Origin of the sequence: Novosphingobium profundi (assembly GCF_020524485.1) — a bacterium.
Lineage (GTDB): Bacteria > Pseudomonadota > Alphaproteobacteria > Sphingomonadales > Sphingomonadaceae > Novosphingobium > Novosphingobium profundi_A.
The window spans coordinates 740,446-798,116 of sequence record NZ_JAIVLF010000003.1 but is presented as its reverse complement, the minus strand read 5'-3'; the positions used below and the strand labels follow the sequence as shown (position 1 = coordinate 798,116).

42 protein-coding genes, 6 pseudogenes, 1 riboswitch and 1 other annotated feature (2 of these 50 only partly in view) are annotated in these 57,671 nt (G+C 61.2%); of the genes and pseudogenes, 25 read left to right on the top strand and 23 right to left on the bottom strand.

The features are described 5' to 3' along the window. A pseudogene (locus LC060_RS09890) lies at positions 1 to 266 on the bottom strand (transposase); its annotated part reaches 58 nt to the left of the window's first position; the annotation flags it as partial. A 62-nt stretch (positions 267 to 328) separates the two neighbouring features. Here LC060_RS09890 and LC060_RS09885 point away from each other — a divergent pair. Beyond that, positions 329 to 790, top strand: a pseudogene (locus LC060_RS09885) (transposase); the annotation flags it as partial. 195 nt (positions 791 to 985) lie between these two features. Here LC060_RS09885 and LC060_RS09880 read toward each other — a convergent pair. From LC060_RS09880 to LC060_RS09840, 9 genes and pseudogenes are all read right to left on the bottom strand, one after another. Continuing rightward, positions 986 to 2,065: a fumarylacetoacetate hydrolase family protein gene (locus LC060_RS09880; RefSeq protein ID WP_226635058.1), complete on the bottom strand. Its 1,080-nt coding sequence runs from the start codon at positions 2,063 to 2,065 to the stop codon at positions 986 to 988. An 80-nt stretch (positions 2,066 to 2,145) separates the two neighbouring features. Next, positions 2,146 to 3,081, bottom strand: coding sequence for a LysR family transcriptional regulator (locus LC060_RS09875; RefSeq protein WP_226635049.1), 936 nt, complete (start codon positions 3,079 to 3,081; stop codon positions 2,146 to 2,148). Between the two features lie 173 nt (positions 3,082 to 3,254). After that, positions 3,255 to 4,474 (bottom strand): annotated as a pseudogene (locus tag LC060_RS09870) (IS3 family transposase). Next, positions 4,079 to 4,193: a sequence feature (AL1L pseudoknot), on the bottom strand. Its footprint overlaps the pseudogene before it by 115 nt. Before the next feature lie 225 nt (positions 4,475 to 4,699). Then, positions 4,700 to 5,209: a cytochrome b gene (locus LC060_RS09865; protein WP_319005416.1), complete on the bottom strand. Its 510-nt coding sequence runs from the start codon at positions 5,207 to 5,209 to the stop codon at positions 4,700 to 4,702. Between the two features lie 80 nt (positions 5,210 to 5,289). Beyond that, entirely contained in the window at positions 5,290 to 6,300 is a 1,011-nt protein-coding gene (locus tag LC060_RS09860; protein ID WP_226635046.1) for an aromatic ring-hydroxylating dioxygenase subunit alpha, read from the bottom strand. Continuing rightward, on the bottom strand, positions 6,300 to 7,373 hold the full coding sequence (locus LC060_RS09855) for an aromatic ring-hydroxylating dioxygenase subunit alpha (RefSeq protein ID WP_226635044.1): 1,074 nt from the start codon (positions 7,371 to 7,373) through the stop codon (positions 6,300 to 6,302). The genes LC060_RS09860 and LC060_RS09855 overlap by 1 nt, the downstream gene beginning before the upstream one ends. Positions 7,374 to 7,393: 20 nt before the next feature. Next, positions 7,394 to 8,434 carry an amidohydrolase family protein gene (locus LC060_RS09850; protein ID WP_226635043.1) on the bottom strand — a complete coding sequence of 347 codons (1,041 nt, stop codon included), beginning with the start codon at positions 8,432 to 8,434 and terminating at the stop codon, positions 7,394 to 7,396. A 1-nt stretch (position 8,435) separates the two neighbouring features. Beyond that, positions 8,436 to 9,473: a fumarylacetoacetate hydrolase family protein gene (locus LC060_RS09845; RefSeq protein ID WP_226635041.1), complete on the bottom strand. Its 1,038-nt coding sequence runs from the start codon at positions 9,471 to 9,473 to the stop codon at positions 8,436 to 8,438. 13 nt (positions 9,474 to 9,486) lie between these two features. Next, positions 9,487 to 10,518 carry a VOC family protein gene (locus LC060_RS09840; protein ID WP_226635039.1) on the bottom strand — a complete coding sequence of 344 codons (1,032 nt, stop codon included), beginning with the start codon at positions 10,516 to 10,518 and terminating at the stop codon, positions 9,487 to 9,489. Between the two features lie 154 nt (positions 10,519 to 10,672). Between LC060_RS09840 and LC060_RS09835 the strand changes: the two genes are divergently transcribed. Genes LC060_RS09835 through LC060_RS09780 form a run of 12 tightly spaced genes read left to right on the top strand, consistent with a single transcriptional unit; the run spans position 10,673 to position 23,006 of the window. After that, a complete protein-coding gene (locus LC060_RS09835) occupies positions 10,673 to 13,189 on the top strand; it encodes a TonB-dependent receptor (RefSeq protein ID WP_226635031.1) in 2,517 nt (838 codons plus the stop codon). Positions 13,190 to 13,199: 10 nt separating this feature from the next. Next, a complete protein-coding gene (locus LC060_RS09830; RefSeq protein WP_226635029.1) occupies positions 13,200 to 14,201 on the top strand; it encodes an MBL fold metallo-hydrolase in 1,002 nt (333 codons plus the stop codon). Between the two features lie 3 nt (positions 14,202 to 14,204). After that, positions 14,205 to 15,323, top strand: a complete 1,119-nt coding sequence (locus LC060_RS09825; protein WP_226635027.1) for an FAD-dependent oxidoreductase — start codon at positions 14,205 to 14,207, stop codon at positions 15,321 to 15,323. A gap of 13 nt (positions 15,324 to 15,336) precedes the next feature. Further along, positions 15,337 to 16,248 carry a VOC family protein gene (locus tag LC060_RS09820; RefSeq protein ID WP_226635025.1) on the top strand — a complete coding sequence of 304 codons (912 nt, stop codon included), beginning with the start codon at positions 15,337 to 15,339 and terminating at the stop codon, positions 16,246 to 16,248. A 3-nt stretch (positions 16,249 to 16,251) separates the two neighbouring features. Then, complete coding sequence (locus LC060_RS09815; RefSeq protein WP_226635023.1) at positions 16,252 to 17,409, top strand: alpha/beta hydrolase family protein; 1,158 nt, start codon at positions 16,252 to 16,254, stop codon at positions 17,407 to 17,409. After that, positions 17,406 to 17,867 (top strand): hypothetical protein, encoded by a 462-nt coding sequence (locus tag LC060_RS09810; protein ID WP_226635022.1) that lies wholly within the window; start codon positions 17,406 to 17,408, stop codon positions 17,865 to 17,867. Before LC060_RS09815 ends, LC060_RS09810 begins: the two co-directional genes overlap by 4 nt. A gap of 10 nt (positions 17,868 to 17,877) precedes the next feature. Further along, complete coding sequence (locus tag LC060_RS09805; RefSeq protein ID WP_226635020.1) at positions 17,878 to 19,077, top strand: cytochrome P450; 1,200 nt, start codon at positions 17,878 to 17,880, stop codon at positions 19,075 to 19,077. A 1-nt stretch (position 19,078) separates the two neighbouring features. Further along, positions 19,079 to 19,765 carry a glutathione S-transferase family protein gene (locus LC060_RS09800; RefSeq protein WP_226635018.1) on the top strand — a complete coding sequence of 229 codons (687 nt, stop codon included), beginning with the start codon at positions 19,079 to 19,081 and terminating at the stop codon, positions 19,763 to 19,765. Then, positions 19,758 to 20,366, top strand: coding sequence for a cupin domain-containing protein (locus tag LC060_RS09795; RefSeq protein ID WP_226635016.1), 609 nt, complete (start codon positions 19,758 to 19,760; stop codon positions 20,364 to 20,366). Before LC060_RS09800 ends, LC060_RS09795 begins: the two co-directional genes overlap by 8 nt. Before the next feature lie 3 nt (positions 20,367 to 20,369). Then, the gene (locus LC060_RS09790; RefSeq protein WP_226635014.1) at positions 20,370 to 21,260 is read left to right on the top strand and encodes an NAD-dependent epimerase/dehydratase family protein; all 891 of its coding nucleotides are present in this window, start codon (positions 20,370 to 20,372) and stop codon (positions 21,258 to 21,260) included. Then, positions 21,238 to 22,008 carry an SDR family NAD(P)-dependent oxidoreductase gene (locus LC060_RS09785; RefSeq protein WP_226635301.1) on the top strand — a complete coding sequence of 257 codons (771 nt, stop codon included), beginning with the start codon at positions 21,238 to 21,240 and terminating at the stop codon, positions 22,006 to 22,008. The genes LC060_RS09790 and LC060_RS09785 overlap by 23 nt, the downstream gene beginning before the upstream one ends. 32 nt (positions 22,009 to 22,040) lie before the next feature. Continuing rightward, positions 22,041 to 23,006: a fumarylacetoacetate hydrolase family protein gene (locus LC060_RS09780; protein WP_226635012.1), complete on the top strand. Its 966-nt coding sequence runs from the start codon at positions 22,041 to 22,043 to the stop codon at positions 23,004 to 23,006. Between the two features lie 356 nt (positions 23,007 to 23,362). On the opposite strand, the gene LC060_RS09775 is transcribed toward LC060_RS09780, so the two are convergent. The 5 genes from LC060_RS09775 to LC060_RS09755 all read right to left on the bottom strand — a co-directional run bounded on the left by LC060_RS09775 (position 23,363) and on the right by LC060_RS09755 (position 30,522). Further along, complete coding sequence (locus LC060_RS09775; RefSeq protein WP_226635004.1) at positions 23,363 to 24,019, bottom strand: hypothetical protein; 657 nt, start codon at positions 24,017 to 24,019, stop codon at positions 23,363 to 23,365. A gap of 72 nt (positions 24,020 to 24,091) precedes the next feature. Further along, positions 24,092 to 25,468 carry an MFS transporter gene (locus LC060_RS09770; protein WP_226635002.1) on the bottom strand — a complete coding sequence of 459 codons (1,377 nt, stop codon included), beginning with the start codon at positions 25,466 to 25,468 and terminating at the stop codon, positions 24,092 to 24,094. 162 nt (positions 25,469 to 25,630) lie between these two features. Further along, positions 25,631 to 28,045: a TonB-dependent receptor gene (locus LC060_RS09765; RefSeq protein ID WP_226635000.1), complete on the bottom strand. Its 2,415-nt coding sequence runs from the start codon at positions 28,043 to 28,045 to the stop codon at positions 25,631 to 25,633. A 42-nt stretch (positions 28,046 to 28,087) separates the two neighbouring features. Next, entirely contained in the window at positions 28,088 to 29,161 is a 1,074-nt protein-coding gene (locus LC060_RS09760; protein WP_226634998.1) for an LLM class flavin-dependent oxidoreductase, read from the bottom strand. Continuing rightward, on the bottom strand, positions 29,158 to 30,522 hold the full coding sequence (locus LC060_RS09755) for an MFS transporter (protein WP_226634997.1): 1,365 nt from the start codon (positions 30,520 to 30,522) through the stop codon (positions 29,158 to 29,160). The genes LC060_RS09760 and LC060_RS09755 overlap by 4 nt, the downstream gene beginning before the upstream one ends. 201 nt (positions 30,523 to 30,723) lie before the next feature. Here LC060_RS09755 and LC060_RS09750 point away from each other — a divergent pair, with 201 nt between their 5' ends. The 5 genes from LC060_RS09750 to LC060_RS09730 all read left to right on the top strand — a co-directional run bounded on the left by LC060_RS09750 (position 30,724) and on the right by LC060_RS09730 (position 36,133). Beyond that, positions 30,724 to 31,662 carry a LysR family transcriptional regulator gene (locus LC060_RS09750; RefSeq protein ID WP_226634995.1) on the top strand — a complete coding sequence of 313 codons (939 nt, stop codon included), beginning with the start codon at positions 30,724 to 30,726 and terminating at the stop codon, positions 31,660 to 31,662. Positions 31,663 to 31,824: 162 nt separating this feature from the next. After that, a complete protein-coding gene (locus LC060_RS09745; RefSeq protein WP_226634993.1) occupies positions 31,825 to 32,859 on the top strand; it encodes an alpha/beta fold hydrolase in 1,035 nt (344 codons plus the stop codon). Then, complete coding sequence (locus tag LC060_RS09740; protein ID WP_226634991.1) at positions 32,856 to 33,887, top strand: alpha/beta fold hydrolase; 1,032 nt, start codon at positions 32,856 to 32,858, stop codon at positions 33,885 to 33,887. The genes LC060_RS09745 and LC060_RS09740 overlap by 4 nt, the downstream gene beginning before the upstream one ends. Positions 33,888 to 33,924: 37 nt before the next feature. Continuing rightward, positions 33,925 to 34,998 carry an LLM class flavin-dependent oxidoreductase gene (locus tag LC060_RS09735; RefSeq protein WP_226634982.1) on the top strand — a complete coding sequence of 358 codons (1,074 nt, stop codon included), beginning with the start codon at positions 33,925 to 33,927 and terminating at the stop codon, positions 34,996 to 34,998. Between the two features lie 49 nt (positions 34,999 to 35,047). Beyond that, positions 35,048 to 36,133, top strand: coding sequence for an LLM class flavin-dependent oxidoreductase (locus LC060_RS09730; RefSeq protein WP_226634980.1), 1,086 nt, complete (start codon positions 35,048 to 35,050; stop codon positions 36,131 to 36,133). A 309-nt stretch (positions 36,134 to 36,442) separates the two neighbouring features. Here LC060_RS09730 and LC060_RS09725 read toward each other — a convergent pair whose 3' ends face one another. The 4 genes from LC060_RS09725 to LC060_RS09710 all read right to left on the bottom strand — a co-directional run bounded on the left by LC060_RS09725 (position 36,443) and on the right by LC060_RS09710 (position 42,969). Next, positions 36,443 to 36,712 (bottom strand): hypothetical protein, encoded by a 270-nt coding sequence (locus tag LC060_RS09725; protein ID WP_213500434.1) that lies wholly within the window; start codon positions 36,710 to 36,712, stop codon positions 36,443 to 36,445. Further along, positions 36,705 to 37,154, bottom strand: a complete 450-nt coding sequence (locus LC060_RS09720) for a MotA/TolQ/ExbB proton channel family protein (RefSeq protein WP_226634978.1) — start codon at positions 37,152 to 37,154, stop codon at positions 36,705 to 36,707. Before LC060_RS09720 ends, LC060_RS09725 begins: the two co-directional genes overlap by 8 nt. Next, complete coding sequence (locus LC060_RS09715) at positions 37,151 to 41,290, bottom strand: cobaltochelatase subunit CobN (protein ID WP_226634976.1); 4,140 nt, start codon at positions 41,288 to 41,290, stop codon at positions 37,151 to 37,153. Before LC060_RS09715 ends, LC060_RS09720 begins: the two co-directional genes overlap by 4 nt. 103 nt (positions 41,291 to 41,393) lie before the next feature. Further along, positions 41,394 to 41,586: riboswitch (cobalamin riboswitch) on the bottom strand. 153 nt (positions 41,587 to 41,739) lie between these two features. Next, positions 41,740 to 42,969, bottom strand: coding sequence for a glycosyl transferase (locus LC060_RS09710; protein WP_226634974.1), 1,230 nt, complete (start codon positions 42,967 to 42,969; stop codon positions 41,740 to 41,742). A gap of 172 nt (positions 42,970 to 43,141) precedes the next feature. On the opposite strand from LC060_RS09710, the gene LC060_RS09705 reads away from it, so the two are divergent. The 6 genes and pseudogenes from LC060_RS09705 to LC060_RS09680 all read left to right on the top strand — a co-directional run bounded on the left by LC060_RS09705 (position 43,142) and on the right by LC060_RS09680 (position 48,953). Next, the gene (locus tag LC060_RS09705; protein WP_226634972.1) at positions 43,142 to 43,861 is read left to right on the top strand and encodes a response regulator transcription factor; all 720 of its coding nucleotides are present in this window, start codon (positions 43,142 to 43,144) and stop codon (positions 43,859 to 43,861) included. Then, positions 43,861 to 45,351, top strand: coding sequence for a sensor histidine kinase (locus LC060_RS09700; RefSeq protein WP_226634970.1), 1,491 nt, complete (start codon positions 43,861 to 43,863; stop codon positions 45,349 to 45,351). Before LC060_RS09705 ends, LC060_RS09700 begins: the two co-directional genes overlap by 1 nt. Positions 45,352 to 45,657: 306 nt before the next feature. After that, positions 45,658 to 46,047: a CDP-alcohol phosphatidyltransferase family protein gene (locus LC060_RS09695; protein WP_319005415.1), complete on the top strand. Its 390-nt coding sequence runs from the start codon at positions 45,658 to 45,660 to the stop codon at positions 46,045 to 46,047. Then, positions 46,044 to 47,166 (top strand): annotated as a pseudogene (locus tag LC060_RS09690) (IS3 family transposase). The gene LC060_RS09695 and the pseudogene LC060_RS09690 overlap by 4 nt, the downstream one beginning before the upstream one ends. A 144-nt stretch (positions 47,167 to 47,310) precedes the next feature. Then, positions 47,311 to 47,540 (top strand): annotated as a pseudogene (locus LC060_RS09685) (CDP-alcohol phosphatidyltransferase family protein); the annotation flags it as partial. A gap of 270 nt (positions 47,541 to 47,810) precedes the next feature. Further along, positions 47,811 to 48,953, top strand: a complete 1,143-nt coding sequence (locus tag LC060_RS09680; protein WP_226634968.1) for an SGNH/GDSL hydrolase family protein — start codon at positions 47,811 to 47,813, stop codon at positions 48,951 to 48,953. 214 nt (positions 48,954 to 49,167) lie between these two features. Here the strand turns inward: LC060_RS09680 and istB are convergent, their stop codons facing one another. The 3 genes and pseudogenes from istB to LC060_RS09660 form a co-directional block, all read right to left on the bottom strand. Then, positions 49,168 to 49,947 carry an IS21-like element helper ATPase IstB gene (istB, locus tag LC060_RS09675; protein ID WP_226634966.1) on the bottom strand — a complete coding sequence of 260 codons (780 nt, stop codon included), beginning with the start codon at positions 49,945 to 49,947 and terminating at the stop codon, positions 49,168 to 49,170. Beyond that, positions 49,937 to 51,458, bottom strand: a pseudogene (gene istA / locus LC060_RS09670) (IS21 family transposase). Before istA ends, istB begins: the two are co-directional and overlap by 11 nt. A 515-nt stretch (positions 51,459 to 51,973) precedes the next feature. After that, a complete protein-coding gene (locus LC060_RS09660; RefSeq protein ID WP_226634964.1) occupies positions 51,974 to 54,217 on the bottom strand; it encodes a TonB-dependent receptor in 2,244 nt (747 codons plus the stop codon). A gap of 157 nt (positions 54,218 to 54,374) precedes the next feature. On the opposite strand from LC060_RS09660, the gene LC060_RS09655 reads away from it, so the two are divergent. Then, entirely contained in the window at positions 54,375 to 55,397 is a 1,023-nt protein-coding gene (locus LC060_RS09655) for a 3',5'-cyclic-nucleotide phosphodiesterase (protein WP_226634962.1), read from the top strand. A 54-nt stretch (positions 55,398 to 55,451) separates the two neighbouring features. On the opposite strand, the gene LC060_RS09650 is transcribed toward LC060_RS09655, so the two are convergent. After that, on the bottom strand, positions 55,452 to 57,671 hold the 3' portion of the coding sequence (locus LC060_RS09650; protein ID WP_226634960.1) for a TonB-dependent receptor. It continues 537 nt past the right edge of the window; 2,220 of the gene's 2,757 nt are visible here — the last part of the coding sequence; its start codon lies beyond the right edge, outside the window; it ends in the stop codon at positions 55,452 to 55,454.

The window sequence follows — 57,671 nt, the reverse complement described above, 5'->3', positions numbered from 1 at the left end:
GGCCAATCAAGCCCTGCCATCTCGAGAAGGCTGGCGACCATGCCGATGGTCTGGCGCAAGGGAAGCTTGAACACGCCCTTTAGTGTCAGGCAGGCCTGGATCGCCGCGTCCGAGAAAACGGGCTGCCGCCCGCGCTTGCCGGTGGGTGCAGACAGCCACTGCATCCCGGGATCAAACCAGACCTGAAGCGAACCTCTCTGCGCCAGCGCTGCGTTATAAGACTTCCAGTTTGTCGTGCGGTAGCGGGCCTTGGGCGGTTTGCTCATCGCCGCCCCTTAACCAACTGGATTCACGAACGGAATCCCTCGGGCATTTGCGCAACAAAGCTGCGATCATGGACTGGGCGGCTTGCAAGGTGCTCGCCTGGCGGCTGTCGAACACGATGGACGCCGGCTTCTGTGTCGCGGCGCTGGAAGAGGCGTTGGCCCGGTTCGGCAAGCCGGAAATCTTCAACACGGACCAGGGCAGCCAGTTTACCAGCTACGCCTTCACCAGCGTGCTGCACGACGCCGAGGTCCGCATCAGCATGGATGGCCGGGGCCGGCGGATGGACAACGTCTTCATCGAACGCCTCTGGCGATCCCTGAAGTACGAGTGCGTCTATCTCCACGCCTTCGAGACCGGCTCGGAGCTGCGGGCTGGCCTTGCCCGGTGGATCACTTATTACAACACCCAGCCTCTGCACTCGGGCCTCGCCGGGAGAACCTCGGTCGAGGCCTATCGGCGGATCGGGCAATCAGATCATGGGGGGGGGGGCATGCCCCCCCCCCATGATCTGATGATCAAATAGGCAACATGAACGACAACCGGGATGAGCTTAACTCAGCCGCCAAACTGTCCAAGGACGCCTGCTCCTCTGCTGTGACGTTCGGAAACATCACATTGGCACATTCGATGCCGTCGGGAGGGGGCATCCACTCCGTCACTTCTCAGTGGCAATCAACAGCATGACTACAGAGTGGGCAGCGCCCCTGCCAGAAACGTCCTAATTTGACCACTCTGTGATGAAACTTCCATATGTGGGCACTCCGTCCGTCTGTTCTGCCACGATGTTGTTTGTTTGACGACCTAGATAGGTGATCTCGCCTTCGAGAACATCGCCCGGTTTCATCCAACGGCCGCCATGCATGGCGCCGTTCCCCGGGGGTGATCCAGTGAGAAGAAAGTCACCTGGCATGAGCCGTATACGCTCAGATGCGTAAGAGAGGATCTGTTCAGGCTGAAAAATCATGTCGCTGATTGGCCAGTCCTGCATGACCTCGCCGTTCAGTTTCATTGTGATCTGGACCTTGGCCCGATCGACAAACTGCTTGGGCACGATGAACGGACCTGCGGGCTTGAAGTTGGGCTGATGCTTGCTGACCCAGTCATGCCCCCACCGCACATCGGCGCGGCGAAATTCATCGACCGTGCCGAGATCATTGACCATGACATATCCGGCAATCAGCTGATCGGCATCTTCCGGACGAATATATCGACCGGTTCGGGCCACGACAGCTGCGAACTCCAGCTCCCAATCATGATGGGCACCAACGAGCGGCAAGGGAACGTCATCGTTCGCGCCGCATAGAGCGCTGTGCAGGCCAGTCCAGAAGAAGGGCATTCCCTCGCGGGCACGGCGATCAACCTCGGCAAGGTTGCGCTGGAAGAAGGACTCGTCGCTCTCTCGAGGTAAACGCTTGTCCTGATTGAACTTGTTGTAAGTCATCATCTCGGCTACATGCTGCCGGTAATTCGATCCTGTGCACAACATGTTCGGTCTTGCCACCGGCGGAAGGCATTCCAGGTCCCTGAGCGCCAGGTCAGTCCCGCTATTTTTCGCAGCAATGTCTGCGAGTAGATCGAGAGCTCTGTCCCAATCCTCGAATACGGCAAGCGTGTCGGGATAATGGGCCGAAAGATCGTAAGTGGCGCCATCAGGTTGCACTAGACCCGGGAAGGTCCTGCCATTAGTTCGATATGTGCCGATTCCGAAGCTACCCGCAACCAACCCCGTGGCAGCATTGACGTCTTTCAGCTTAATGGCAGGCGCGATCTTGAGATCATGCACGGTAGATTTCGACATTCAGGACACTCCACCCGGACGCTGTGTTCAGGCGTAGACTTGCAGAGGTCTTCCTATCGATCCAATAGAAAGAATTCGTCCTACTCATTACTCCTGTCTATGCGTTGGTTGAATGTGGCCTCACTGCGAGCAATGATAAGGTTCTTAAGCCATTGCAGGCCGGCGTCTCGCGTCCTGAGGCGATGCCATTGCAAAACTTCTTCGATGGGGGCGATCGGCATGGGCACTGGGTGAAGCCGGATTGCATAGAGCGGGCGAAAGTGCTCTGCCAGCTTACGGTGCATCAAGGCAATTCTATCGGTCCCTACGACTGATTGGGCTAAAGCTGAAAAGCTGGGCACCAACAGTTCAACGCGCCTTTGCTCTCGTAGATCTTGCAAGGAGATTTCGGATAACGCCGGACGCCTGTCTCGACCAAAAGTAGCGGCCACATGCCCGGCCTCTAAAAATTGATCTCTTGTGATTATATTTCCGTATTTTGATTCATTCCATGTTACTAATACATGCTCATCTTTAAAGAGCGATGCGGCGGGGTGCTTTTCAAGCAGGAAGTGCTTTACGGTTATGGATATATCAATTTCTGATCTTTCAAAACGTTCTTCTGAATCGCTGCTGGGGCGGACAACTTCGACGATTACTTTTGGCGCCTCGCGGGCGACTTCAGAAATAACGTCAGCCAAAAGTACTGTTTGCATGTAATCAGATGAGATAATCACGAATTTACGGTTCGAGGTCGCGGGATTGAATTCCCGCGGTTGCGTTATCTCGCTTCGAATAAGGGCAAGAGTCTGCTTAACAGGTTCGGCCAGTTGTTCGGCCCTGTATGTTAGTCGCATTTGACGACCTTCAAGTACGAGAAGATCGTCTTCAAAATATTCTCGCAACCTGTTCAGTGACGAAGTCACCGCAGGCTGGCTTAGACACAATTGCTTCGAGGCACCTGTCACGCTCCTCTCACTGATAAGTGCGTCAAGAGCCACCAGCAAATTGAGGTCGAGCTTGTCGAAGCGCATCATCCATCATCCCATAATTTATGGCGATAGGAATGCTGCAGTCCACCTGCAAACTCAATAGTCCTGACTCTCCCACTTCTCATAGCCCGATCCAAAGGTTGTTGAGCAATACCAGCACGTCATGATTCACGGTAAGTTGAAGCGCCCTGGGTTTTCCGGAGGCAGTTTGGTTTGACTCAGGCGACCATATCGAGGGCCGCATAGTATTTCGCTTCTGCCTCAGCCGGTGGGATGTAGCCGATAGGGCCGAAGAGGCGGTGGTTGTTGAACCAATCGACCCAGCGCAACGTCGCCATTTCCACTGCGGATAGGCTGGGTCAGGAACGCTGGCGCCAGATGACCTCGGCCTTGTAGAGACCGTTGATCGTCTCGGCCAAGGCGTTGTCATAGGAGCCGCCCACGCTCCCGACCGAGGGAACGAGATTGGCTTCGGCGAGGCGCTGTGTGTAGTTCATGGCAAGATATTGAACGCCCCTGTCGCTGTGATGGATCAGACCATCGTCCGGGCCGGGCCTGCGGGCATGGATAGCTTGCTCCAGAGCATCGAGGACGAAGCCGGCGGTGGCCGACGTGCTGACCTTCCAGCCCACGATCCGTCGCGCATAAGCATCGATCACGAAGGCGACATAGACGAAGCCGACCCAGGTGTGGACGTACGTAAAATCGACCACCCATAAGGCATTGGGCCGCGAGACGCGGAACTCCCGATTGACCTTGTCCAGTGGGCATGGCGCCTTGGGATCGCTGATGGTGGTCACGGTCTTCTTGCCTCGCCGTATGCCAGCGAGCCCCATACTGCGCATGAGGCGCTCGACGGTGCACTTGGCAACTGCGATGCCTTCGCGGCGTAGCTGATGCCAGACCTTGCGCGCCCCGTAGAGGCTGTGGCTGTCCTCGTAGACGCGTTTGATCTGACGACAGATCTCTTCGTCCCGACGCGCACGCTCGGGTCGCCTGGACGGATCAAGCAGGCGTGCAGCATGTTCGTGATAGGAGGACGGGGCGACTGCCAGCTCTCGGCAGATCGGCTCGATACCCAGGTCCTGGCGATGGGCGTCTATGAACGCCATCATCATCTCTCGCGGCGGTCGAGCTCCGCCATCGCAAAATATGCAGACGCCTTGCGGAGGATCTCGTTGGCCCGGCGCAGTTCCTTCACTTCACGTTCGAGAGCCTTGATCCTGGCCTTCTCATCGGCGGCAAGCGCCGCTGGCCCCGCTCGTCGGCTCGCCTCCTCGCGGCACCAGCGGCGCAGCGTCTCGGCCGTGCAGCCAATCTTGGCGGCAATCGAAGACATCGCCTCCCACTCCGAACCGTAATCGGCGCGATGTTCGCCAACCATACGCACTGCACGATCGCGGATCTCAGGTGAAAACTTGTTCCGGGTTCTGCTCATCACGAAAGCTCCTTCTCATAAATCGGAGCCTCCGGAAAACCCGGGGCGCTTCAGTATCGGTCATCCAGGTGTGCGGGTCGAAGCCGGAGAGCTTGCCGTTGTCGCTGCCTTCGTCGGAACCGGCGAACAGGGCATTTGGGCGGTTCAGCGCGAGGAGAACTTTCGAAATGGGCTCGCAGCGAAAATCAAAATGATGTTATTAATTCTCAATTATTTATGCTTCTTCTATTTGCTCTTGCCAAGCATTCTTGGTAGCGTTCGGTCCCGATTTATGAAGTGATGCTTGAACGCCGCCAGTATATGGACGGTAACAAGGCTGGCAATGGCAAGTCCCGTGAAGCTGTGCACATCACCGATCAAGTTATGCCACGGTCGCGGGCCGTCAAATGGCGAAGCGAATGTGTAGATGCCAAAGGCGGAGACAGGCCAGCCACCGCTCCACACGTCCAACGGTCCCGTAATTAATTGGAGGGCAATCAGCAGCAAGAGCGCTGAATGGACAATGCGGATGACGACGGTCAGCTTTCTGTCTGGCTGCAACGGATTAGGCTTCGTCTCAAACCATGACCATAAGATTCGGATGGCAATAAGGACATATAGAAGCATCCCCGTGGATGCATGAAACTCGATCCTTGCGCCCGCAATCTCGTCGTTCGGAGCGAGGAACACTCCTGCTGCGGTTACTAACATCGCAATGATCGCAATCGCACCAAGCCAGTGAAGGATGATGCTCACCGTCCCGAATTGGTCCCTATTGTTCCGAATTTGCATATGAACTGGCCCCTATCGATAAGCCCGGTGCGTAAGCGGCGTCGCTATGATTGTTCAGCCGTCACGCGCTGTTCAAGAATGCGGCGGGCACGGACACCGGCCTCATCCATCGGTAGCAAGGCGGGCTTGTGCGCGAACAAATCATTGGAATGCATTCGCGATCGCACCGCCCGGATCATTGGCTCATCTTCGGTCTCGAACGCATTCTGCGTTGCGAACTGCAGCATGCTGGAAACCTGTTCATTCCCGTGGCCGCGATTGCGCCCGGCTGCCCAGAAATAATGCGTGGTCTCCGCAGTCTCAGGGGTCAGGAAATGGACGGTCGGAATTTTTGGCCCGCCGTCCTCCTCGTTACTGACCATGCCGGTATCGAGGTAGAGGATACTGGGTGCGTGCCAGTGCATGTAAGCATGCAGATCGGCGGATTTTCGGTTGTTCTCCCACAATATCTGGAACAGTCCCGTGATAGGCTCGTCGCTGACGTCATAGAATGCCCTGACGATGTCGCCCTCCTGCTCGCAGCGGAACTTCGTCCGGGCCGCGTTCCCCTCGGACGCGAGCATGGGGTGCATGAATTCCACATGCGTCAGGTCGAGCAGATTGTCGATTACCAACTGGTAGTCGGCCTCGACATGAAGCCTGCCGTGTACCCAAGAAAACGCGTCGTCTTCCAGTCGAGGGATTTGCGGCAGTTGCGCGGGATCGGCCTGATTTATGTCGCCCGGCCAGACCCAGACCATGTCATAGCGCTCAACGACCGGATAGGCCCGCACGGAGAGGCTGGCGGGTATGGCGCCTTTGCCGTGCGGATTGTGAATGCAACGGCCCGAACCGTCGAATTCAAGGCCGTGATAGGCGCAGGCGATGCGATCGCCCTTGTGTTTGCCCATGCTAAGCGGGGCGAAGCGGTGCGGGCAGGCATCGTGCAACGCATGAGCCACGCCATCGGATGTCCGAAACAGGACGACCGGCTCTGTCAATATGGTCCGGGCAAGCTGACCATCGCCCAGCTCGTGCGACCAGGCCGCGGCATACCATGCGTTGCGTACAAACATCACGCATTCTCCATGATCGGTGCAGCCTCGGCATCCAGCATCGCCTGAATCTTGCGCCTGACCTTCACCGCAGGCCCGTCGGATTTGACCAGCAGTTCGCGTTGCACGGCACTGGCGGCGTCCAGTCGCTCCTCTACCGCTTCGATGGCATCGACGTCCTGTTGGCGGATCTTGATATCCGACTGCCGCTGGAATTCGTCGAGTTCCGCACTGTCATGGCGGAAATTGCGGACCGCGAAGCCGAAATAATGGGTGGAATGTTCCGTTTCCGGCGTAATCGCGTGCATGATCCACAATGCGCCAAGTTCACTAGGATTTTCGCTATTTTCAGCCCCGGTCGTTATGACCGGCATGCTCGTGCGGATCAGTTCCGGGCCATAGAAGTCGGACACGATCCTGAAATCGGCCAGACCCTCGTATGCAGCCTCCTTGCCAAACAGAAGTTCTAGGAATGGATCCCATGGCATCTTGCTGCGACGAAGCACCTGATAGAGGCTGGCGCCCTCGCTCTCCTCCAGCTTCGGACTGGCCATGACACCACCGCCGCCAATGTGGTGATGCACATAGGGAAGGTGAGTCAGATCGAGAAGATTGTCGACCAGGAGTTGGGAACGGCCCTTGAGATGGAAGTAGTTTTCAGAGCTATAGCGCCATCCTTCCTGTTCTAGCCCGAAATCGCTGTACGGAGGGATCAGCGCCGGATCGCAACGGTCGCCATCGCCCATCCAGATCCAGCACAGCGGCCCGCGCTCTTCGATCGGATAGGTCGGCTGGCAAAAGCCCGATCCGGTATTCTGCGAGGGCACTTCGATGCACTTGCCGTCTGCATCGAATGCAAAACCGTGATAGCCGCAGACGAGAGCATCACCCCGCACCCTGCCCTTGGCGAGAGGGAAATAGCGATGCGGACACAGGCCGTACATGGCAACCGGCGTCCCGTCCTCCTTGCGATAGAGCGCGACGGGTTTGCCAAGGATCGTCCGCTCCATTGGCTGGCGCGTGATCTCGCTGGAGAAACCGGCCATATACCAGCGATTGCGGACAATCCCCGTATCGGTCGTAAATGGGTACATATCCTCTCTCTCCGATGATCTTATTTTTGTATCGGGCTCAGCCCCAGTAGTTCGGTGGCATTTTGGCCCAGTATTCTGATACGGTCTTCGTCGCCAAGGCGGGAATGGAATCCGACAGGGTCCGGTTCGCCCATGTCGAAGGGATAATCGGTCCCCATGCAAAGCCGGCCGCTGCCGTGGCTGTGAACCAGCGCGGCCAGTTGCGTCTGGTCGAACACCAGCGTGTCGAGCCATATATCCCGCAGATAGCTTGACGGTTCGCGCGAGATGTTCTGACGGCAATCGGGACGCTCACGATAGGCATGGTCCATCCGCCCCCAATAGGAGGGGAGATAGCCGCCGCCATGCGCAACGCACAGCTTCAGCCCCGGGTGATCGTCGAGGACGCCGCCAAATATCAGATGGCTAAGGGCGATCGAGGATTCGAGCGGGTTGCCGATGATATTGTTGAGGTAATGCTCGCTCAGCCGGTTGCCGTGGGTGAAGCCCAGCGGATGGATGAAAAGCAGGATGCCCAGCTCCTCGGCCGCGGCGAAGAACGGGCGCAGCGATGGATCGGCAAGCTCGCGGCCCGCCGCGCTGGTCCCGATTTCGATCCCTCGCATACCAAGGTCTTTGACACATCGGCGCATTTCCTCGATCGCCATGGTGCAGTCCTGCAAGGGGAGCGTGCCCATGCCCACCAGTCGGTCGGGCACGCTGCCCACGGCATCCGCGATCCCGTCATTGATTGCACGGGCCAGATCGCGGCCTAGCTCGGGCGGCGCGAAATAGTAATATTGCCCCGGGTTCGGACTGATCGCCTGCACATCGACCCCCTGCCGGTCCATGTCGGCAAGGCGCAGTTCTACCCCGTTCAGCTTTGGTCCGATCTCCTTAAACATGCGCGCATTGACATTGTCCGAAGCCGGACAGGAAAAGGGCAGGCCGCGCGGAAGATCCGGGATTGCGGCGCGAATGGCTGCCTCTGCCGCCGCGACGTTCAGATGGGCGTGAATGTCCACCACAAGGTGTTTGCCTTTCTGGCGGACAACTATCGGATCGTGCGCGGAACTGTTCATGTCATGCGGTTCCCGCGACCGGGAACGGGCCCCAGTTCCACTCTTTGCCGCCCGTATCTTCGGCGACGATGCGGTTCCGCTGGTGCCCAAGGCCGGTCAGCGATCCTTCCATGATGTCGCCCGGACGCAGCCAGCGATTGCCATGAAAGGCACCATTGCCTGGAGGAGAGCCGGTGCTCAGGAGGTCGCCGGGAACCAGTCGGATACGTTCCGAAGCGTAGGACAATATCTGTTCCGGCGTGAAGATCATGTCGGTAACCGGCCAGTCCTGCATGACTTCGCCCTCGACCTTCAACTCGATGCGGATCTGGTCGAACTGTACGAATTGCTTGGGAACGATGAAGGGGCCAAGAACCTTGAAATTGGGCTGGTTCTTGCTGAGCCAGTCGAACTGAAACCTCACGTCGGTGCGGCGGAATTCATCTACCGTCCCCAAATCGTTCACCGCGACATAACCCGCGATCAGATCGCCTGCGTCTTCGGGCTTTACGTAGCGACCAGTCTTGCCGACGATGACGCCCAGTTCCATCTCCCAATCGGGATGTTCGCCGATGAGGGGGAGAGGGATGTCGTCGTTCGCGCCGCACAGGGCCGAATGCAGACCCGTCCAGAAGAACGGCATGCCGTCGCGCGCGCGCCGGTCGACTTCGGTCAGGTTCCGCTGGAAGAATTCCTCGTCGGTTTCGCCCGGCTTGCGCGCATGCTGATTGAACTTGTTGTGCGTCATCATCTCGGCGACATGCTGACGATAGTTCGAACCGGCAAACAGCATATTGGGGTGCGAGACGCACGGCAGGGCAGTCAGTTCGGTGAACTGCAGCTCGCTGCCCTTGTCATGCTCGGCGATGTCGACGAGCGTGTCGAAGTTCCTCTCCCAATCGTCGAAAATCGCATGGGTGTTGTACCACCGGCCGGAGAGATCGATCACACTGCCTTCGGACAGGACCAGCGCCGGGAATGGCTTGCCGCCTTTGCTCGCATACGTCCCGATGGCAAAGGCACCCGTTGCCAAACCGGTAATGTCGTTGAATTCTGACATGGCATGCAGTTCCTTATGCGAAATAGCGTTCCGGACCATCATCGACCCATTCGTCGAGGGTGATGGTCGAGATGTCGTGGTAGTTCGTTCCGTCGGATGCACGGAACAGGTCAGTATCCGAGAATGTCTCGAACCGCGCACCGTCAGGACTGCGCCAGACGTCAAAGACATGGCTACCGTGCGGGTGCCTGCCTACGCCCCAGATCGATTCATATTCCTTGCGTGCCAGATAGCGGTGCGTTCGGTTCTGTGCCTCGAAATCCTGTGCTTCGAATGAGATATGGTGACACCCACCGCGATCATCCTGCATGAAAGCAAGAGCATGGTGGTCGACATATTCATCGCCCCGGTCGAGCCGGAAGAAACCGACGATCTGTACCTGTGGCTGGCCAGGGATATGATAGATGTCGCTGCCGATTAGGCCAAGGACATCGCCATACCATTTTGCCGTCGCAGCAAAGCTTTTGACGAATAGGCCGACATGGCCAAGCCGCCAAAGCTGGGCGGGCCCAGTCTCTCGCGGATACTGGCTGTGACCGAAGCGTTGCTTTTGAAACGGAGTATTGATCAGAAGTTCGGGATAGGAAGCCTCGCTTTTGCGACGTTTCACGCCGTACATCAGGACAATTTCATTTCCATCCGGATCGCTCAGGGCGACCCCGCGACCGCCGCCGAAAGGCATTGCTCCCAAATCGCGTGCACCGTGCCGCTGGATAGCTTCGTCGAGAGACGTTTCATCCTCGACCTCGAAGCCGACTGCCAGAAGGCGGTTACCATCTCCCTTGTTAGCGACATAGCAATAGCTATCGCCGCCCCTGGTTCGCATGATCAGGCGCTCGTCAGAGCGTTCAACGGCAACCAGTCCGAAGTCTTTGGCAAAATTCTCAAGCTTGTCTAAATTACGGACTGTGAACTCGACATGATGAATGGCCTTGAGCCGCATGTTCAGCTTCTCCCATGCAAATCTGCTTTCGGCGTATTCGCCTATTCGTTCCATTCGGGATGAAGGCAGAATGTCGAATTGGGAAATAGATTGAATCGTCATTACCCATAAGATTCATCTATGAGATGCTGTCCGCACTGCGACGCATAAACCGTACTTATGGATGTTGGGGTAAGAATGAATTGGACGGATTCAACTTAGATTGAAAATCTCTAATCCAAGACCGAAAACAACGGTCATGGGTGGGAGAGTAGCTATGAGAGCGCTTGTTTTCGCAAGTTCGGCATCGATTTTGGCAATGTGCAATCAGGGGGCTTACGCCCAAGAGGCTGATCTTCAAGATGAAGCTGAAAGTGGCAATGCCATTTCTAACGTTCGGCAGCATTCGCTCAATCAACTCGATGTTATCGTGGTAACGGCTCAGCGCCGTGCAGAAACGCTTCAGGACGCAGCGATTGCGATCAATGCAGTCAGCGGCGACGATCTGATTGCAGCGGGTGTGGCCGATGCATCGCAACTCAACAAGATTGCGCCTGCGCTCTATGTCTCGACAGGAGGCGGCGCGAATTCCGGGTACTTTGTGCGCGGTGTCGGCAATTTTACCAACAACGGCTACACCAGCCCCGCAATCGCTTTCAATATCGATGGCGTCTATGTTGGTCGCCCGTCCTCGACAATTGCGTCATTCCTCGATGTCAGTCGCGTCGAAGTTTTGAAGGGGCCGCAAGGCACGCTATACGGACGGAACGCAACGGGAGGCGCCATCAATGTCATTCCCAACACGCCGAAGTTGGGTGCGGCCGAGGGTACGCTGCGCGCTCAGTACGGAAATTATAACGCATGGGAACTGACCGGTGTTGTCAACGCGCCGGTTGGCGACCGGGTGGCAATCCGGCTCGCTGGAACTGTTAGTGATCGTGATGGCTACTATTCCGATGGCACCAGTTCCGCGAAGGATCTTGCCCTACGTGGGCAGATTTATGCCCAGCTGTCGGACGCCGTAAATGTGAGGCTGTCGGGAGATTACTCGACGCAGAAAGGCACTGGCCCCGGCGTCAATATTGACGGGCTTTACGCCTTTACACCGTTCAATCCGAATTCGACCATCCCCAATTGGACGTTCGTGCCCGCGCCCGACAATGTGTCGCGCCCCTTTACGGGGCTACATGCGCCGCAAACCCTCGAATTCATCGAGAATAATGCGATCGCGGCACCGCTCTATTCTCCATTATCCGACTATGCCTATCCATTCCGCGACGACGAATTCTATGGCGTAAATGCAGAAGTCAATGTCGATCTCGGCGGAGTTGATCTTGTGATCGTCCCGGCCTACCGCCGCTCTGAGCTTGATAACCAGTTCAACGGGCCGCCGTTTAGAGCGGCGATCAATCAGGACGTAGCCAAACAATATAGCCTAGAGGCACGCCTCTCTGGGCAAACAGGGCCGCTCGACTGGATTGTTGGCGCATATTACTTTGATGAAACCGTTAAAGGCGTTAATTCTTTTAACCAGTTCTCAAATGTAAATCATAATAGTTTCGATTCAAATACGAAATCGGCAGCCGGCTTCGCCCGCGCCACATTCAGCTTGACCGATGCCCTTCGTCTAGTCGGCGGCATCAGATACACTCATGACAAACGGTCCATGGTCGGTGAGCAGACCTCGACTGCCGGCGTCTGTCTGATCGAACCGGTATTCGGTCCGCCTAGCTGTCCGCAGGTTCCGACCTTACCGGTCGGTTTGACGCTGGAAGATACGCTGGCGGCATTGCCGCCCGGCATCTTCCCAGGGGGGAGCCCACTTGATGCACCAAACCCATATGGGGCCTGGCCATATGGTCCTTTTGGCGCAATGGGACCACAGGCCATTCTGGCGATTTCGCCGACCACGATCAATCGTTCGAAAAGCGACAGCAAGATCACCTATCGCGCAGCCGTCGAATATGATCTGACGGTGGACAACTTGGTCTATGCGAGCTTCGAGACCGGCTACAGGTCGGGGGGCTTCCAGATCACGTTGGGCCAGGAGGAATATGATCCGGAAACCATCGATGCATGGACGTTCGGATTGAAGAACAATTTCTTCGATAATAAGGTTCAACTCAACCTTGAGGCATTCTACTGGAATTATAAAGATCAGCAACTTGCCGCGCTGGGCGTCGACGCGATAGGTAGAAACTCGTTTTATACCCGCAATGTCGGTGCCTCGTCGATCAAGGGTGTCGAGATAGACTTTCAGGTTCTCGCCACTCCTACCACTTTGATAAGCGGCGGCGTTCAATATCTCGATGCAAAGTATGATTCATTCAAATTTAATCAGGTCGACCTTTCGGATGAAACCGATCCGCCAAATTTCCTGACCCCCGTCACTGGCTGCGCATATACACAGCAGTTCGACCCGATCCGTTCATTCGATATCGATTGTTCGGGCAAGCAGGCACTCTATGCGCCGAAGTGGACGCTCAATTTGGGTGTAGAGCAAACGATTTATCTCGACGGCGGCGAACTCGTCGCAGCCCTCAGCGGCCGCTATCGTACCGACCGTCCGATCGGCTTCAATTATCTGCCGACCGGGAACAGCGGCGACGACCTGACATTGGATGCTTCGATCGGGTTCGAGCCAGAAGTCGTCCCGCTTAATGTCACGTTCTTCATGCGGAATCTAACCAATGTGGCCGTTCCTTCGACCTATCAGCCAGGCGCAGGCAATGTGACTTCATCTGCATACGAACCGCCGCGCACCTACGGCATCCGTGTCGGTTACGAATTCTAAAGGGCGCGAGATGCACATCAAATTACCGATCTTTGCGGCTCTCGCAGCTTTTACTTCGTTATCGTCGCCGTGCGTAGCACAAATTGCGGACGAGCCGGGCACTACTGAGGTAATTCCAGAGCAAGGGCGTTGGATTACACTTGGAACCAGCGCCGGTCCGGTTCCCAGCCAGGTCCGGTCGCAACCGGCCAATCTCCTGCGCATCGAAGGCGACAATTATCTTGTCGACGCCGGTGACGGCGTCTCAGGTCAACTCGCCAAGGCCGGCCTGATGACGGCGGAAGTCGACGGGGTTTTCATCAGCCACCTGCACTTCGATCACATTGCAGGTCTGAGCGGGCTGCTGGGCCTGCGCTGGCAAACCAACGCCACGCAACCCCTGCGCATCTGGGGCCCGCCCGGAACAAAGGCGACGGTCGACGGCATTGTTGCGTCGATGATCCCTGGCACAACGGCAGGATATGGCATCCCTGGTGCGGTGCGGGTCGATCCGCGCGACACGGTGGAAGTCATTGAGATTCGCGATGGTGCGGATCTCCACGTCGGTGGGATACGCGTGAGGGTGCGCAGCAACACGCACTATAGCTTCGAACCCGGAAGCGACCTTGCCAAGCAATTCGAAGCCTTATCCTACCGCTTCGATCTTCCGGGCAGGTCGATACTCTATACCGGCGACACGGGCCCCAGCGAGAACGTCAACACGCTCGCGCAGGGGGTCGATCTTCTGGTCGCGGAGATGATGGATGTCGAAAACACCGTCGCGGCCATGCGGCGGACCCAGCACAACGTGCCGGAACAAGTCTTGAGCAATATGGAAAAGCATCTGCGAGACCATCATCTGCTGCCCGCTGATGTTGGCCGCATGGCCGCCGCTGCCGATGCAGGGGCCGTGGTCATCACGCATTTCATGGGCCGCGAACGGGACGATCCGGGCCGCCTGAACTATCTGGCGGAAATTGCGGAATATTATGCCGGGCCCGCCGTAATCGCCGAAGACATGGATGCTTACTGAGCGATGGAAAATCTGAAGATCCTTATTATTGGCGGCGGCATTGGCGGGTTGACCTCGGCCATTGCACTGCGCCGCGATGGACATCGCGTTACCGTTATCGATAAGGATCCCGACTGGTCGGTCTATGGCGTCGGGATCATCCAGCAGTCCAACGTGATCCGCGCCATGGCGCAACTTGGTTTGGGCGAGGACTACGTGGCTGCCGGCGTGCCGTTCGACAAGGTGGCTGTGCACCAACCGGATGGCGAACTGGTCGCGACGGTTCCGATTCCGCGGCTGATGGACGCATACCCGGCAAGCTTGGGCATTGGCAGGCCGGCGCTGCACAAGATCCTGGGCGACCGAACCATGGCCGATGGCGCGGAAGTGCGCCTTGGTATCACCGCCACCATAATCGAGGACCGGGGCGAGGACGTCCGCGTCGTATTCTCGGACGGGAGCGAGGATGTCTTCGATATCGTGATCGGTGCGGACGGCGTGTATTCACAGACCCGCGACATGATCATGCCCGATGCCGAAAAGCCGGAATTCACCGGACAGGCGGTATGGCGGTACAATTTTCCGCGGCCTGCGGATCTTGATGCGCTGCATGCCTATAACGGTCCAATCGGTGCTGGTCTGGTGCCGATCAATGCTGATCTGATGTACATGTATGTGACGACGCCCGAACCGGGCAAGCCGCGCTATCGGCACGATACGCTGGCGCAGAGCATGCAAGCGAAAGTCATCGGGCACACGGCACCGCAAATTCGCGAACTGGCAACCCAGATTACCGACAATGACGAAGTCGTTTATCGCCCGATGGACGCGATGATGCTGCGCGGAGACTGGCATGTGGGGCGCGTGGTACTGCTGGGCGATGCGGTCCATGCCACCACGCCGCATCTGGGGCAGGGCGCGGGCATGGCGATCGAGGACAGCATCGTGCTGGCCGAAGAAATTGCGCGTCATGACACGCCGAAGGCAGCGTTCAAGGCATACCGCGATCGGCGGTACGAACGCTGCGCCTATATCGTCGACCATTCGCTGGCCATTTGCCGCGGTCAGCTTGGCCAGGGCCCGCTGATCGACAATGCCGAGGCAACCGCCGCCATGTTCGAGATGGTTTCGCAGCCGATTTGACCGGAGAATTCTGATGAGCCGTGTGACTGAAATCCGCTATGTCGGCTATGGCGTTCAGGCATTCGATGCCGAACGCAAATTCTATACCGAGGACTGGGGCCTCACCGAAGTGGCCGCCGAAGACGGCCTGGCGTGGTTCAAGACACAGGGGCATGACGAGCATCATGTCGTGCGCCTGCACGAGTCCGATGTAAATTCGGTAGAGGTGATCGGCCTTGCCACTGACAGCAAGGCCGATGTCGACGATCTGCACGGCAAGGTCGGCAAGGTCGGCAAGGCCGGGTGCAGGATCATCCACGAACCCATGGACCTGGACGCACCGGGTGGCGGGTATGGTTTCCGCTTCTTCTCGCCTGACGGTCTGCCGTTCGAGATTTCCGCGGATGTCGAACGTCTTGAAAAGCGCGAACTGGAACGCTGGGAAGGCATACCCGTCAAGATCAGCCACATCGTGCTGCACTCGCCCAATCATCAGGCCGCAGTGAAGTTCTTTACCGAAGTTCTGGGCTTTCGCATCAGCGACTGGCTGGGCGACTTCATGTGCTTTCTCCGCTGCAATTCGGCGCATCACCGCATCGCTATCCTGCCCGGACCGCCGTGCCTGAACCATGTCGCTTATGACATGTTGTCGGTTGACGACATGATGCGCGGGGTTGGCCGCCTCAAGAAGCGCGGTACGGACATCCGCTGGGGGCCCGGGCGGCACACCGCGGGCAACAACACCTTCAGCTATTTCTGTACGCCCGGCGGCTTCGCGGTCGAATACACGGCGGATCTGGAAGAAGTGGATTTCGAAAACCATCGGGAAAAAATCCACGAACCCGCTCCGCAAGTGATGGATCAGTGGGGTGTGGGGATCGGCGGTCCGCAGACCATGCCCAAGCCTGAGCCCGATCCGCGCCTTTTCCAGCCGGCCAAGGTTTGACCGATGACATTGTTTCAGCCTTTCCCGAATTACGTCTGGAACCTGTCGGTCGCGATCGCCCTTGAGAACGGGGGGCGTATTGGCGAGATCATGGATATCGTCGATCCGCTGCTGGCAAAGGCCGAGGCTGGCGAGGATGCCGGCACGGCCGAATTCATGCGCGAATGGGTCGCCATGGGCAACAAGCTCATGTCGCTTGCCGAGGAGGATCTTGAGAGGGACCGCGCCTTTTCCGCTGGCGAGAAACTGAAACGGGCCTGCATCTATTTCCTGACCGGAGAGCGAATGCAGGCGCACGGATCGGCAGGGCGCGAGGAAACCTATGCCAAGGCGCTGGACTGCTTCCAGCGAGGCACAAGTCTCGCGAAGGATCCTGTCGAGCGGGTCGAGATCGACTATGAGGGCAAGCCGATCGCAGGCCTGTTCCATCGCGCACCGGTCGACGGCCCTGCGCCAACGGTGGTCTATTGCAACGGCCTAGATTCCATGAAGGAAATGCTCTGGCTGGGCGGCTTCGCGCAGGCATTGGCCAAGCGCGGCATTCACACCTTGTGCGTTGACCAGCCCGGTACGGGCGAAGCCTTGCGCCTGCGCGGCTTGCCGGCGACGCCCTATTCCGAACGCTGGGCCAGCAAATGGGTGGACTGGCTAGAGCAGCAACCGCAAGTGGACAAGAACCGCCTTGGCATGACTGGCATTTCGCTGGGCGGCCATTACGCGCCCCGTGCCGTTGCCTATGAACCGCGCTTTGCCAGCGGTGCTGCTTGGGGGGCCAATCACAACTGGCGTGAAGTGCAGGACAAGCGCATGGCGCGCGAGGGCGAAAATCCGGTCCCGCATTATTGGGGCCATGTCTATTGGGTGTTCGGGGCCGATGGCCACGAGGATTTCCTTGCGAAGTCGCAGAACATGAACCTCAACGGCCATCTCGAACGGATCAAGGTGCCCTTCCTTGTAACCCATGGGGCGCAAGACCGTCAGATCAGCGTTGAATATGCCCATCAGACTTATGACCAGCTCATCAATTCCCCTCAGCGCGAACTCAAGATCTTCACGCCCCGCGAAGGCGGCGTGGAACATGTCGGCGCGGACAATATGTCCTTCGGCAACGACTTTATCGCCGACTGGTTCGCCGAAACGCTGGGCGGCCATACGAAGTGAGGGAAAAGACAAATCTGTCGCGTCATATCAGGAGGGAATGCCTGACCAGCGGCGTGATCAGCTCCCTGATCAGCCTGGGGTTCTTTTGGGCAATATTCGGCTTCGAAACGCCCGTCGACATCTGGAGCGTCGGCAATTTCGTATTCGACTTTCTTCCGCAGGGCTTCGCGATCACTTTCTTCGCGAGCCTTGTGTCCTCCTTCCTGACTCACAAGGCAGTCCTGTCAGGGAGGCTCGACGCTACCCGGGAGATGCCATGTAATCTGTCGGTCCTGTTCGCAAGCATAGCGCGGGCGCTGGTCGGAGCGGCGTTATTGGCCGGCTTGGCTACAATCTTTTTCTGGGTGACGGGATTAGAAGCGCTCGCCGCGATTCCGGCGCTGGCAATCAAGATGATTGTCGGCGGCGTACTTGGCGCAATGGCGACCCGCGCATCCCTGCGCGCAATGTTGAGGTGAGGGAAAGAAGATGAACAAACACGCCTGCAGCCTCGACCTTGATCCGTTCGACGCCGCATTTCTGGCCGATCCCTATGCCCATCATGCCAGCATCAGGGATGCCGGTCCCGTCGTATGGCTGGAAGCTGTCGGTGCCTATGGAATGGCCCGTTACGAAGAGGTTCAACAGGCGCTGCGGGATCATGCGACATTCTGTTCGTCCCGCGGTGTAGGTCTGGCCGACTTTTCGAAGGAGACGCCCTTCCGCCCGCCGTCCCTGCTGTTGGAAGTCGACCCGCCATTGCACGATCGCACGCGTTCCCTGATGAACAGGATCGTCTCGATCAGGACACTCAAGGAATTCCGTTCATCTTGGCAGGCAAAGGCCGAGGAACTGGTCGATGCCCTGGTAGAGCGCCGCCGGTTCGATGCCGTCAAGGATCTGGCGGAGGTCTTCCCCATGGCGATTTTCCCCGACACGATCGGACTGATGGAAGAGGGGCGCGAACATCTGCTCGATTATGCGACCATCGTTTTCAATGCCTTCGGTCCCCGAAACGAGGTTTTCGAAGAGGGCAATCGCGGCAAGGAGGCAGCCATTTCCTGGGTCACGCAAGCGTGCAAACGGGAAAATCTGAAACCCGACGGTTGGGGCATGCAGGTTTACGAGGCCGCGGACCGCGGCGATTGCTCGCAGGACGAGGCGGAAAGGCTGGTCCGCTCGTTCCTCAGCGCAGGCGTTGACACCACGGTCAATGGCATCGCGCACCTTGTGCTTGCCCTGGCAGAATTTCCGTCGGAATTCGCGAAGCTGCGCGCAAACAGAAATCTGGCGATCAAGGCATTCGAAGAAAGCCTGCGTTGGGATTCGACAGTCCAGACCTTCTTCCGCACCACCGCGAGAGAAGTCGAAATCGGCGGAACAGCTCTGCCAGCAGGTGAGAAAGTGTTGCTTTTCCTTGCCGCGGCCAATCGCGACCCGACCAAATGGGAACACCCTGAAAGCTTCGATCTCGACCGCAATGCCAGCGGGCATGTCGGCTTCGGCTTTGGCATCCACCAGTGCCTCGGGCAAATGGTTGCCCGTCTGGAAGGGGAACTGATCGCAACGGCGCTGGCAGAACGGGTGGAGTCCATCAGGCTTGCCGGACCACCTGTTCGCCGCCTTAACAACACGCTCCATGCCTTGGAAAGCCTGCCTGTCGAAGTCGTGCCAACGGGGGCCCGATAGCGTGTCCGACACCCTCAAGCTGTATTTCGCGCCAGGAACCTGCGCACGGGTCACGCTGACGGCGCTCGAAGAAACCGGCGAGCCGTTCGAAACCTCGCTTGTCTCGTTCATGGCGGGCGACCATCGTAGCCCTGAATATCTGGCGCTCAACCCCGCCGGGGCCGTGCCGACACTGGAAACGGCGGATGGTGTGATTACGCAGAACTCGGCCATCCTGTGGTATCTGGCACGCAAATATCCTTCCGCGAACCTGCTGCCTGCGATGACTTCCCCTGCTGCAGAAGCCGCGATGATCTCGCAATTGGGGCAGTGCGCTTCGGACCTTCATCCGGCGGTCAGCAGGATGGCAGTGCCGTTTCTGTTTGCCGCAACACCGCAAGCCCAGGACGAGTTGCGGGCATCGGCCACGGAGAGGTTGAAATTCCTGCTGGCGATCAGGGAAGATCGACTTGGCAATAGCGACTGGCTGCTGGGCGCGGACTGGTCGGTTCTCGATTCCTATCTCGGCTGGGCCTGGTTCCGGATAACCGGAGCGGGGTTCGACCCGTCGCCCTTTCCCGCAATTGCAGCGCATTATCGGCGCCTTCACGATCGACCGGCCGTGCAACACGCCCTTGCGCGCGAAGCCGCTGCGCAGGCCGAGTTGCGCGAGCGCGGCCTTGCCGTGCCGGGGGTAAACAATGACTGATATCGAAAATGACATCCAAGAGGAGAATTCGGTGAAGACTGCACCCTTTCGTCGCATCGTGACGGGGCATAACGAAAAGGGCGAGGCCGTCCTGCTCGAAGCCGCTCCGCCGCCGCGCGTTGCCAAGATCGGAGAGGAGTTCGGGCCCTGGTTCTATGAGGTCTGGAATACGACCGAGACGCCTGCACAGATTCGGCCGGACGGATCGGAACCGCCGGAAGACGGCATTCAGCTTGCGCCGCCGAAGAACGGCACGCGCATCCGCGTCCTTGATATTCCGCCTGAAGACGGGCGTCTGGAAAATCTGACGCCGGAAGAGGCGCGCGAACATTTTGCCGCGATCGGCGCAGGCGATGCGTCCTCGCACAGTGGGGCCACATCGCGCCATGCGTTCATGCACCGGACCGAAACCATCGACTATGGCATCGTACTGGAAGGCGAAATCACGCTTCTTCTGGATGTCGGCGAATGCGTCGCAAAGGCTGGCGATATCGTTATCCAGCAGGGTACCAATCATGGCTGGGCCAACCGGTCGGATAAGAACTGCCGCATCGCGTTTATCCTGATCGACGGGAAATATAGCCCGGAACTGCAGGCCTGATTCATGCGGTTCGCTGTCATCGGCGCCGGTGGATTGGTCGGTCGGGCACTGGCCGCCCGACTGGCCGAGCTTGGCTTGGCGGGCGATACCCTGCTGATCGACCGGGAACCGTTCCGGATCGATGGATTTACCTGCGAGAGTGCCAATCTGGCGACGGAGCAGGAGGCATTCGCCCTGCTCGATCAGGCGAAGGTCATCTGCCACCTTGCGGCGCTGCCAGGCGCCGCTGCGGAAGCCGATCCGGTGTTGTCGCGATCGATCAATCTGGACATGTCGCTGGACCTGATCGAACGGCTTGAAGGCAAGCGCCTGATCCTCACCAGTTCGATCGCTGTCTATGCGGGCGACCTGCCTGCACAGGTCGACGAAGACACCCCCGCACGGCCCGCGTCCGTCTATGGAACGCATAAGCGCATGGCCGAACTAGCCTTTGCCGATGCAGTCCGGCGCAAGAAGCTGGAAGGGGTCGCAGTTCGCCTTTCCGGCATTGTCGCGCGTCCCCAATTGGCGGCAGGTTTCGGTTCTGCGTTTCTGAGCGACATCTTTCATGCGGTATTGAATCGGCAGGAATATGTCCTGCCGGTCGGCCCTGACGCGATCAGCTGGATTGCCTCATCCTCGGCATGCGCCAGCCATCTCGCGCATGCCATGCTTGGCGAATTCTCGGTAGGCGGTCCGTTACTGCTTCCGGCGACACAAGTTAGGATGGACGCGCTGGTGGCAGCGCTGGCGGTCCACGGCGATGCATCCCGCATTCGATACGAGGAACAGGCCGCATTGCGTCGCCTCTTTGGCTCTTTGCCATCCATGAACTGCGCAAAGGCGACAGGACTGGGCTTTGCACCGGCCGAAAAGCTCGCCGAACTGGTCGATGCGGTGCGCCGTGGCCAATGACCCATTGTCGCCTTTCCGGCTGGACGGGAAACGGGCGCTTGTTACCGGCGCGGCGCGCGGGATAGGGCAGGCTACCGCACGTTTGTTCGCCACTGCAGGAGCCGAATTGCTGCTTGCCGATGTCGATGGCGATGCCTGTCTGGAGCTTGCCGATTCGATCGGAGCGCAGGCGAGAACCGTTGATCTTGCCGATCGGGCCGCGCTGGTGGAAATGGTACGGTGGGTAGGACAACTCGACGTTTTGGTGTGCAATGCAGGGATCGCCGGAAAACCGGGGCCCATGCATGAAATGCTCGATGATCAATGGCGCCGGCTTCTTGCGGTCAACCTTGAGCATCCGCTGATCCTGTCCGGCCTGATTGCCCCGACAATGGCCGAGCGCGGCGCGGGTAGCATCGTCCTGATGTCCAGTATTGCCGGATTGCGCGGGAATAAGGCGATCGGCGGATATGGGATCACGAAAGCGGGGGTATCGCAGCTTGCCCGCAATCTTGCCGTCGAATGGGGCCCGTCAGGCATCAGGGCCAATGTCATCGCGCCAGGCCTGATCAGTACCAGCTGGGCGGACGCCATTCTGACAGATGAGCAAGCGTCCCGGAAGCGGCTTGGGCAAACGGCGCTGCGCCGGACAGGACGGCCAGAGGAGATCGCCGCAACAGCCCTGTTCCTTGCAAGCGATGCATCAAGCTTCATTACCGGGCAAACGCTTGTCGTCGATGGTGGGACGCTGGTGTCGGATGGAAACTGACGCACAGGATTTATGTGGAAGGCAGGCAAAGAATGCGTTTGGCAACTATCGATAACGGAACCCCTGACGGGCGACTGGTGGTGGTCTCGCAGGACGGGATGCGATACCTTGGCGCGCCTGATTGGCCGGCTGATCTGTTGACCGCGATTGAGGATTGGTCACGGGCATCGCGGATCCTTGAGCAATTATCTTCAAGACTGGCCGCGGGCGAGGGCGAGGTCCTTGATCTTGCGAAGATGCGAGCGCCGATGCCGCGCAGCTGGCAATGGCTGGATGGATCGGTCTATGGCACGCATGCGGAATTGATGCAGATCGCTTTTGGATTGGACCCGGTCGATACCGACAGGCCGCTGATGTACCAGGGCATGTCGGACCGCTTCATCGGACCCACCGAAGACGTCCGTTTGCCAAGCGAAGCCGACGGGATCGATTTCGAAGGCGAGTTCGGCGTGATCGTCGATCGCGTGCCGATGGGTACCGGGCCGTCAGACGCGCTCGATCACATCAAGCTGCTGGTGCAGATCAACGATTGGTCTTTGCGGGCCATCGCGCCGGTCGAGATGAAGACCGGCTTTGGCTGGGTGCAGGCCAAGCCAGCCTGCTCGATGGCGCCCTTTGCCATCACGCCCGACGAGCTTGGCGATGACTGGCGCGATGGCCGCGTCTGTCTCGACCTCCATATCGACTGGAATGGCAGGCCGTTCGGCCGCGCCAATGGAGAGCCCATGCTGTTCGGTTTTGGCGAGCTGATTGCCCATGCAGCGCGATCGCGGGATCTGGTGGCAGCAACGGTCATCGGTTCCGGTACCGTATCGAATGCCAATTATACCGAAGTGGGGTCGAGTTGCATTTCCGAACGGCGGGCCATCGAAATGATTTCCGAGGGCGGGGCAAAGACCGGCTTCATGAGCTTTGGCGATAGCCTGCACATGGAAGCGCGCACAGTGCGAGGCCGGTCGCCGTTTGGCGCGATCGTCCAGAAGGTGATTGCCGCCTGATCATGCTTGTCGGAATTGCAGGCATGCGCTTTCCGATTCTGAACCTCGAAAAGCCGAAGAAATGGCCACATCGGTCGAAAGTCCATCGGGCGCCTTTAGGATCGCAGAGAGCGAGATTTTCGCACCCGCCAAGGGACGAAAACGACTTGTTGTTTCGAAAGGATAAACGTGCATCTACCGCGCGTCATGCCAAGGCAGCCGCTACGCCATCTACGATCAGGCCGAGCCTGTCGGCCAGGCGCGGGAAAAGGTCACCCCGTTCTTCGAGAAGTTCCTGGGCTAAGCGAAGCAAGTGTGACACACCGGCAGTGGCTCCATCCCGGACGGCGATTTCATGCCTCCCCCCAGATGCGATCTCAGAACGGCTTCACTGTCCCCAGAAACGCCATGACAGCCACCAGTGCCCAAATCGTCAGAACCGTAATGCGCAGCGGATCCCAGAAGGGGCGCGGGATATAGCTGCCATCGGCGGCCCTTCCCGCCTTGGGCGGAGCAAGTGCTCCACTCAGGATCAGGATGCGGATAATGACCCCCAGCAGGACAAGTGTACCGAACAGCACAAGCTTGGCCGCGAGCCAGCCCAGCTCCACGGGCGAACCGAACAGGAAGCTCGAGATGCCAAGGCCCAGGAACAGCACGGTGACGATCCCGCGCAGGGCAAGGTCGGCCCAGAACAGTTTCTTGGCCAGCGGCGTGCCGCGTCGCAGGAATAGCCCCCAGACCAGCCCCAGCCAGACCAGATCGAGTATCCAGACGCCTGCCAGTTTGCCAGCGCTGAGCGGAAAGCCCCAAGCGCGTGCCAGTGTCAGGCCCACCGCGACCATCAGCACCATGCAGGTTCGGGGCCCCATGTCGACCCAATCGGCCGCTTCGCGCAGGGCCGCACGGCCAGAATCCGAAATACGCCCCCTGTTACCGATAACGCCGTTAAGAAGCACCCCGAGGTCGGCGCCGAGCCAATATACGAAAAGCAGGATGTGAAAGAATACGACCACACGATGCATGTCGATCATGATTGTTTGGTTGCCCCTGAATAAGAACGTGAGAAAAATGTCCGGCGGAAAAATGCTCGCTCGGCTTCGCGGCTACATCGCCGCCTGAAGCCGGGCGATCCGGCGCTGAAGAATGGCATGTCGACGCACGGTCAGCGGAAAGCGAAGAATGATGAGGCCGCCCGCTATCATCAACACACCGGGAAGCAACAAGACCGTGAACATCAGGCCGAAGGTGGCCGATGCATCGTTCACCGCTTCTGCCCCGACTTCATAACCAAAGGCGCCCAGAAGCAGGAAACCGAACCCATTGCCGAGGGCCATGGCGATCTTCGTCACCAGCGAATAGAAGGCAAAATAGGAGCCCGCGCGCGCCACCCCCGTGCGCCAGGTGGCGTAGTCGACGACATCTGCAAGGATAGCAGCCGGAGCAACGAAGGCGCAGGAGGTCGAGAAGGACACCAGCAGCAGCACGACGCCGCCATATATGGCGACCTGGACCTGCGAAAGCTGGGCTGGATCGATCAGCCAGAACGCCTGCAGCGACAAGGCTGCGATGAACGCCGAAGCCGCATAGGCCCGGTGCTTCCCGACCCGGTTCGAAATGCGTATCCACAACGGGATCGACAGCACCGTGATCACCCCGAAGCCGGTCATGAGGTAGGGATAGAACGGCCCCAGCTGGAGGTAGCTGTCATAGAACGTGAACAGCAGTCCCGTGATGCCTTGGCCCAGGGCCGTGACCAGGAAGCTGGTGATGTAGATCCAGAAAGGGGGATTGCAGCGGACCGAGCGCAACAGTCCCTTCAGGTCGGTCGACTTGCGCGAGACCTCGGGGCCGGGCGGGGTCTTGAGGACCGTAACAAGCGTGATCAGCGAAATGACGGGCAGCGCGATCCAGTAGAGGTAGGTGAACGATTCCATGGTGAACGCCGAACTTTGCGTAAGCCCTGCCCAGAACAGGACGATCGGCGCCACGCTTTTGAGCACGACCCCCAGATTCGTTGCGATCCCCGAATAGCCCGCAATGCGTGAGCGGTCCTCGTAGTTGGTGCTAAGTTCCGCCCCCCAGGCGGTGTAGCTCACGTGGAATAGCGTCCAGCCGATATCGTAGACCACCCGCCAGGCTACGAAATAGAAGATGTCGACATCGAGGGGGGGGATGAAGAGCTTGAAGCAGGCCCCCAGCATCAAGGCCATGCCCAGCGCGATCCAGACCTTGCGCGAGCCCAGCTTGTGACGCGTCCAGTCCGACAGAATGCCGGCAATCTGGTCCAGGACGGAATCGATGATGCGGATCGCCAGAAGCGCGATCCCCAGTTTGGCGAAAGCCAGCCCCAACTCCTTGGCATAGAGCTGTGGAAGCATGACGTTAATGACTAACTGGAAGATCGAGGGCCCCAGCGTCATCGCGCTATAGGCGACGAGTGGCAGCGTTGCCAATTGGGTCACATGACGTGAAGTTGTCATAACGCGGTATTTCCAAATGCGCGGGAGGGCCGGTGCTCCGCCGCAACAGGCTGGCCCCCGGCACGTGAGGACCTGCATGTGGCCGTGCCCCTCGAAAGCCGAGGAATACCTCCAAATGCAGGTCCTGGAGTGTCAGCGAGGCAACAAAGCCCCACCTTGCGTTCAGAAGCCGAAGCGCAGGCGAACGCCACCTTCGCGCTTTGTCGGCATCGACAGGGCGACACCATTGCCTCCAAGCAGACTGGTGGTGGCCTGCGCCGCGCCGTACGTGCGATTGTCGAACACGTTGTTGACGTAGAGCTGCAAGGAGATGTTCTCGCTAGTCAGCCCGGTGCGCAGATTCACCGTGTCCTGATCTCCGATCCAGGCGAGATTCTCGTAAGTCAGATAGACCCGGCTGCGATGGGCGTAGTCGGCGCGCACGAACCAGCGGTATTCATCGCTCACTGCAAAGCCGTATTCGGCACCCACGTTACTGGAGAAGACGGGGCCTGCCGGATTGATTGCTCCGGCATAGACGGTGTCGTTGCCCGAAATCGCGACGCACGATGCGCAGGGGATATCCGTGTCCAGCGTGACCTTACTGTATCCGGCGTTGAAGTCGAACGTCAGGTTGTCGCTTGCACGCAGGTTGCCCTCGATCTCGGCGCCCTTGACGGTGGAGCGGCCGGTGTTCTGGGTGACCGACACGCCGATATCGCTGGCACCTTCCACCGAATTGGGGACCTGCAGCGAGTTGCTGATCGCCTGGTCCTTCCACTTGGCATAGAACACCGCGGCGCTGAGCGTCAGGGCGTTGAACAGCGTCCCCTTGAAGCCCACTTCGTAGTTGTCGAGCGAGGCCGGCTTGTAGATGTTGGTGACGTCCACCTGCTCGGCCAGATAGGCGCGCTGCGCGTCGGTGAGCGGGAGCACCGAAAGGTTGAAGCCGCCCTTGTTCATGCCCTTGGAATAGGTCGCATAGGCCATCATGTCGGGATCGAACTGGTACTGCAGCGAGACGCGCGGCACGAAGCGGTTGTACTTGCCACGATCGCGGATCGTCTTGGGATCACGGAAGTAGGTGGTCAGCTCTTCCTGGATGTAGCGTCCCTCGAGGTTGAGCGTCAGCTCGTCGGTCACATCGTAGGAGAGCGAGCCGAACACGCTCTTGTCGACCAGCGTGTTGAGCGAACCATCGGTGAAGGGGACGACCAGGTTCGGGAACATGCCCGCCACATAGCTGCGGTTGCTCAGCTTGAAGTAGTTGACACCGATCATCCAGCGCAGCGGCTGATTGGAGCCGGAGGTCGCGCGGAACTCCTGGCTGAAGTTCTCGTCGCTGCCCATCACCATGTCGGGATAGTTGATGTACGGGTCACCCACGAAGCCGGGGATGGCAGGCGTGGTTGTGTTGGGCAGCATGCTGGTGTCGCGCCCATCAAGGTCCTGGTTCACCTGGTTACGGGTCCTGTTGTAGCCGGTGAGCGAGGACAACGTGATATCCGTGCCCGGCACGGTCCAGTCGACGATCAGGTTGGTGACGTATTCGCGCCGCTCCATGCCCGGAAGCGTGGTGAACGGGGTAAAGATGGGATCGATCACCCCCAGCGAGTTGTTCACGACCTGGTCGCCAAAGGCAGGGGTCGCCGGATTCTGGCCGATGTCGGCAGCCTTGATGAGCGGGATCTTGCCACAGAACCAATTGTTCGAACCATCTGCCGAACCGCCTGCATTGCAGTTGAACAGATTGCTGGGCTGCTGGCTCGCGAATGCACCCGAGCCGGGTCCGTCCTTATCCTCGAGCAGCATGCCGAAGGCCTTGACCTTGAAATTGGAGGCCGGCGTGATGACGAGCGTACCGTTGATCGAGCGCGTGCTCTGCTCGCCCAGCGCGCTGCCATCGAAGCTGTTGGTGTACTGCCCGCCATAGCTGTAGCGACGGGCCGTCACACGCAGCGCCATCACGTCCTTGATGATCGGTGTCTCGATGCTGCCGCGCACGTCGACGAGATCGTAGGCCCCGGCTCTGCCATCGAAACTGAAATGAAGGTCATTGCCCGGATCGCTGGTGACGATGTTCATCGCGCCGGCAAAGGACTGACGGCCGAACGCAGCGCTTTGCGGCCCCTTGAGCACTTCGATGCGGGCTACGTCGCTGCCCAGGTTGTTGAGCAGGTCGGCATTGACAGGCGCACCGTCCAGGAAGACCGATACGGTCGGATTGAGCGTGTCCTTGATATTGCGGATGTAGAGCACCGTGCGGCTGCGGTCGGTGCGGCCCGATGCCGTCTGCTGGGCAAAGAGGCCAGGCGTGAAGGCCTGTAGGTCCAGCACGTCGTCGACGTTCAACTTCGCCAGATTCTCATCGGTCATCACGCTCAGCGTGACGGGCGTCTCCAGCAGGCTTTCCTCGCGGCGACGGGCGGTCACGACGATGGCATTGTCCGCGCCCTTGTCGGCCGTCGCGCTCTCGGGCGCAGGAGGGGCGGTGTCCGCGCCCTGCGCCTGCGCGAGGTGCGGCACCGCAAGGGCCAGAGCCACGAGGCTGCCGCCCAGACCGAACTTGAATGCTTTTTCCCTGAACTTTGTAGTCACGCTTCTTCCCCATGTTTTATTCTTGAATTCGTGTGCGCCCCCCTAGGACGGACAGCGATCGAACTGGCGCAGACGCGGGAAGAGATGCTCCCCCATTTGCGCGTTGTCCTCGAGCGGATCGAAGCCACTCAAGAGAAAGCGATTGACGCCCATTTCGTGGTAGCGCTCGAGCGCCTGGGCGATCGTGTCGGGCGTGCCCACAAGGGCACTTGCCGCTTTCTGGAAATCGGTGGCGCGGGCGATACCCACCCAGAGCCGATCATCGAGCACGTCCCCATCGCGGGCCCGCTCCTCGGCGAGGACATTCTTGCCCAGAGCCCCCACATCGGTGCCTTCCCGGCGGGTCTTCTCGACCCCTGCCACCACGTCCGTCAGGATGGCGTGCGCCTTGTCCCACGCTTCGGCCTCCGTGCGCCCCAGGATGATCCGCGTCGACAGGCAGAAATCGGGCGCCTCGGTGCGCCCGGGCGTGGCCCGGGCAACGGCGCGCACCTGATCGATCAGCGCCGCAACGGCATCGCGCCGGTCAATGCCCATCGCGTAGACATCGGCATGCGCCCCGGCGACCTGCAGTGCCTTTTCGGACTGACCGCCAAAGAAGATCGGCAGCGAAGCGCCCCCCTGCGGGGTCACCAGCGACTGGGCACCGCGCAGACGAAAATGTTCGCCGTCATGATCGAAACGCTCCCCGCTCCAGGTCCGGCGCAGCAAGGGAATATATTCCGCGCTGCGTTCGTGACGCCGATCGCGTGTCAGGAAATCCCCGTCGGCCTGGGTCTCGACATCGTTGGGTGCCGAAATGATATGGACACCCACCCGCCCCCCGCTCAATCGGTCGAGCGTTGCGAACATGCGCGCGGCCATGGTCGGTGCGATGAAGCCGGGGCGATGCGCGATCATGAACTTGAGACGCCGGGTCAGCCCGGCCAGATGCGTGGCAAAGACGATCCCGTCGGGCCAGCTCGCCGCCTGCGCGATCAGCACCCGATCGAAGCCCGCCTCTTCCATCCCCTGCGCGAGCCGGGCGATGAAATCAGGTTCGATCTCGCCCATCGAACGCGGCCGCGTCTCCGAGGAATCACGGTGGTTGAAGGTTCCGATAATCTCGATGGTCATGCGGGCAGAGCCTCGTTGCCGGACACGCTCTGGCCAGAGTCCGGGAGTCTATAAAAAAGCAGGATCAGGACGATGCCGAGTGCTTGTGCCACGGCCGGGATCAAAGCCATGGACAGGCGCACTGCCTCGAGGGCGGCAGCGTCCTGCACGGCGCCAGGGCCGGAACGATAACCGTTCGCCTGCAGGAGATAGCCAACCAGAAACGGCGCAATGGCAAAGGCGGCCTTCTGGAAGAATTCGAAGAATGCGGAGTAGAAACCCTCCTTGCGCTGGCCGCTGCGCACCACCCCGTGGGCAATGGTGTCGGGCAGCATCGAAAGCGTCATCAGGAGGCTTCCCGTGGTCGCGAAACCGGCCATCGCGCTGCGCGCGAGGAACACCAGGTCGTGCTCCTGCGCACTGGCCAGCAGCCAGCTGGCGCTTGTCGCGCACGACAGTCCCAGCGCTGCGGCGCAGATCACCGGCTTGCTGGCCCCCCGTGCGAGCCAGCGCCAGAGCGGCACACTTAAAGTGCCCAGGATACCGCTCGCGAGCGCGAACTGCGCCATGCCGACCTCGCCCCGTCCGAGGATATCGCGCATGAAGAAGAGGCCGGTCGCACCGATCGCGGCCGATCCGATGAACCCGCAGAACTTGACGCAAAGCAGCACGAGGAAGGGCCGGTTGGCGAAAAGCTGCCCGAACCCTGAAAGGGCATGGCGAAGCCCGGGCTGGGACGGCTCGCGCGTCAGGTCGCCTTCGGGAAGCCCTCCCACCGCGATGACGGAGGTCGCCATCGTCACGAAGACAAACGCTGCCATGGTATACCCCATGATCGCGAAGGCCCCCAGGGAACTTCCGCCCCAGGCAATCATCGCCGGAGCCAGGGCGCCACCGGCCAGCGAAGCCAGCTGGATGAAGAACGTGCGCCAGGCCATCAGGCTGGTGCGCACCTCGGCGCTGCGTGTGATCTCGGCGGGCATCGCCGAGGCCGGAATGGAGAAGGTGGAGTACCCGGTAAACGTCAGGAGCAGGCCACAGACCAGATAGGTGTTGCCCGCCGGCCCGGGTCCGTAGACACCTGAGAACAGCATCGCCATGCCTGCTGCGCTGAGCACGGCCCCTGCGGCCATCCAGGGACGGCGGCGCCCCCAGCGGCTGCGGGTCGCGTCGCTGCCATGGCCGACCAGCAGATCGATGACCGCATCGTAGACCCGCCCGGCGAGCATGAAGCCCCCGGCCACGACCGGATCGAGACCGAGCGCGGTGACCATGTAGTACATCAGGATGACGTTGAGCACGTAGAGGATCGTCGTGCTCCCGGCCGATCCGACGGCCCATCCTATCTGCTGGCTACGCGCGACAGGTGGTTCTGGAACCAAGACATGCCCTCTCTATTCGTGCGGGGGGGGGGGGGGGAGATATCGAATGCGATGCGCTGTCAGAGCAGGAGCAAGCTGGACTTGCGCAGGAAAATACCCGCATTCGCTGTCTGACAGGCGGAGACTATCGTGGGCCGACTGGCTCGAATAATCGAAACAACGCCCTCTTCCATGCAAACAATGAATGACTGGAGGAGAAGCATGCAGTTACGCCAGCTCAGACATTTCCTTGCCGCCGTCGACACCGGTTCGATGACGTTGGCCTCCAGCGCGCAAAACATCACCCAGCCCACCTTGTCGCGCAGCATCAAGACACTGGAAGACACTCTCGGGGTCGAACTGTTCGAGCGCGGTCATCGCGGCGTACGCCCCACGCGTTACGGACAGCTTCTGGCCGACCATGCCCGCTCGATCGTGCATGGCATGGAACAGGCGCTGGACGATGTGGGCGCCATGCGCGCCGGAGGACTGGGCCACGTGCGCATCGGGATCGGCTCGACCGCATCGGATGAGCGACTGGCCGCCGCCTTTGCCGGTCTGGCGGTCTCCGAGCAGAACATCACCCTTTCGATCGAGTACGATGTGCCCGATATCCAGTTCGCAAAGCTGCGCCGTGGCGAACTGGATGCCCTGATCGAAGCGCGCCGGTCCGACCTGGATACCGGCGACCTCGATTTCCGCCCGATCGCGGACATCGCGATGATCCTGGTGGCACGCTCTCAGCATCCCGTGCATCGCCGGGAGCGCATCTCGGCCCGCACCTTGGCAAGCCTTCCCTGGGCCATCTTCCACCAACCCAACGCCGAGGCCTTCTATCGACGGCTGCTGGGCCTGGTCGAGGAGGAGCACAACATCCGCGTGCGCAGTTCCTCTCCCACGATGTTGCGCAAGTTTCTCTTGGAGGCGGACCTTATCGGCCTGATGAATCGCAACGAACTGATCGACGACCTTGCAAACGGCACCTTGCGGGCCATCGAATGCGACGTCCCTGAGGTGGGCACGCAGCTGTGCCTCATCACCCGGCGCCGCACCCAGATGAGTGGAGCCCTGCGGGTCGTGACCGCGCATCTGCGCAAGGTCTTTGCCGAGAGCGCGCCTCAACCGGCGGCCGATTTTCCCAGCCATGCGTTCGCCGCATAGCAGCGGCGCTCATTTCGATTGGGCGCGCGGCTCCCTTGCCGATCATACTGCGCGCATGATTTCGACACGACAACGCCGCTGCGCAAGTGCGGCGAAGACAATCTCGGCAAAGAGCGCGGCCAAAAGGGCGGCCAAAAGGGCGGCCAAAAGCGCGGCGACGCCATGCTGAAAGCCCTCTTGCGAGGTGCGGGAGCTATCGTGCTCCTGCTCGTCCTTGTCGGTGCCGCGTTTGCCGTGTCTGCGCGCCTGGGCGTCTTTGCCATTCCGCTCGAGGACCTGCGTGCCCGGTATGAAACGCCCCATTCGCGCTATGTCACGCTGGACGGCGTCCAACTGCACATCGACGACAGGGGCACGGGCCCTGTCGTGCTGCTTGTCCATGGCCACTACCAGTCGCTGCGCATCTGGGACGACTGGACGCGCGATCTCGCCCGCCACCACCGGGTCATCCGCATCGATATGCCGCCCTACGGCCTGTCCGGTCCGGATCCTTCGGGGCGTTACAGCCCGCAGCGGGTTGAGCAGCTGATCGAACGGCTGGTGGAACGCGAGAAGCTTGGCCCATACGCGATGGGCGGCATTTCCACGGGCAGCGCCATCGCGATGCGCTATTCGTTGGCCCACCCCGATCAGGTCCGCGCCCTGATCCTGGCCAATGCTCCGCTCGTCCCGCTGCCCCCGGACATGCGCCCCAAGACATCGGCCACATTCCGCTTCCTGGAAAGCAACGTGTTCAAGCCGATCTACCGGCCCAAGGCGTTCTACCGCTACCTGTTCGACCGGCTGATTGCCAACCGGGCGGTGCTGACGGACGAATTCGTCCAGGAAAGCTACGACATGCACCGCAAGCCCGGCAACGAGCGCGACCTGGAGACCTTCACCCATGCGCTGCGTTTCGAGGCCAAGGAATACGGGAACAAATCGAAATCGACCGCCGAGCAGCTTGCATCGGTCACCGTCCCCACGCTGGTGATGTGGGGCGATGCGGGAACCATGCTGCCGCTTTCCATCGGCTGCAAGGTCGCCACCACGGTATCGCCGAATGCACCGCTGCTGATCGGGTATCCGGGCGCGGGCCACTTCCTGCCGCGCGAAGCCCCTCGCGCCGGACGTGACATCGACTGGTTCCTGGAAGCTCCCGAACGCCGCCTGGCGGGCGGTTCACCACCTGTCGGCACACGGGAGACCTGCACGTGACCAATCATGCTTTGCGCGGCTTCCTGGCCGTGGCCCTGTCCCTTCTCCTGCCCGGCCTCGCTTGCAGTGTGCCTGCACGCGCCGCGACAGAGCCCGCATCCGACGCGCCGACAATGGCCCTCACGCAGTTGCGCGAGAAGTACGCCATGCCGCGCACACGCTACGCCACGCTGCTGGGCACGCAGGTGCACTACATCGATGTCGGCGAAGGCCCCGTGCTGGTTCTGTCGCACGGGTCGAGTTCCTCGCTGCGCACGTACGCGGGCATAATCGACACGCTGAGCCGGCACTACCGCGTCATCGCCTGGGACGTGCCCGGCATGGGCCTTTCCAGCCCGCCGCCCGAAGCGCTGTACAACCGGCCACTCTACCCCGTCCTGGTTCTTGAAGCCCTGCTCGAGCACCTGAACGTGTCGCACGCCAACCTGGTGGGCGTTTCGAGCGGGGGCGCGATTTCCTTCTATTTCGCCGCCCGCAATCCGGACACGGTGGACAGGCTGGTCCTTTCGAACACGCCCATCGGGCGCGCCGACGGCAAGGGCATGAAGCTGAGCGCCGCGCTGGCCCGCGAACTGGCGCGCTCCACGCCTGCCACGGGCCGCAAGAGCAAAATTTTCCGTCCCCGCTCCTACTGGCGTGCCTATTTCGATTTCTACACCGGCGAACCCGAGCGTGCGCCCGATGCCATCGTCGATGAATACTACGACATGAACCGTCGCCCGCCTTTCCCTGACCGGCTTGCGATCGTCGAAGCGCTCGACGATGCCCCGGCGACCACGCAGGCCCTTGCTGCGATCCAGGTTCCGGTCCTCCTGATCTGGGGCACGCGCGACCCGGTGCTGCCGGTATCCGCCGCACGTGAGCTTGCCGCCGCCCTGGAGAACGCGCCTGTTTCCACGCTGCTTCTTCGCGATGTCGGGCACTATCCCCCGCTGGAAGTGCCTGAACGCTTCGGGCACCTGATCGACGCCTTTCTGGCCGACGTCACCCCGGTCACGCCCCGTGCGCCCGAGCCCGCCGAGCGTTGAGGCACCACCTCGCAACGATCCACGAAACGGACACTCCATGATCGAATTCTTCGGCATCCTGCATTGGAACGACTATTCCGAAATTCGCCCGACTCCCTACGAGGACGTCGATACGCAATTCGTGGAAGACTGCGCGCGGGCGCATGAAGAGGCCGGGTTCGCCCGCGTGCTCATCGCCAATTCCGCGCACCGGCCCGACAGCCTGCCCATCGCCACCTGGGCCGCCGCGGCGACCTCGAAGCTGGGCTTCATGCTCGCGCATCGCCCCGGCTTCATTGCCCCGACGATGGCCGCGCGCATGTTTGCGATGCTCGATCGCATGAGCAATGGGCGCTGCGCCGTTCACATCATCACCGGAGGCGATGATGAGGAAGTGAAAGCGGACGGCGACTACACGACCAAGGAGCAACGCTACCGGCGCAGCCATGAATACGTCGAAGTGATGCGCAAGGCCTGGACGAGCCCGGCCCCGTTTGATCACGCGGGCGAGTTCTACACCATCGAGAACGGCTTTGCCCACGTGCGCCCGGACGTCCGGCCTGAAAGTGGCGGCACGATACCGATCTTCTGGGGCGGCAGCTCCGAGGCTTCGCTCGACTACGGATCGCGCGTGGCGGACGTCTACGCCTTTCCCGGCTTCGCGGCTCAGGCCCTGCGCGCACCGGCCCAGGACGTGCGCGAACGCGCAAAGCGGCAGGGGCGATCGATGGAGCTGCTCACCTCGCTCAGGGTCCTATGCGCGGATACCGAGGCCCAGGCCTGGGAGCGCGCGCACGCCATGCAGGATCAACTGATCGCCGAAGTCGTCGACAACGGCCGCTTTGCAGCCTTGCCCGGCGAAACCCGGACGACCACCATCGCGCGCGCCAAGGATGAGTGCACCCGCGATGCCCTGGCCGGTCGGCTCTGGGCAGGGATTACCCGTGTCCCGACCGGGCGTCCTGCGCTGGGATGCCTGGTTGGCAGCCATGACCAAGTTGCCGAAGCGCTGGCTGAATACCACGAACTGGGTTTCTCCAAATTCATCATCAGCGGCTACGACGCCATCGCCGATGCCCGCCTTTTCGGCGCCGAACTGATGGACCGTACGCGCACGCGCTGCGCCGCCTGAAGCTGCACCCGGTCCTTGCCCCATACAATCGGAATGGATGGAAATGGCGATGTCTACGCATGAAATCGAACTGGTCGGCCTGGTGGCGCCCTATCGCGGCTCGGAAGCAAGTCCTGCACCGTCCCCTTATGACCCGGACTTCATCGCGCAAGCCGCGCGCGGCTACGAGGAGGCTGGCTATGACCGGGTCCTGATCGGGCAGAACGCACGATCGGCCGATAGCCTGGTGACGGCCAGCTGGGCGGCCGCGGCCACAAGCCGCCTGAAATTGATGGTGGCCCACCGTCCCGGCTTCATTGCACCGACCATGGCCGCGCGCGCGCTGGCCACGTTGGACCAGTTTTCCGGGGGGCGGGCCGGTGTCCACATCATCACCGCCTTTTCGGACATCGAGACGCGCTGCGATGGCGACTACCACACCAAGGAAGAACGCTACCGCCGCAGCAACGAATACGTGCGCATCCTGCGCCGCATGTGGGCCGGCGGCGAGCCGTTCGACCATTCGGGAGAGTGGTACATGTGCGAGCAGGCGGGCAGCGAGGTCCATCCGGTGAACGGGGCGATCCCGGTCTTCTGGGCCGGGATGTCGGAACTTGCCGTGAAATTCGGTGCCGAGCTGGCCGATGTCTACGCGCTGGGTCCCGGCAGCGTCGCCCAGATTACCGAGCAGGTCACGAAAGTGCGCGCCGAAGCGGCCCGCCACGGCCGTAACCCGCGCATGTCGATGTCGATGCGCCTGGTCATCGCGGACAGCGATGAAGCCGCTTGGGAACGGGCTGGCCATCTGTTGCAGGGCGTCGAGCAGCGTCAGGCGGCGCACGGCACACTCGGCCGCGACCTGGGCAAGGCGGCGCAGGACCTGACGGCCAAGGCGGCGCAGGCGGATGCGGCCGAGGCCGACCCTTGTCTTTGGACCGGACTGACCCTGGCGACGCAAGGCCGCCTCCAGGTTATGTGCCTCGTGGGATCACCCGAGACGCTTGTCGAGGCGCTGATGCGCTACCGCAGGGCCGGCATCGACAACTTTCTTCTCACCGGCTTCGACTGGATGGCCGATGCCCAGCGGTTCGGCCAAGAGATCGCGCCCGAGCTTCGAAGACTAGCCTGGGCCGCAAACCTGCAATCCGGCAGCTGAACGTGTCGCACCAGGCCCGTCACCGGGATGCGGCCGCGCCAAGTCATCGGGTATCATCATATACAACGGGGCAGACTTTTTCTGACGTGGTGAGCGATCGCCAGCGGAGAACAGATTGTCGGAAAACAAATGACGCTTCGCAACGTCGCAAACCGACACGCGGTCGGACGTTTACATGGAGCAAGCCGACCGTCTGCTGCCAGGGAACTGGAATCGTCGGCTAAGTATCCAATTTGGGTCGTTCAACGCGCGTATCTAACTAACATAGGTTCAACTGCACCTTACCGGTAAAGGCCTTGCACACCAAAGCTATCTGACGAGGTAGAGCTTGCCGGTCGCGGGATCCCGGAAGACTTGCCCTGCAGCTTCCAGTCCTTGGCCGTCGCCAACCTGGCCCTGGGTGTTGGCGGAGGTGTCCTGCGTCATTTCGACGGGCCTGGGCGCCGTCTCGTGCTGGCTGGCCGCAGCCAGGGCGGCAATAAGGCCGGTAGCGAACACCAGCATCAGATCCGCGAGGTTGGGCAGGTCCGGTCCGGCATCGGGTTCCTCGGGAAAGCGCGACGACGTGAAATCACGCATGAGTGGCCCCCTCCTGTTCCAACCGGCTCAGCAGAAGGTCAAAGCCGTGGCGGCGCAGGCGCCCGGTCAGATAGCCGACAAGGCCCACGGCCAGGCCCACGATAGTCGTGTCGAAGGCGGTCGTCACCGCTTGTGAAAGCGCCATGAAGTCGCCCCGGCCCAGAGCCGCAATGCCCGGGCCGAGCGGAATCAGGGTTCCCATCAAGCCCAGCGTTGGGCCGATCTTGGCCAGGAGATCGGATCGCGCGATACGTCGCCGGGCGAGGTTTTCCAAGGTGCCGTGATTAAGCCTGGCAAGGCGCGCCGCGCCCCCCACGCGCTCTCCCAGTGCCAGCCCGGCGTCGAGCACCGCGAGGAAAGCAAGAGACAGCAGTGCGACGATGACCGGCCACAAGAGAAGGCCGACAAGGGCGTGCAGGGTCTGGTCGAGCGACGTGGTCATCGAGGCGATCTCCGGCTCCAGGCAAGGCCTGTGAGGAACAAGGCAAGTAGAACGGCAAGCAGGAGCGCGAGGCCCGGGCCGCTGGTGGCGGCTTCGGCAAGCCGGTCGAGCGGGCGGACCTCGTGCATCTCTTGGGGTGGGGGGGATGTCTGTGAGGTCGACGCGGTTTCGCCGCGGGCCCTTGCGAGCACGCCGTCGAGCGCCTTGGCATCAACCGGCGATACCTTGGCGCGCACCCACCCGAACATGGGATGATCGGGACTGGTGTGCCCGCTGCCGGGAAGCCCGGCTTTCGCAATCGTGGTAACGAAGCGGTGTGCGAGATCGGCCACCGTCGCGTCGTCGGCCTTCCAGTAGCCCTTGTGCGCGGCGACCAGCATGACCGCGAGCATGTTGGCCTTGACCGGGCGATTGTCGGGTTCGTCGAGGAAGCTCTCGACGCCGACGCCGTGGCGATCCTTCACGTAGGTCTGGTAGACATCGTCCCAGATGGCATCCGGCACGAGATTGGGATCGGTCACTTCCCAGCCCCACAGATTCTCGAAGAAGGCGAAGTTCATCGTGCGCGCACCGGCATAGCCATGCGGGATGAGCGACTTGATCCAGGCCGGATTGAGCTGGCGTGCGCGCAGCTCGGTAAGGATCGCGACCTTGAGCGGGGCCATGTCCGGCGCCTTCGGATCGCTGGCGTCGATGATATAGCCATCCGGGGTCTTGCCGCTGGCCTGCTCCACCGCGAGATTGAGACCGCCCAGATAGTCGAACGCGTCGTTGTTATCGACCAGTCCGTAGAGGTTGCTCGATCGGCCAAGGAAGGTCTGCGTGATCCCTGCAAGTCGCTGGCGAAAGGCGGGCGCGTGGCTTTGTCCATCGAGGCCGACACCGTAGGCGTGGCCGATCCGTCCCTGGTAGACCCGGGCCACCGCCTTGCGATCCGACCATGAACCCGAGCGCTCGGCCAGCCGGTTGACGCCCGCGCCGTATTCTCCGGACGCCGGACCGAACACGCGCAGCGTGGCAGCGCGGGCGCGCTCGGGTGTGGGCGCGCTCTCGTCCTCGGTCATGGTCTTGACCCAGGCGGCGGCGATGCGGTTTGCAGCCAGGCTCTCGCGTCCCGGCGCGCGCAGTTCACCGAGCGGGGCCAGCGCGCTTTCAAGCGCGTCCGCGAGTTCGGGGTGCGCGTGCGCAATCGTACGCGAGGACGCGTCGAGTGCAAGCAGGCTAGCCTTGTCGAGCCACTTGAGCTGCTCTCCATAAAGGTCGCGGAAGAGCCCCGAGGTCACGAATGTCACGTCCTCGCGCGGGGCGTTCCGGCTTGCGGGACGCCGCTTCAGTCCGGTCAGGATTCCCCGGCTGTTCCAGACCGGCTCAATGCGCAGCAGCGACAGGCCAAAGGCCATGGTAACACCGCCGTCGCGCACCGTGTCCGAGGCCCACAGCACGACCGCGCGGCCGCCTTTGGCGGGAGCGGGCCTGCGCGCCATGGCGGCGCCGACATCCCAGGCGATGCGGTCGGGGACCAGGCTGGAATCGATGCCGTAGAAGTTGCGTCCCGTTGGCAGGCTCTGCGGCGAGCGCAGCGGATCGTTGCCCGGCCCGGGAACCACGAAACGCCCGTCGAGCCCGGCGAGAAGAGCATCCATCTCGGCCTTTGGAGAGGCGCGCAGGGCCGCTTCGGCCTCGCGGTCCCCCATGGATTGGAGCATCGTGTCTACAGCCGTGTCGCTCCAGGGGCGTCCGAAGACGTGGAGCCCCATCGGCATGAAGTCCTCCTGCATCCGGGTCAGCATGTGCCCGGTTTCGTGGACGAGAAGCTCGGCGTCGATGTGCTCGAAAGCAACGCTGTCATCCCCGCGTTCCTCGCGGATCTCGGCGACGATGGCGCTGTCCATGCCCAGCTTGCGCACGCTCGCCCGAATGCGCTCGAGCGCGCGGTGCCGTGCCATCTCGCCGTCGGAGGAACTGTCGCTGCTTTCGTAGCTCTCGACCAGCTGGCGCAGTCCGAGCAGGTCATCATAGAGCGGCGTCGCGGCCAGCGGCGGGGTGAGGTGATCGATGACGACGGCCAGCCCCCGGCGCTTGGCCTGGAGCCCTTCGCCCACACCATCGACAATATAGGGATAGAGCCCCGGGACATCGCCTGCGACAAGCCGCGAATAGCTCTCGCGCGCGAGACCTGTCTGGGCACCGGGCAGAAACTCATAGGTCGAATGCCGTCCCAGATGAATGATCGCGTCCGGCCCGAAGTTGCGGCGCAGCGCTTCGTAATAGGCGAGGTACTGGTGGGGCGGTGGCACGCTGCGGTTGGCGTGCAGCAGCGCTTCCTCGGTTTCCCAACCGCGCGGGGGCTGGGGGCCGATCAGCACGTTGCCGAACCGGAGCGCGGGCAGCACGAAGCCGCCGTCGACGCTCATCACTTTGCCGGGCGCCGGGCCCCAGCCTGCCACACCTTCTATCGCGAGCGCCTGCAAGGCGCGGGTGAGCGTCTGTGTTTCACGCGCATCGTGCTCGCCCGCGATGTAGCGGTCATAGGCGGCACGCAAGCCCGTGGAGAGACGTTTGGCCTTGCGCCCACGCTCCCCGGGGGTGCCCTCGATCACGAAGTCGAGATCCTTGAGGACCTGGTCGACGACCTCGCTCGCCGCCTCGGGTCGCTGATCCCGGATCGCTTCGCGCACGTCCACGGCCAGCGCGGACAGAGGACCGCCCACCATCTCGTCACGGATACGGTCGGGCAGAGCCTGGAAGAAGTGGCGGTAGTCTGCGAGCGAGAGGTGCAGCGCGGAGGTCTTGCCCATCCGGCGCAGCGCCTCTGGGTCGCCGGGCAGGTTGATGCCGCGATCTTGCAACTGGCGAAGGAGCAGGTCGGGGCTCTTCGGCAAGGGGCCGGTGGTATAGCCCTCGGCCTTCAAGCGGCGCAGGATCTCGAGCAGCGAGGCGGGCACGTCGAGATTGTCGGCCCCGATATTATGGCGTCCGGGAGGGTGGTTGTAATAGATGATCGCCACGTGCTTGGCGGCATTGGACTTGCTCTGCAGGCGTACCCAGCCCTCCAGCCGCCGGGCCACCGCGTCGATTTCAGGGGCGACGGGGCGGCTCAGGCGGATCTCGATCCCGGTGAGAGGATCGATCCGGGGTGCCGCCGCGAGCGCCAGTACCGCGGGCTGGCTCGCGCCCGACAGTTCGGGCATGGCGATGCGGTAGTAGACACTTTTCGAGGGGAGACCCTCGGCGCTGGAGCGCCATTCGCTCTCACCCATCTTGTCGCTGCGGATCGCCTTGAGGACCGGAACGCCCAGACGCGCGAGCGCGGCGGTGGCGCGCTCGCGCTCCGAGCCGCCCAGCGCGAAATCGGCCAGTGTCACGAGCGCGGCAGGATGGCGCGCCTTGAGCTGCTCAAGCGCGTCGGCGGTCGGCGCTCCCCAGTCCGCAAACAGCGACTGGCAGGCAAGGTGCCTGGCAACCACGGCCTTGCACAGTTCCTTGTGGGTGTCGCGGTCCCCCGCCTGGTCGCCGGTCTCGTAATCGAGGACGACAACCAGCGGTGCGTCCTTCGCGCCCTGGCGCGCGCCAAAGCGGATCGGGGGGATTGGCCGTGGTGCAGGCACGGCCCTGCGTTCGGCGGCGTCGCCCAGCACCCATGCGAACAGGTTCACAAGGTTTTCGGTGCCGCGGGCCTGCCAGTAGCTTTCCGCCTTGGCATGGAGCGCGCGGGCCACTTTGGGCGATCCTGTCCGGTGCGCCATCCGCTCAAGGAGGGCCGACGAAAGGTCGCTCGACACGCTCACGCCGTGCACCGGGACGTCGAGCTCGCGCGCCTTGACGATCCTTGCCACCCGCGCGGCGTCGTCCCCGAAGACGCCGGCCAGGAGAATCCCGTCGGCGTCCTGCATGAGCCCGGCCATCTCGTCGTCGGACAAGGCGCGCGCCTGTTCGGGCGTGCGCAGGACGATACGCGTGCCCGGATCGGCCTCCACCAACGCCTTGGCCGCGTCCGCCGCGACCTGCGAGTTGCGGGCGGAGATGAGCCCGAACAGCTCGCGCCTTGGGCCCAGACCCGGCCCGGCGATCATCCAGACGGCGAACAATCCGACTGCCAACAGCAGCACGGCGACAAGACCCTTGCGCAACGACACACACCTTTCCCCCCCGCGCAATCCCGAACAGGATCGCACGGCAAGCCAACTACGGTGTCGTCACGGCGGAACCTTCCGATGCCTGCGACTGGTCCCGGTCGAGTGCATGGACGACGGCGACGGCAGGTCTCCTGGCTTGCGGGTCTTAGCCCTGACCGCGTCACCTTCCCGGATCCGAAGTGATCCAGTGGCTCGACGCGAGGCTCACCGCGCACAGTTGCGGGCACAGCGCCGGATTGGAACCGGCTTCCCTTTTCACCCCGGTTTCCCGAGGCACCGTCGCCGCGCTGGATATCGGCAGCTCCGCGTCTTGTCCAGAGTGTGCCTGGGGCAGGCCGCTGCACAAACTTGGTGAAGCTTGAAAAGGAACTTAGGCCGGTAGCAGAAGACGGCCACATACCCGCTCTTACACGATGAAGACGGGAAAGCGGCCACTGCTGGCGCTAAAGTCAGGCGCCTGGAGCAGCCTTTGCTGTGTAATCCCGATCATGGCCCGGCGTGACCCAATGAGATCCCGCCGTTCGTCCTTCCCGGCTTGCCCTCACCGGTTCTGCATTGCTCAGATAATGGGTGATCATGTGGGCGATGCGCTGGCACGGCTCCGCCCCTGCAAAGCTTGCATTGCCAGCGTCATCTCGTACGATTCCGTCAAAAGCGGCCTCTGTACGTTTTACCTGCAAAGCACGATAGGCGGGCCAGCTTTCAAACGCATGTCGGATCGCCCTCTCCAGATCATCGTCGGGCTCGATCACGGGGCCGAAGTCCCACATCGCATAATCAGGATTGCCCTGCCATGCGGCATCGTGGCCGTTAATGAACATGCACGGCCGCGGGCGAACCAGATACTCGTATATCTGGCTGCTGACATCGCCGACGTAGAGGTCGGCCGCCATTGTGTAGCTCATGTCCACCGACCGCTCCGACCCCAGATCGACAAGCACTCGGTCCTTCACGGCGAGTGCTTGCCAAGCCTGCTTTCGGGCATCGTTCCAGTGCCTTGCCATGCGAACATGCGGGGCAATCACAAGGTTGTAGCGATCCGATGCGCAGACTGCATGCGCTAGTCGGCGCGCCATTTTATGGCCCGAACCCATGCGGCGATGAAAATGCGGGTTGTAAAGAATGACAGGCCTGTCATCGGGAAACAGAGGCTGACGCCTCAAGCCGGCCCGCATCGACGCAGCCAGTTTTACAGGACCGCCAACCACACACCTTTCCGGTGTGCAGCGTCCCCCGGCAATCAGTCGCTCGCGGTCCTTGGCCCCTGCTACAAAGACCTTGTCGAAATGACGGAAGCGGTCTTCAAAACCCACGGCGCGATCGCCGGCCCCATGTGGAATATGGAACAGGGGAGGACAGTGGCCGGGTAGCCGCTTCAGGATCGTGCTCGTCCGCTCTGCGCACAGGATGGCATCGCAATCGCGGATCCGGTTTGCCGCCAGCAACAGTTTTGCGATCTTCTGCGTCGCAGGCGGTAACATAGCCCGCAGAGCGCCAGGCATCTTCATGATCACGATCTCAGGCAGCGGCATGGCCAGCTTGTCGGCCAATGCCGCGATACCGTCCGCATCGTCAGAGGTCGGTGCGAAAATCCGAACCTGGCACTGCCTTGATTGCTCCAGTTCGAACGCGACTGGCAGAAAGTGGAGGTACTGATGGGAACCGCCGATCGCCGGCACATGCACAGTCACAGGCACAAGGCTACGCGGCGATTGGGAAGGGCTGCAGTCATGCCTCGCATCTGGCAGCACCTCATGACTGGGGCATGGGCGATACATTTGATTTTGCCCATGTTCGCGCACCGCCGCGTCTCGACCACCGGGAGCGCACGCTCTATCGTCAGGATCTGTGATGAACGCAGTACGGCGGGCAAGGCGATGGATCGGAGTGCGGGGCCGGATGCAGATATTGTTGATTGAGGATGACGATGCGCTGGCCGCGCATGTCGCAAACGGGCTGCGCCAGAGCGGGCATGTCGTTACGCATTGCCGCGACGGGCGGCATGGGCTCATGCAGGTCAGCTCTGAAAGCTATGACGTCATCGTTCTTGATCGGATGCTACCGCACGTGGACGGAATGAAGATTCTTGCCGCGTTGCGTGCCACCGACGACGAAACCCCCGTCTTGCTGATCAGCGCGCTAGGGGATGTCGATGAACGAGTTAAAGGGCTGCGTGCGGGTGGCGACGATTACCTGCCCAAGCCCTTTGCGATGTCGGAATTGCTGGCGAGGGTGGATGTGCTGGCGCGCCGAAAGGCACCTGTTGTCGAGAGTGGGTTTCTGCACCATGCCGATATCGAAATCGACACATTGGCCCGCATCGTGCGGCGCGCTGGCCAGCGCATCGAACTGACCTCCCGCGAATTTGGCTTATTGGTCGAGTTGGTCCGCAATGTGGGGCGTGTAGTCACCCGTTCCATGTTGCTGGAGCGCGTCTGGGATTACAATTTCGATCCCCAGACCAACATCATTGACCAGCATATCAGCAATTTGCGCAAGAAGCTGGAGATTGAAGGACGCGCCTCGCCGATACAGACAGTCCGCGGCGCCGGATATATGATCAACCCTTGATGAAGAGCTTGTTCCGATCTCTCTCCTTCCGGTTGGCTGTGACCTATGCGGCGCTGTTTTGCGGTTCGCTGGCGGTGCTGTTCGCCGCCTTTTTCTGGCTGGCCGTGTCCCGCCCGCTTGGTGTGGTACGTACGCAGGTCAGTGCCGAACTGGCCGAAATGGAAACGGTCTATGCCGAAGAGGGCATGCGCGAACTGGCCAAGCGGCTCGAAGCACGCGCCAGGCCAACGTCAGGCGTGGACCGCGCCTTTCATGCCCTGATCGCGGCGGACGGGTCTGTTCTTACGACTAATCTGCCCAGCTGGCCCAGCCACGTGCAGTCCGGCTTCTACTCGATCGAGGCCGATGTCTATCATGAAGGAGGTGAGATCGATTTCAGCGCTTTGTCGCGCGAACGCCAGTTTCCCGATGGGACGCGTCTGATCGTGGGCCGCGATGCCGAGGTTGTGGAGGATCGCCAGGAGGTGCTCTTGGCCACATTCCCTGTCTTGATTGCCTTGGTCCTGTTGCTGGCCGTGTCGGGTGGATATTTGATGAGCCGAGCGATTGGCCACCGGATTGAGGTCATTTCGGCCGCCGCCCGTCGCGTGATGGGGGGACGATTGGCCGCGCGGGTTCCAGTCCATGGCAGCGGCGACGACTTTGACCGGCTCAGCCATACCCTGAACCTGATGCTCGAGCAGAACGAGGCACTGTTTGAATCGGTGAGGCGCGTATCTGACAATATCGCCCACGAACTCAGAACTCCGCTGTCGCGCGTCCTTGCTGTTTTGGACGATGCGACCGCAGATGAAGCCGCAGATGAAACCAGCGTAATGGGAGAGGCGCGCGAGGAACTGGCTCGCCTGCAAGCGATTATCAATGCCACCTTGCGTATCGCACGGATCGAAGGCGGGCGTCATGATTCCGGTTTTGCAACGGTCGATCTTGCCGCAATTGTACGCGACGCAGTTGAGTTATACGAACCGGCAGCTGCGTTGCGGGATCTGAAAATCTCCGTCGAAGGGCCAGCTACCCTGTCGCTTTCGGCAGACCGCGATCTGCTGTTTCAGGCAATTAGCAACCTGCTCGACAATGCCGTCAAATATAGCCTTAGCGGTAGCATGATCGGCATCCTGCTGAGTGAAGAGGAAGATCGCGCACGTCTGGAAATCGCCAATGAAGGCTTGCCACTGCTGGCCGCCGAGGCGGAACAGGTGACCGAGCGGTTTTTTCGCGGAGCGGCTGCGAGCGACCTGCCCGGCCATGGACTAGGCCTGACCCTCGTCGCCGCCATCGTCCAAAGGCATGAGGGTGAATTCAAAGTCCATGCCAACGGTCGGCATACCAAAATCGCTATCGTATTGCGCCGACGACGTCCTGCTGATGCGTCGACAAAAGCTCAGGGTAGACCGCTATCCGCAAGACGCGGCTTTGGATTTTCCTACTTTTTCGACATCCACGACCCAGCCTCACGGTCAAAGACAATCTCCCCTGCAGGGTCAGGCTGATGGGCATGGGTATGTCGGTTGTGTAGATCCACGTCTCATGCTGTTTGTAAGCCCGACCTACACATCTCGACAGTTCAGCCCGGTCTGTAGCAACGTACGGTTGCGGTCCGGTCCGATCACGACTAGCTCCGGCGCGAAGCAAAAATACCCTTGCAGATCATTGCAGTTTCAAGACAGGCAGTATTCGCCTCGTCGCATCGGAAATCCGTGGAGATCGACAAGTCCGTCATGCCCGGCCCGTTGCCCGGACATCAATAGGCCTCGGCGCCACAACATGGCAGAAACCCTGTGCCGAACACGAAACATATGAATGCCGCCCCCATTGATCGCATTCAGGAGAACGTCCTCGCGTGCGCAGAATGCAGACTCCTCAGTCGGCTTTGCGCATACATGCCGCGCTGGGTCGTGCCAGATATCTTGACGGCAATCGGAATGTTCGGAGCTTTCATAGTCTTCAGCGCATATGTCCTGAGCAATCTTGGCGATAGCTGGCTCTGGCTTTCGATAGCAGGGTATTTCATCCACTGGTTCGGCGATTCCATGGACGGAAGCCTGGCCCGCTATCGGAAGATCGAAAGGCCGCGCTACGGCTACTTCCTTGATCAAAGAGATGGCCTGGAGAATCTGCACACTGAGATAATTGAATTTTCTGCGTCGGAGCAGCCAGGAAGGCTGCGAGACAGGAGCAGAGAATGAGCAGACGACCTCGGCGCAACCATAGTCCGGCATTTAAGGCGAAGGTGGCGCTTGCCGCGATCAAGGGTGAGAAGACGCTGGCAGAGCTGGCGCACGACTATGATCTGCATCCTAACCAGATCACGACGTGGCGCACGCAGTTGCTCGAAGGGGCGGCGGGCGTGTTCGGCTCCGAGAAGGCGTCGGACGAACCGGTCGTCGACGTGAAGACGCTTCACGCCAAGATCGGCGAGCTGACGTTGGCCAATGATTTTTTGGAAGGCGCGCTCGGCAAGGCAGGTCTGTTGCCGAGCGCAAAGCGATGATCGACCGCTCGCATACCTTGTCCGTGAAGCGGCAGGCGAAGGAACTGGGGATCAGCCGGGGCAGTGTCTATTATCTGCCGCGGCCGGTTTCATCCGAAGACCTCGCAATCATGCGTCGCATCGACGCGTTGCATCTGGAGTTCCCATTCGCAGGAAGCCGGATGCTACGCGATTTCTTGCGCCAGGAGGGCATCGAGATTGGCCGCTGCCATGTCGCGAGCCTGATGAAGAAGATGGCCATCGAGGCGGTCTATCGCCGCCCCAGCACCTCCAAGCCGGCGCCAGGACACAAAATCTACCCCTATCTCCTGCGCAAGCTTCCGATCGTGAGGCCCAATCAGGTTTGGGCGACAGACATCAGCTACATCCCCATGGCCAAAGGATTCGTCTATCTCGTCGCCATCGTCGACTGGTTCAGCCGCAAGGTCCTCAGCCACCGGATCTCGATCACGCTGGAGGCCGACTTTTGCGTGGAAGCACTCGAGGAAGCTCTGGCAAGCCGGAGATTTTCAATACGGACCAAGGCAGCCAATTCACGAGCCAGGCCTTCACCAGTGTGCTGATGCGAGAAAAGATTGCCATCAGCATGGACGGCCGGGGCGCCTGGCGCGACAATGTCGTGGTCGAGCGGCTGTGGCGCTCAGTGAAGTACGAAGAAGTCTACCTCCACGCCTACGCATGCGTCAGCGAAGCGCGCAGTTCGATCGGCCGATACCTGGGCTTCTACAACGCCCGGAGACCTCACTCGAGCCTCGGCGGACGTACGCCCGATCAAACCTACTTTGACAATCTGCCTCAGGCCGTGGCAGCGTGAATTGGCCGCGACTTGCGGGGCGTCACTCCGGCCGGGCTACGCCCGACCTCCATGACGCCCCGCAGGCGGCAGCTTGAACAACCAAACCGCAGACGATCCACTTATCAAACGTCAAAGGCTGTTCAGACAAACCGAGCCACTTCTCATAGCTGCGATGGGCTTGCCACCACGCTGGTCGTTGCGGGCATCGGCCTCAGTCGCTACGTCCAGCTGGATGTCGCGCTGGTCGCGCTGGCAGGGTACCTGCTTCTTTCGATCCACGCTTTCCTGCTTGTCCGGTGCTGGGCGAAATGAAGCTCTCCTATGCCTATGCAGGCCCTACCGAGCTGAGGCTGCTCCTGATCGTACTGACCCTGGCGATGATTGTCACCGGTTTGTGGGGGAAGAGCCAGGGGCGCTGACGCCGGACAATGTGAGGTTGGTATTACTCGTCAGATCTGTCGCTTGTCATCATCGACGCAAAGCTCAATGCGCGATATAGCGGAGGCGTGGCAGAGTGCCAGTGCGCCTGCGGCGAGCGGGACGCCGCTATCGAGCGCCGCAAAACTCTACACCCGCGGTACCCAACGATGCGCTGAAATGCAGGAAGACTGTTCATGAGGCAGTGGTGTGAGGATACGCTCTTACAGAAGGATTACAGAGTAATGCCACGGCGATTCCAGATCGGAAATAAAAGGCTTTTCAGCAAGAGGAAGGTGGCATTAGCGATGCTCAGCCTCTGGGTTTGTACGGCTGCTGCAAAGCCTGTTGTTGTTTCACTGGATGAACCCGATTCTGCAAAACTTCAAAGCTTGCCCTATTATGTAGGGGGACGCGCTATAGATGGACCTGCGAAGTCCGGGATCACTCGGCAGTGGCCCGGTACTTACATGGAAACCAGCGTGCGGGGGGAAAGCGTGTTATTTCGGATTGGGGTGGGCGATGTCCGTTTGCATGTGCTCGTCGACGGCCGCATCATCGATACTTTGGTAAAGCCTGAACCGGGGCTATACCGGATAGGGGAATTGTCTGGGGGCGAACATCGGATCCGCCTCGAAGTAGCATCTGAAAGTCAGGCGGAGCCGACACAGTTCGGAGGATTTTTCAGCGATGGTCATGCGCACGCGATGGCCATCAGCCGTCCTCGTCGGCAAATCGAATTTATCGGCGATTCCCATACTGTGGGATATGCAAACCTTTCCGCAACGCTGGATTGCTCCGACTCCGAAGTCTGGAGTGCCACTGACAGCTCGTTGGGGTTTGGACCACAACTTGCGAAAGCAATTGGCGCCGATTATCGCATCAATGCGATTTCCGGCCGAGGTGTGGTCCGCAATTACAATGGATTTGATGCCGACACTTTGCCCGAGAGCTACGACAATGTGCTGTTCGAGATCAAGGCTGCGGCTCTTGCGCAGGTCTGGAAGCCACAGGTGGTCGTGATTGGACTTGGTACGAACGATTTTTCGACGCCTCTCAACGCGGGAGAAAGATGGCAGGACCGAGCTGCACTTCATGCTGATTATGAAGAGGCCTATGTCACGTTCGTTAAAACGCTGCGCGGGCGATACCCCAACTCCTTTTTCGTATTATGGGCGACCGATATGGCCGACGGCGAGATCGAAGCCGAAGTTTCCAGAGTCGTGACCAAACTGAACGAGGGTGGCGATCCTTCTATTGCCTTCGTGGCAATCCATGATCTTGCGCTTTCGGCCTGTCATGGACATCCAACCACAGCCGACGACCAGGTAATTGCAGGCAAGATAGGTGCCACGATCAGTGCCCGGCCTCGGGTCTGGTCCGATTAGCTTTTGCAAGGAAAGTGTCACGCCCGAACGCAACAAGGACGCTGGTGGTATAGAAGATAGTCGCTTCGATGATGTGACCGCCCCCTGACGGCAAAGGTGGCTCGGTTTGTCCGAACAGCCTTTGACGTTTGATAAGTGGATCGTCTGCGTGTTGATTGCCACTGAGAAGTGACCCGGGTGGGTATGGTTTATGTGCTGCCGTTTCCGGGCAGGTTCAAGATGCGGGCTTCTCCTTTCTGGCTTTGGGCGCAGCGGTGCTGGCGCGGAAGCGGAAGCTGTCGTTTCCGGTCTCCAGGATGTGGCAGTGATGGGTTAGCCGATCGAGCAGCGCGGTGGTCATCTTGGCATCGCCGAACACGCCAGCCCATTCGCTGAAGCTCAGGTTGGTGGTGATGACGACGCTGGTGCGCTCGTACAGCTTGCTGAGAAGATGGAAGAGCATGGCACCGCCCGATGGACTGAAGGGCAGGTAGCCCAGTTCATCGAGGATGAGCAGGTCGAGGCGTAGCAGGCGTTCTGTCAACTGGCCGGATCGGTTCATGGTCTTTTCCTGCTCAAGCGTGTTGACCAGATCGACCGTGGAGAAGAAGCGGACCTTCTTGCGGCGATGCTCGACTGCCTGGACGCCCAGAGCCGTGGCGATATGGCTCTTGCCGGTGACGGGCCCACCGATCAGCACGACGTTGTCGGCGTTCTCCATGAAGTCGCCCTGGTGAAGCTGGCGTACGAGGGCTTCGTTGATCTCGCTGGCGGCAAAATCGAAGCCCGCCAGATCCTTGTAGGCCGGGAAGCGAGCCGCCTTGATCTGATAGGCGATCGACCTGACCTCCCGCTCGGCCATCTCTGCCTTCAGAAGCCCAGATAGCATGGGCACGGCAGCGTCGAAGGCAGGCGCGCCTTGCTCGATCAGCTCTCCAGCGGCCTGAGCCATGCCGAACATCTTGAGGCTGCGTAGCATGACGACGATGGCCGCGCTGGCGGGATCATGACGCATGACGGATCTCCCTCAGCCTGTCATAGCGTACGACATTGGCCTCAGGCTCCTGCGTCAGTCGCAGGGCCTGAGGCGCATCGATCGGCGCTGCTGGAAGCGCCTTGCCATCGACAAGGCGATGCGGGCACGTTGAGCACGTGGGTCTTGGTGGCGACACCGGCTTCCAGAGCCAACTCGACCGCGCTCAACACAGCCTGCTCGTCGTGATGCAGAACGAGAGACAGGATCTCGACCATCTCCCTGTCGCCGTCCGGGCGCTTGAGCAGATGCCCCTGTAACTGCCGGAAGGCTTCCGGCATCTCGAGGAAGGGCGCGCCGTTGCGCAAGGCACCAGGCTTGCGTTGGACCACGGCCAGATAATGCCGCCAGTCATGGATCGTGTGTCCCGGCTTGTGATGGGAACGCTCGATGAGGCGGGCATGTTCGCACACGATCTGGCCTTCGGCCGCTATGACCAGGCGGTCCGGGTAGACCCTCAGGCTGACCGGCCGGTTCGCGAAGGAAGCAGGCACCGAATAGCGGTTGCGGTCGAAGGCAATGAGGCAGGTCGGCGACACGCGCTTGATCTGCTCGACAAAGCCATCGAAGGGCCGGCCCAGCGGCATCAGGCAGGAAACTTCCTCGGCGTGCGCATCGGCCACGGTGCCGGGTAGGACACCATGCTGGATCTCGCGCCATTGGGCGATGCATTGTTCTTCCAGCCAGGCGTTCAACTCAGCCAGATCGCGGAAGCTGGGCATCGGTTGCCACAACCGGCGCCGAGCGTCCTGAACGTTCTTCTCAACCTGCCCTTTCTCCCAGCCAGAAGCCGGATTGCAGAAATCGGTCTCGAACAGATAGTGGCTGGCCATGGCGGCGAACCTGGCGTTGACCTGCCGCGCCTTCCCCGCCCCGATCTTGTCGACAGCGGTGCGCATATTGTCGAAGATGCCCTGCTGCGGCACGCCGCCCAGCACCCGGAATGCCTGCGCCAGCGCGTCGAACAGCATCTCATGGGTCTGGAGCAGATAGGCCCGCACGATGAAGGCGCGGCTATGTGCCAGCTTGGTATGGGCAACCTGCAACTTGGTCACCTTGCCGTCCAACACGGCATAATCCTCGCTCCAGTCGAACTGGAAGGCCTCGCCAGGCTGGAAAACCAAAGGCACGAACGTCCCGCGCCCGCTGGTCTGCTGTTCATATTGAAGCTCGGCCCGCCATCGCCGCGCAAAGGCGGCCACCCGGTTATAAGAGTCATCGTAACCCAGCTTCACCAGATCACCGTACAGCTGCTTGGCGGTCCGCTTCTGCTTGCGGGATTTCTTGGATTCCACTCGCAACCAGGCCGTCAGCTTGTCCGAGAAGGGATCGAGTTTGCTGGGCCGCAATGGAACCTTGAAGCGGGGCTCAACCGTATCGGAGCGCAGATACTTGCGAATGGTGTTGCGGGACAGGCCGGTCCGGCGCCTGATCTCCCGAATGGAGATCCCCTGCCGGAAATGCCACCGGCGGATCACACTGAGTAAGTCCATGTCGATCACTCCAAGACCCTCCGACTGGCAGCCGGAAGGGAGGGAAACATGGGTCAATTCTCAGTGGTAATTTATAAGCGCCCCGGGTCACTTCTCAGTGGCAATCAACAGAATACGGTCCGGCAGCGGTCGTAGGGGGGGGCGATGTGACACCAATCCTTCAGGGGGCCAAACATGATCTCGATGCGGTTGCGGGATTTGCCGCCGGAAATGCAAGGTTTGATCCTTGTTTGCTTAGGTGCGTCCTAGAACCATTCGGCATCGTAGCCTCGGTCGATCAGCATCCACGGTGCCTTTCGCAAGCCATCGAGCAAAGCCGCTGAGCCGGTGGAATCGCTGTGACGCGCCCCCGTCAAAATTCTCCAAACAGGCGTTGAAAGCGCGGTTCAATGGAGCGCCGCCGCTTGGCGAACGCGCAGCGGATTTGGTCTCGGGGGATCTGTCCCTCTGTCTGGACAAGATGGGCGCCGAAGCGATGTTGTCCTCCCGGTGCCGTGGCACCGGGAGGAGCGAGTTCAGAACTGGAACGCGACGCCGCCGCCGATCACGCGGGGGTCGTTCACGAAGGCCGTCAGGTTGTTGAAGTCGATCGCGCCGATGACATTCGATTCATTGGTGATGTTACGGGCAAAGGCGAAGACGTCGACACCATCGCTGGGCGAACGCCAGCCCAGACGCGCGCCGCCCTCGAAGTTCGTCCCGACGTGGAACTCGGTCGCATCGTAGAGGAAGATGTTGAAGTCCGATTGCGCCACCCAGTCGGTCTGCGCGTAAAGCTTGCTGCCACCCGCCAGTTCGTGGGTGTAGGAGGCCGTCAGGTTCATCAGCCAGCGCGGGGCCTGCGGGAACGGATTGCCGTTGATTGCCGCGCGCCGCGTGGTGCCGACGTCCACGATGGGATCCCGCACGGTGCAGGCGGCCCCGCAGAACGCGACAAGCATGTCCGGATCGGAAATGCGCGTGAAGTTGTACGAGACCCCGCCGGTCAGTATCAGCCCGGGCAGCGGATTGGCGCTGGCTTCGAATTCCACGCCGCGCCCGATACCGCGCCGCGCGTTGATGAGCTGGTTGAAATTGCCCTGGCCGCCGATCGCGGTGAACTGCGGATCGTCGATGCGGTAGGTGTAGGCGGTGAGGTCGGCGCGGAAGCGGTTATCCGGGGTCGCCGTCTTGATACCGATTTCGTAGGAGATGATCGTCTCGGAATCGGCCGTGGTCAGGATATCCGAGCTGGCGATGCGTCCCTGGATCGATGGGCCACGGTAGCCACGCGCGATGCGGCCGAACAGGCTGACCTGAGGGCTGACGCGGTAGAGCGCGCTGACGTCCCAGCTGGGTTGGTCATCGCTGACCGAGCGGGTATCGATGAAGTAGCGACCGAGCGTGCGCTCGGCCACGAGATCGCGTTCGTCGCGGGTCCAGCGCGCACCGCCGGTGAGGCGCAGGCTGTCGGTCACATCGTAGCGCACCTGCCCGAACACGGACCAGCTGTCGCTCTTCTGGTTGAGCGTGGAGATGACCGTGGGATCCAGGCCTCCCGTTCCGTTCCAGCTGGCCGAGATCAACTCAAAGCTTTCGTGCCAGTAGAACGCGCCGAGCTGCCAGCCAAAGCGGGAATTGCCGTTGCTCGCAAGGCGCACCTCGTAGGTCTGCTGGTCGAGGTCGCTCGACAGCGTGCCGGTTTCGGACGGGAAGGGGATCGTGCCGCTGCCCTGCGTCGTGCCCAGGACACCGCCATCGATGTCGCCGCGTCCCGAGCTGCCGCCCTGGTAGGCCGAGACGATGCCGGTCAGCGTCGCGGTGCCCAGGTCGTAATCGACGTGGAGGGCCTGCGACTTGGTGTGCTGGGCCTGCGGGTTGTTGCGCCCGCCGTCGTAGTAGACGCGGTCGCGGTCGTAGCGCTCGTTGAGCTTGTTCGATCCGGTCGTGAGCACGTTGGCGCGGTTGAGAGTGCCAGTGCCCCGGTAGTCGCGCGCCTGCAGGGTGAGCAGGACCGAGAGGCGGTCATCGGGCTGCCACTGTGCGTGAATGCGTCCGGCGATGTCGTCGAAACCGCCAAGGTCATGGCCGGGACGGTTGAAGGTCGTCTCCTCGTAGCCGTTGTCGACCCAGTTGTCGCGGTGATTGACGAGCCCTGCAACGCGGAACGACAGGGTGTCGGTGGCCGGAATGGTCAGGCCGACCTCGCCGCGGATGGTCCCCATTTCCCCGAGCGTGAACTGCGCCTGTCCGTCGGCATCCTGGTCCGGACGGCGGGTGTCCATCTTGACGACGCCCGCGGGCGTGTTGCGCCCGAACAGCGTACCTTGCGGGCCCTTGAGAACTTCGACGCTCTCGACGTCGAAAAGTGGGAAGCTCTTGAGGTAGACGTTTTCCAGGACCACGTCGTCGAGCACGACCGAGACCGGCTGCGAGGCGTTGAAGTCGAAATCGACGTTGCCCAGGCCGCGGATGTACAGGCGCGGTGCGTAGCGCCCGTTCGAGCTCTCGACATAGAGGCTGGGAACCCGTCCGGCGAGCGAGAGAATGTCCGCGCCGCCTTCCGAAATGGCCGAGAGCTTGCCGCTGTCCAGCACCGAAACTGCAATCGGCACGTCGCGGATCTTCTCGGGGCGGCGCTGCGCCGTCACAACGATGTCCCCGCCGGTGGTTTCGCCGATGTTCGCGATGGACGGCGAACCTGCCTCTTGGGCCATGGCCGGAACGGTGCTCGAAAGCAGCATGGCCACGCCGCTCAGCAGGTATGTCTTGATTTTCACGATGCCCCTAAACTCCAATGAAATACGCTACCCCGCAGGGAATGCGGCCCCTGCAAGGACTGGTTTAAATATATGTAAATGCGGCTATTATGAGGGCTTCGTGACAGTTTCGCGTACCTGAGCCACGATGGCTCTCAGCGCCAGGAGGAGACACGCCATGCCGGCATTCGGGATGGAAGGAAAAGCCGGGAGGCGGGCGTGGCGGGGGCCTCTGGCCGGGCTGGCGGTGTGGGCGCTGGCGAGCCCGGGGATGGCCGTGCCTGCGCGGAGCGCTGCATTCGATATTGTCCCGCTCGGGGTCGAAGGCGGGCTTGTGGAAGGGGCCACCACGGCCTGGTATCTGGCGGCGCACGCGGCGAAGACCGGGCTGGCCTGCGATGCCGGAACACTGGTTCCGGGCATTCGCGCCGGGCGTGAGCACGGGGCCTTTCCTAAGGGCGAGGACGACGGGACCATCCTGCACGAACGTATCCGCGCCTATGCGATCACCCATGCGCATCTCGATCACGTGGCGGGCATGGTGATGGCCTCGCCCGACGACAGCGCCAAGCCGATCTTTGCACTCGGGCCGGTCAATGACGCGCTGGCTCAGGACTATTTCAACTGGAGCGCCTGGCCCAACATGGGCGACAGGGGCGCGGCACCGCAACTGGGACGCTACACCTACCGCGACCTGTCGCCCGGGAGCCGCGCGCAGGAGGTGGAGGGAACGGATCTTGCCCTGCGCGCCTTTCCGCTCGCGCACGGGGGCGTGCTATCCACCGCCTTCCTGGTCCAGAGCGGGCCGGACGCGATCCTGTGCATGGGGGACACGGGGCCCGATGCAGTGGAAGGCAGTGACCGGCTCGACCAACTTTGGCAGGCCGTTGCCCCGCTTGTCCGGGCCGGGCATCTGCGGGCCATCCTGGTGGAGACGTCCTATACCAATGCGCGGAGGGACGAAGAGCTCTTCGGGCATCTTACCCCGCGTTGGCTCAACCGCGAACTGGAACGCCTCGCCGGGCATGTTGGCGACACCGACGCCCTGCGCGGGCTGAATGTGGTCATCGGGCACATCAAACCATCGCTCGCCCTGGCCAGGGAACCTGCGGTCCAGACCATCGCTCGCGAGTTGGAGGAGAGCCGGACGCTACCCGTGCGGTTCTGGATCGCACGTCAGGGCGAGCGCCTCACATTTTGAGCAACGGCCCATGGAGCAAGGTTCTCCATGGGCCGCCATCAAGGCCCGCGCGGGTCAGAAGCGGAACCGGACACCGCCCGAGAAGCGGCGCCCGGTACGGCGGTACTCTTTGGTGCGGTCCTGGCTCACCGAATAGATGAACTCCTTTGCATCGTTGAGGTTGATCGCGTCCAAGAAGACAGTGAAGCGCGGCGTTACCTCGTAGGAGAGACCCGCGTCGAGCTGGCCGTAGGCGTCAAAGTACTCCGGCTCGCCGTTGCGGCCTGAGGCCACCTGCAGGAAGTTGTCGCGCCAAGTGTAGGCGACACGCGCCTGGATGCCGTACTTTTCGTAAAAGCCGACGAGGCTATAGGAGGTCTTGGATAGGCCTTCCAGCCCGTAGGAGACGCCTGCAACCGCGTTCGTGTAGTTGGCGTTGGATTCGGTGTAGTTGAAGCTGGTCTGGACGCCCAGACCGTCGAGCGGCGAGGGCAGGCCGGTGAAGGCCTGACGGTAGCCCAGTTCGAAGCCCTTTACCGTCGCCCCCTGGCCATTGTCTGGCACGGTCACCTGGAACGTCACCTCGTCGACCAGTTGGGGGGTGGTCACCAGCGTCACGAAGGAATCTATCTTCTTGTAGAAAGCCGCGAACGACAGCAGTGAACTGTCCGCGAAGTACCATTCGGCCCCCACTTCGACTTGCTTGGCGCGGAAGGGATCAAGGTCGGGGTTGCCGCGGCTGATGGTCTCGTTGCCCGGATTGGTCTGGATCGTCTGGCGGGGCGAGAGATCGGTCAGAGTCGGCCGGGTCATCACCTTGGAGGCCGAGACGCGCAGGATCAGGTCCGGGGTCGGTTCCAGCTTGATATTCAGCGAAGGCAGCCAGTCATGGTATTGCCCCTTGAAGCCGACCGGCACGATATCGGAGACCTCGATGATGTTCTGCCCCTGGCCATTGGGGCGCGCACTGATGATCGTGCGCGATGCTCCGTCCGAGGTGTAGGAGGTGCCCTCGTAGCGTAGGCCCGCATTGATGGTGAGCGGCATGCCGCCCAGCATTGTACGGTAATTAGCCATGACGTAGCCGATCTTTACCTTTTCATCGACGATCGAGGAGACCGCCGGGGAATAGACCGCGGGCGCGAAGGCGATGCCGTCCTCCCGGGCGAAGGTATCGATGACGCCGATCATCTCCTGCGGGCTGTAGATTACCCAGTCGCGCACTATGGCGTCCGGGCCTGAGCCTTGGAAAAAGTCGCGCCCCGTGGGGCGGAACAGGCTGGTCGGGAGTACGCGGTCCGAACCGCAATAGGCGCATTGCTGGTCGAAGGGCATTTCGTCCCCGGTCAGGGTCTTGGTCCGCTGCGCGTACATGCCGCCGAAGAAGAGTGTCAGCTCGTCGGTCGCCTCCCACTCGGAATCGAAGCGGTATTCGCTGATCTTGTCGTCGACGTCGTTGGTCGCGCCCCAGGTGTAATAATGGGCGGTAATCCCTTGCGGGTTGGTCGCCGCGTTGGGGTAGGCGGGGTTCGAAAAACCGTACTGGTAGATCGGGCTGCCGCCCCGGCGGTCGAACCACATGTCCATGCCCTTGCGACGGATGGTGGTGAACAGGCCATCTTCCTTACCCCGCCGCTCAGCCTTGGAGCGCGAGACATCGAGGTTCAACTTAAGCCGGTCGGTCGGTATCCACTCGACATTGGCACCGAACTGGGTGGTGAGCACGTCGCGGTGGTCGTACTGGACGATCTGGTCGACAAAGCCGTTCTCGTAACGCTGATACACGGCCTCGCCGTCCTCGACGATCTGCTCGACCAGGCTTCCGCCCGAAAAGTCGTAGGCAAGGCCGGTCTGCTGTTCGGTGAAGTCGGCCTTGGAATAGATCCCGTCGAGCGAGATCGTAAGCGTATCGGTCGGCCGGAACTGAAGCGCGCCCGAGAAGCCATAGCGCTCCAGACTGCGCTCGAAGAAGAACGGCGAGAGGTTCGAGGGCATCGAGACATTGCTGAAAGGGGCAACGTCCGGGCCTAGGCGTCCGCCCGGTACGCCGTTGGCATCATAGTAGGAATCGGAACTGGAGCGGCGGACATGGCCCGCGCCGATGGTGAATTCGTCGTTGCGGGTGTCACGCTTGGTATAGACGCCCGAGAGCGAGATCCCCAGCGTGCTGTCCGCATTGCGCCATGACAGGACGCCCGAGACTTCCGGGTTGAACTTGTCGGCGATCTCCGCCCACATCTGTCCGGCCGACGCGCTGAAGGCGAAGGCTTCGGACTGGTCGATCGCGCGCAGGGT

Coding starts and splice junctions, on each gene's coding strand:
- LC060_RS09720 (WP_226634978.1), bottom strand. CDS start 37,154: ATGACCACGTCGCTCGACCAGACCCTGCACGCCCTTGTCGGCCTTCTC.
- LC060_RS09840 (WP_226635039.1), bottom strand. CDS start 10,518: ATGACGATTCAATCTATTTCCCAATTCGACATTCTGCCTTCATCCCGA.
- LC060_RS09795 (WP_226635016.1), top strand. CDS start 19,758: ATGACTGATATCGAAAATGACATCCAAGAGGAGAATTCGGTGAAGACT.
- LC060_RS09880 (WP_226635058.1), bottom strand. CDS start 2,065: ATGTCGAAATCTACCGTGCATGATCTCAAGATCGCGCCTGCCATTAAG.
- LC060_RS09775 (WP_226635004.1), bottom strand. CDS start 24,019: ATGATCGACATGCATCGTGTGGTCGTATTCTTTCACATCCTGCTTTTC.
- LC060_RS09780 (WP_226635012.1), top strand. CDS start 22,041: ATGCGTTTGGCAACTATCGATAACGGAACCCCTGACGGGCGACTGGTG.
- LC060_RS09725 (WP_213500434.1), bottom strand. CDS start 36,712: ATGCGTGATTTCACGTCGTCGCGCTTTCCCGAGGAACCCGATGCCGGA.
- LC060_RS09745 (WP_226634993.1), top strand. CDS start 31,825: ATGCTGAAAGCCCTCTTGCGAGGTGCGGGAGCTATCGTGCTCCTGCTC.
- LC060_RS09750 (WP_226634995.1), top strand. CDS start 30,724: ATGCAGTTACGCCAGCTCAGACATTTCCTTGCCGCCGTCGACACCGGT.
- LC060_RS09825 (WP_226635027.1), top strand. CDS start 14,205: ATGGAAAATCTGAAGATCCTTATTATTGGCGGCGGCATTGGCGGGTTG.
- LC060_RS09700 (WP_226634970.1), top strand. CDS start 43,861: ATGAAGAGCTTGTTCCGATCTCTCTCCTTCCGGTTGGCTGTGACCTAT.
- LC060_RS09730 (WP_226634980.1), top strand. CDS start 35,048: ATGTCTACGCATGAAATCGAACTGGTCGGCCTGGTGGCGCCCTATCGC.
- LC060_RS09860 (WP_226635046.1), bottom strand. CDS start 6,300: ATGTTTGTACGCAACGCATGGTATGCCGCGGCCTGGTCGCACGAGCTG.
- LC060_RS09875 (WP_226635049.1), bottom strand. CDS start 3,081: ATGATGCGCTTCGACAAGCTCGACCTCAATTTGCTGGTGGCTCTTGAC.
- LC060_RS09850 (WP_226635043.1), bottom strand. CDS start 8,434: ATGAACAGTTCCGCGCACGATCCGATAGTTGTCCGCCAGAAAGGCAAA.
- LC060_RS09845 (WP_226635041.1), bottom strand. CDS start 9,473: ATGTCAGAATTCAACGACATTACCGGTTTGGCAACGGGTGCCTTTGCC.
- LC060_RS09835 (WP_226635031.1), top strand. CDS start 10,673: ATGAGAGCGCTTGTTTTCGCAAGTTCGGCATCGATTTTGGCAATGTGC.
- LC060_RS09705 (WP_226634972.1), top strand. CDS start 43,142: ATGAACGCAGTACGGCGGGCAAGGCGATGGATCGGAGTGCGGGGCCGG.
- LC060_RS09820 (WP_226635025.1), top strand. CDS start 15,337: ATGAGCCGTGTGACTGAAATCCGCTATGTCGGCTATGGCGTTCAGGCA.
- LC060_RS09830 (WP_226635029.1), top strand. CDS start 13,200: ATGCACATCAAATTACCGATCTTTGCGGCTCTCGCAGCTTTTACTTCG.
- LC060_RS09790 (WP_226635014.1), top strand. CDS start 20,370: ATGCGGTTCGCTGTCATCGGCGCCGGTGGATTGGTCGGTCGGGCACTG.
- LC060_RS09735 (WP_226634982.1), top strand. CDS start 33,925: ATGATCGAATTCTTCGGCATCCTGCATTGGAACGACTATTCCGAAATT.
- LC060_RS09815 (WP_226635023.1), top strand. CDS start 16,252: ATGACATTGTTTCAGCCTTTCCCGAATTACGTCTGGAACCTGTCGGTC.
- LC060_RS09695 (WP_319005415.1), top strand. CDS start 45,658: ATGAATGCCGCCCCCATTGATCGCATTCAGGAGAACGTCCTCGCGTGC.
- LC060_RS09770 (WP_226635002.1), bottom strand. CDS start 25,468: ATGACAACTTCACGTCATGTGACCCAATTGGCAACGCTGCCACTCGTC.
- LC060_RS09805 (WP_226635020.1), top strand. CDS start 17,878: ATGAACAAACACGCCTGCAGCCTCGACCTTGATCCGTTCGACGCCGCA.
- LC060_RS09785 (WP_226635301.1), top strand. CDS start 21,238: ATGCGGTGCGCCGTGGCCAATGACCCATTGTCGCCTTTCCGGCTGGAC.
- LC060_RS09680 (WP_226634968.1), top strand. CDS start 47,811: ATGCCACGGCGATTCCAGATCGGAAATAAAAGGCTTTTCAGCAAGAGG.
- istB (WP_226634966.1), bottom strand. CDS start 49,947: ATGCGTCATGATCCCGCCAGCGCGGCCATCGTCGTCATGCTACGCAGC.
- LC060_RS09855 (WP_226635044.1), bottom strand. CDS start 7,373: ATGTACCCATTTACGACCGATACGGGGATTGTCCGCAATCGCTGGTAT.
- LC060_RS09760 (WP_226634998.1), bottom strand. CDS start 29,161: ATGACCATCGAGATTATCGGAACCTTCAACCACCGTGATTCCTCGGAG.
- LC060_RS09655 (WP_226634962.1), top strand. CDS start 54,375: ATGCCGGCATTCGGGATGGAAGGAAAAGCCGGGAGGCGGGCGTGGCGG.